Origin of the sequence: Streptomyces thermospinosisporus, from assembly GCF_039526425.1 — a bacterium.
GTDB classification, from domain to species: Bacteria; Actinomycetota; Actinomycetes; order Streptomycetales; family Streptomycetaceae; genus Streptomyces; species Streptomyces thermocarboxydovorans.
In genome coordinates this window covers 128,599-179,776 of sequence record NZ_BAAAIZ010000009.1, presented here as the reverse complement: position 1 = coordinate 179,776, position 51,178 = coordinate 128,599, and the positions used below count along the sequence as shown (strand labels likewise).

Below are 51,178 nucleotides of genomic sequence, written 5' to 3'. Positions count from 1 at the left end.
AACAACCGGCGAGCCGCTGGGAGCCTCACCGACGCCTGCGGCCCTCGGCACACGGCCCGTCAGATGCCGCCCGTATCCGGGACGTTCGGCCCGTTCTCAGGGCCTTGCAGCCTCTCCGGTTCGTTTGGGTGGCACGGGACAGTGAAGGTGCAATGAAGCCGTTGAGATCCCGCTTCACCGTGCGAAAGAGGTGAGCGCCATGGCAGTTCACGAGCACCCGCACCGACGTCCCGCCTTCCGCTTCCCGTCGCTGCGCCGGGGCGCGGCGGACCGGGCGTCCGCCGAGCCGGCGACCGCGGAGGCCACCGCTGCCGGCGCGTACGCGATGGCCGGGTTGCGCCTGCTGACCGGGTTCGTCTTCCTGTGGGCGTTCCTGGACAAGACGTTCGGCCTCGGCTATGCGACCCCCTCCGGGAAGGGCTGGATCGACGGGGGCTCTCCCACCGAGGGCTTCCTCAGCGGTGTCGCCGTCGGACCGATGGAGTCCGTCTTCCACGACTGGGCCGGGGCCGCCTGGGCCGACTGGCTGTTCATGCTGGGTTTGCTCGGCATCGGAGTCGCCCTGCTCGCGGGGATCGGCCTGCGGATCGCCGCGGTCGCCGGGACCGTGATGATGGCGCTGATGTGGATCGCGGAGTGGCCACCGGCCAGGCACCTGTCGGACGGCTCGCCGAGCATGTCGACCAATCCGTTCGCCGACTACCACCTCGTCTACGCCGTCGTCCTCATCGCCCTCGCCGCGACGGGGGCCGGCGCCACTTGGGGACTCGGCAAGGCGTGGGCGCGGCTGCCCTTCGTCAGCCGCCACCGCTGGCTCCTGTGAGGGCCCGCCCGCCGCGGGCCCGCCGTATGGGGGCATCCCCGGTCGTCCGGGGATGCCCCCTCGTGTGCGCCGCGCGGGTGGCCCGGACCGGGCGGGCGGTGCCGCCGGACGTGCGGGGATGCGGCGGCCGGGTCACGATGTGACGAAGGTGGCGGCACCGCGCGTCGCGGGGCGGTACCGCGCGACGCCCCGGCCGCACGGCACACCGAGGAGAAGCACGTCGTGGTGGACCCGGACGAGGAGTCGGCCAGGGCGCAGCGGCGTATGGAGCGCCTGCTCGACGCGGTCCTGGCGGTCAGCCGCGAACTGGAGCTGCCGGTCGTGCTGCGGCGCATCGTCAGCACCGCCATGGAGCTGGTCGACGCCCGCTACGGCGCCCTGGGCGTGCTCGTCCACCGCCGGCATCTGCCGCCCCTCGTCGTCACGGCCGACGGACACGCGAGCTACCTGGAGGCCGAACCCGGTCTGCCGCTCGGCGTGGACGAGTCGCAGCCCCGCCCCGACCACACCCGTGCGCTGAAGCCGGGGACACGGTCCTGCTGTACACCGACGGTCTGGTCGAGCACCCCCGCCGCCCGCTGGGCGCCTGCCTGGACGAACTCGCCGCCGAGGCCGCCGCGCACAGCGCCCTGCCCCCTGAAGGACCTGTGCCGCCTGCCGGCCGACCGGCACCCCGGATCCGGGCTCGACGACCTCGCGCTCCTGGCGATCCGGCCGCCGTCCCTGCCCTGAGCCGGCACCCCGGCGCACGACGTGGCGGCGGGGTAGGGCCGACCGGCCCTGGCCCTGCGGTCCCGGATGGCGCAGGATCGGCGAAGGACGGACAGTTGCGTCGCGCGGTGCGAAAAGGCGCGCGATGCGGAAAGAGGAGCGATTCATGGCGGACGGCGCGCAGCCGGGCGACGGCGGCCCGATCAGGGTCTTCCTGCTGGACGACCACGAGGTGGTACGGCGCGGGGTGCACGACCTGCTGGACGACGAACCGGACATCACCGTCGTCGGCGAGGCCGGCACGGCCGAGCAGGCCCTGGTCCGCGTGCCCGCGCTGCGTCCGCAGGTGGCCGTGCTGGACGTACGGCTCCCGGACGGCGACGGCGTGAGCGTCTGCCGTGAGTTGCGGTCGCGGATGCCGGAGCTGGCCTGTCTGATGCTCACCTCGTTCGACGACGAGGAGGCCCTGCTCGACTCGATCATGGCCGGGGCCGCCGGATACGTACTGAAGCAGATCAAGGGCTCGGACCTGGTGTCGGCGGTCCGCACGGTCGCCTCCGGCCAGTCGCTGCTCGACCCCAGCGTCACGGCCCGGGTGATGGACCGGCTCCGCCAGGAGCGGGAGCCGTCCCCGGAGGAGGAGGCGCTGCCGGGCCTGACCGAGCGGGAGAGGGAGATCCTGGCCCTCATCGGCGAGGGCCTGACCAACCGGCAGATCGGCCAGCGTCTCTACCTCGCCGAGAAGACGGTGAAGAACCACATCTCCCGGCTGCTGGCCAAGCTGGGCGTGGAACGGCGCATCCAGGCGGCGGTCATCGCCACCCAGGCCCAGGACCGGCTCAAGCACGAAGGGCACTGAGGGAACGGTCGAAGCACCAGGGCCGGCCGGGATCACCAGGGACAGCAGGAACCACCAGGGGCAGCAGGAACCACCAGGCCGGCCGGGATCACCAGGGCCGGCCGGGACCACCAGGGACAGCAGGGGCCAACAGGGACAGCAGGGGCAGCAGGCTGGACCAGGTGCAGACGACCGCGGCGCCCGGGACCGGGAGACTCACCCGTTCCCGGGCGTCCCCTTGAGCTCGCGGCCGGTGACCAGCTCGGCCTCGATCCGCACGATCACCGATTCCTGCAAGGGCATCCAGGAGGTGGGGGCGGCCTGAGACAGCCGTTCCAGCTCGGCGGGGTCCCTGACCACCCTGGCGGGCCCGGTGACGATCACGCTCCAGCCGGATCGGGTCGCCGCGTCGTACTCGTCCGCCTCGAAGGCCACGACGAAGCCGTCCACCGCGCGCACCAGCTCGGAGTCCGGCGAGGTGCGCAGCAGGACGCTGGCGTCCGCGTCCAGGGAGAAGTTGATGGGCAGCACCGCCGGCAGGGCGTGCCGGGTGTAGACCACGCGACCGACCGGCACCTTGGCGAGCAGCCGAAGGCACTCCTGCCGGTCGAGTGCGCGGAAAGCGTCCTGGTGGTCCATTGCTTCATGTTCTCCGCCGTCGCCGCGGGCGGATAGGGCCGACCGGCCCCACCTGGGCGACTGTCCTCGATTCACAGGGAAGGATCACCGCCAGGGCCGTCCGGGACAAGGCGTCGGCACCGTGCTCATGCGCCGGCCTCCGCGGGCAGCGGCACCGTCCACTCCACGACCGTGCCGGTCGGCTCGTTCGGGCTGACGGTGAGGCCGCCGCCCAGGTCGGTGGCGCGGCGACGGCAGTTGTCCAGGCCGCTGCGGCGGGTCACGGCCGGGTCGATGCCGCGGCCGTTGTCCGCCACGCGCAGCCGCAGCCGGGCGCCGTCGGCCTCGGCGGTGACCTCGACCGCGGAGGCCTTCGCGTGCCGGGCCACGTTCGACAGCGTCTCGCGGAGCACCGCCAGCAGGTGCTCGGCGTGTCCCACGGGCACGCCGGTGTCCAGCAGACCGGTCATGCGCAGGGCGGGGCTGAAGCCCAGCACCTCGGCTGCCCGATCGGTCTCGGCCAGCAGCTGCGCCCGCAGTTTCGGCCGCCCCCCGGAGCGGTCGTGCTCCCGCAGGGCGTAGATGGTGGTCCGCACCGTCTTGACGGTGTCGTCGAGGTCGTCGATCACCCGCTGGACCCGCTTGGCCACGTCGGGGCGGTCGTCCAGCCGGGCCAGCACGGAGTTCAGGGTCAGACCGGAGGCGAACAGGCGCTGGATGGCCAGGTCGTGCAGATCGCGGGCGATGCGGTCGCGGTCGGTCAGCACCATCAGCTGCTCTGCCTCCCGGCGGTGCTCGGCGATCTCCAGCGCGAGCGCGGCCTGGTCGGCGAAGCCGCCGATCATCGTCATGGTGGCCTCGGAGAAGGTCTCGCCGCCCGGCATGTTGGCGACCTGCAGCACACCGCGGACGTGCTCGCGGCCGCTCAGCGGCAGCAGGAACCCCGGGCCCAGCCGCACCCGGCTGGCGGAGCCGCTGCCCTCCTGGGGCTCCTCGGAGAGCGCGCTGCTGGTGATCCGTTCACCGGTCCGGTGGACCTTCACCGCCAGCGACGTCTCCGGCAGCAGCAGTCCGCGCACCTCCTCGGCGCCCTCGCCCTCGGCCGCCTCGATCACCAGTTCCCTGCCCTCGGCGAGGGGCACGGCCACCGTCACCAGATCCGCCCCGGCCAGCGCCCGTACCGTCCCCGCCACCTGGTGCAGCACGTCGTCGGGTTCGGTCCCGGACAGCAGGCTGCGCGTCAGCTCGCTGCTGGCGGCCTGCCACTGCTCACGGCGGCGCGTGTCCTCGTAGAGCCGGGCGTTGTCGATGGCGACACCGGCCGCGGCGGCCAGGGCGCGCAGCACGGCCTCGTCCTCGTCGTCGAACTCGCCCCCGTTGCGCTTGTCGGTCAGGTACAGGTTGCCGAAGACGCGGCCGCGCACCCGGATCGGGGCGCCGAGGAACGTGGTCATGGGCGGATGCCCCTCGGGGAAGCCCACCGACTCCGGGTGCCCGGTGAGGTCGGCCAGGCGCAGCGGCTCCGGCTCCCGGATCAGCAGCCCCAGGATGCCGCGCCCCTCCGGGTAGTGGCCGATCCGCTCGATGGTCTCCTCGTCCACGCCGACGGTGATGAACTGGGCGATCCTGCCCTCCTCGCCGAGCACGCCCAGCGCCCCGTACTCGGCGTCGACCAGGGTGACGGCGGACTCGGCGATGCGGCGCAGCACCACGCCCAGATCGAGATCGGAACCGATCGACAGCACCGCGTCCAGCAGGGTGTGCACCCGGTCACGGGTGGCCCGCACCTGCGCCACCTGCGCCTGCAGGCCCTCCAGCAGCTCGTCAAGCCGCAGGTGAGGGGCCCCCGGGCCGCGCCCGTGCCGCTCGACCGGACTGTCCACCATTCCCGCTCCCTCCGGTGGGGGTACCGCAAGGCTTCTCACCAGCATGCCCAACGGCCCCGCCGGCGCGCGAACGCTTGCACAAGTACGCGCCATCCCTGTGCCGTCCGGACATTGATCGTATGACCCCCGCCCGGCGCCGGATCAGCGGAGCAGCAGCTGGACGATGGCGACCGAGCCGACGGCGACGATGAAGACGCGCAGCGCGAAGGGAGGCAGCCGCCGCCCCACCTTCGCGCCGATCTGGCCGCCCAGCGCCGAACCGACGGCGATCAGCAGCACGGCGGACCAGTCGAAATCGGCGACGAACAGGAAGAACAGCGCCGCGATGGTGTTGACGACCGCGGCGAGGACGTTCTTCACCGCGTTCAGGCGCTGCAGGGTGTCGTCGAGCAGCATCCCCATCAGGGACAGGTAGATGATCCCCTGTGCCGCGGTGAAGTAGCCGCCGTAGACGCTGGCGAGCAGCAGGGAGCCGAAGAGGACGGGGCCGCCGTGGGAGCCGACGGAGGTGCCGTTGCGCTCCCGGCGGCGCTGCACGGCCGCCGAGAGGCGGGGCTGGAAGATCACGAGCACCAGGGCGAGAGCGACCAGGACGGGCACGATCGTCTCGAAGGCGGTCTCGGGCAGCATCAGCAGCAGGACCGCACCCGCCAGACCCCCGATCGCGGAGGCCAGACCGAGTCTCAGCACCAGACCGCGCTGCCCCTTCAGCTCCGCCCGGTAGCCGATGGCGCCGCTGACCGACCCGGGGATCAGGCCGAGGGCGTTGGACACCGTGGCGGTCACCGGCGGCAGCCCGGTGGCGAGCAGCACCGGGAACGTGATCAGGGTGCCCGAGCCGACGATCGTGTTGATGGTGCCGGCTCCGATTCCGGCAGCGAAGACCGCCAGAGCCTCCCAGATGGACAAAGCCATCTCCTTTGCGTCGCGGGTACGCCTCCCCGCCCTGCAGGTCGAGGGGCCGGCTCCGATCATCCATGAGGGGCTGACGGGGCGAGCGCCGGGGGGTCCGGCGGTCGGCCTCGACACGTTTTGCCCGGTGGACGGACTGTACTCATCATCCAGACCTTGGACGTATAGTCCAGGTGTCGTTTCCGGGAACCGCGTGGACGGGGGAGTGGGCATGGCGGCCGATGAGGCGCGGCTCGGCGCCGAGCGTGACGCGATCCTGGCGGCGCTGCGGCCGGTCGTCGACGGGCTGGCGGCCACCTTCGGACCCGTCTGCGAGGTGGTGCTGCACGACTACCGGCGCCCGGAGGCGTCCGTGATCGCCGTGGCGGGATCGGTGACCGGCCGGTCCGTCGGCGGAGCGATGAGCGAGATCGGCATGCGGATGCTCGCCCGCGGCGACGAGGCGCGGAGCGAGCTCAACCAGCTCACCCGCACCCGCACCGGGACGCTGGTGAAGTCCTCCACCATGCCGCTGCGCGACTCCACCGGCGCGGTCTTCGGCGCCCTGTGCGTCAATGTCGACGCCACCGCCGTCGGGCAGGCGCACGCCCTGCTCGGCGCGCTCGCCGGCCTCGGCACCGGCCCCGCCGCGGATCCCCCGACCACCACTTTCGGCAACGACATCGGCTCGGTGGTGGACGCCGTCATGGACGCCCACCCGCTGCGCCGGCACCGCGGCTGGGCACAGCTCGACCGCGCCGAACGGCTGCGGCTCTTCCGCGACCTGGACGCGAGCGGTGTGTTCGCCGTCCGGCGCTCGGTCGAGCAGGTGGCGTCCCGGCTCGGCATCTCCCGCGCCTCCGCCTACAGCTACCTCTCCCAGGCACGGAACGGGGACCAGGCGGAGAACGGACCCGACCACCCGCATTCCCCGGCCGCGCCCGGCACTCGGCCAGGGCCCGACCCGCAAAGCACATCCACCGACCCCACCCCATCCGGAGGCCCCGCATGACGACCACCAGCCCGCCGGTGACCCTGGACGACGTCCGCTCCGCCGCCGAGCGCCTGACGGGCGTCGCCCACCGCACCCCGGTGCTGCGTTCCCGCACGCTGGACGAGTGCGCCGGCGCCGAGATCCACCTCAAGTGCGAGAACTTCCAGCGCGTCGGTGCGTTCAAGTTCCGCGGCGCCTACAACGCGGCCTCCCGGCTCACCCCCGAGCAGCTGTCCCGGGGCATCGCCGCCTACTCCTCCGGCAACCACGCCCAGGCGGTCGCGCTCGCCGCCCGGGAGCTCGGCACCCACGCCGTCATCGTCATGCCCGAGGACGCGCCGCCGTCCAAGCGGGCGGCCACCGAGGGGTACGGAGCGGAGATCGTCACCTACGACCGCTACACCGGAGACCGGGTGGCCGTCGCCGAGGCCCTCGCCGCCGAACGGGGCCTGACTCTGATCCCGCCCTACGAGCATCCGCACGTGATGGCCGGGCAGGGCACTGCCGCCCTGGAACTGCTGGAGGAGGCGGGCGAGTTGGACCTGCTGCTCGCCCCGGTCGGCGGCGGGGGCCTGATCGCCGGCTGCGCCACCGCCGTCAAGGGGCTCCGGCCCGCTGCGCGCGTGGTCGGGGTCGAGCCGGAGGCCGGCGACGACACCAAGCGGTCCCTGGAGGCCGGACACCGGGTGAGCATCCCCGTCCCGCACACCATCGCCGACGGGCAGGCCCTGCACACTCCCGGAGAGCTGACCTTCTCCGTCAACCGGCGGCTGCTGGACGGGGTCGTCACGGTCGGCGAGGACGAGATCAGGGACGCCATGCGCTTCGCCTTCGAGCGCCTGAAGATCGTCCTGGAGCCGAGCGGGGCCACCCCGCTGGCGGCGCTGCTCACCGGCCGGGCGGGCACGCTGCCCGGCCGGGTCGGGGTGATCCTCTCCGGCGGGAACATCGACGCGGAGCGCTTCGCCAGGCTCTGCGGACCCGGCGCCTGACGCTCCCCGAGCGGGCCCGTCACCCGAATGGCGCCGCCGAGTTGCCGGACGGACGATGGAGTGGCGGGCCCAGGCCCGTGCGCGGTCACCAGGGCCGTCCGACGCGGTCACCAGGGCCGTCGGAAGGGAGAAGGGCCATGCTGGAGGTCAAGACGCTGGACAAGCCGGACGAGCGGCGCGACTTCCCGAGGGGACACCTCGAGGCGGTGCACCTGACGGGGCTGGACTTCGCGGTGGCCACGTTCGAACCGGGATGGCGCTGGACGGAGTCCGTCGGCCCCATCGCCGGGACCGAGCTGTGCGAGATCCACCACAACGGCTATGTCGTCCAGGGCCGGATGCACATCAAGATGAACGACGGTGCCGAGAGCGAAGTGGGCCCCGGGGACGTCTTCGTCTGCCCGCCGGGCCACGACGCCTGGGTCGTCGGCGACGAGCAGGTCGTGGTGTACGACTTCGCGGGCGCCATGGCGCAGGAGTACGCGAAGAAGCAGTAGCAGAAGAAGCAATAGCAAGGGACAGCAAGGAAGAGCAGAGAAGAAGCCGGAAGAACCCGGAAGAACCGGGAAGGGATCAGGAATGAATCAGCAAGGAGGAGTGGAAGCAGAACTTCCGCAGTACAAAAGACCCGTAGGTCCGACAGACAGGACCGAGCGACCGTCAGCAGCGGCAGCTGTGCGCAGGGCCGGCCCGCGCGCCGGCGAGGCCGTGCCGTGAACCGTCGAGGAGCGCTCATGGGCAACGGAAGTGACACGGCCGCCGCCGACCGGGCCCTGAAGGACAAGCACCGCGCGATGTGGGCCCAGGGCGACTACCCGACCGTGGCCGCCGAGATGATTCCCCATCTCGGGGAGATCCTGGTCCGGGCGGCCGGGGTGAGCCCGGGGGACCGGGTGCTGGACGTGGCGGCCGGTTCCGGGAACGCCGCCATCCCCGCGGCGCTCGCCGGGGCGGACGTGGTCGCCTCCGACCTGACCCCCGAACTGCTGGAGACGGGGCGGCGGCTGGCCGAGCAGCAGGGCGCGGAACTCCGCTGGCAGGAGGCCGACGCCGAGGCCCTGCCCTTCGACGACGCCTCCTTCGACGTCGTGCTCTCCTGCGTCGGCGTCATGTTCGCCCCGCACCACCACAAGGCCGCCGACGAGTTGCTGCGGGTCTGCCGCCCCGGCGGCACCGTGGCGCTGCTGAGCTGGACGCCGGAGGGCTTCCTCGGCCGCATGCTCACCGCGATGAAGCCCTACGCCCCGCCGCCCCCGCCGGGTGCGCAGCCGCCGCCGCTGTGGGGCGACGAGAGCCATGTGCGCGCGCTGTTCGGCGACCGGATCACCGATGTGACGGCTCAGCGGCGCATGGTCACGGTGGACCGCTTCGCCTCGCCCGAGGAGTGGCGGGACTACTTCAAAGAGCGCTACGGCCCGACGATCACCGTCTACCAGGCGATCGGCGACGACACCGAGCGAGCCGCCGCCCTGGACCGGGAACTGGCGGAGCTGGCCCGGCGCCACGACCGGGGGCCGGGCGCGGACGGCACGGTGATGGACTGGGAGTACCTGCTGTTCACCGCCCGCCGCGCCACCTGACCCCGGCCCCGTACCCCGTTCGGGCAGGTGCCCGGTCCTCACACCGGCAGCAGCCGTCCCACGAGCGCGCTCAACTGCCGTACGTTGCGGCACTCGTGCATCTCGACCAGCTCGGCGTACTCGAGCGCCGCCGAGTCGCCGGTGCCCCAGCGGGAGCGCTGCTCGGGGTTGAGCCAGTACACCCGCCGGGCGCGGGCGGCGATCTCGTGCAGCGCGGGGAGGTTCGGGTCGCCCATGTTGTTGCGGGCGTCGCCGAGCACGAACACCGTGGTACGCGGGCCCACGGCGTCCGCGTACCGCTCGGTGAACTCGCCCAGCGCGGCGCCGTAGTCGCTGCTGCCGTGCCAGGAGGTGAGCACGGCCTCGCCCCTGATGCGGGCGCCGAGCCCCTCCGGGTCGGCGGCACCGTGCACCAGCAGGCCCGTGACCTCGTCGACACGGTTGACGAAGGCGAACACCCGCACCTTGCTGAACTGGTCGTGCAGCGCCTGCACCAGCAGCATGGTGAAGTCCGAGAAGCCCGACACCGAGCCGGACACGTCGCACAGCAGCACCAGCTCCGGCCGCGCGGGACGGCGCCGGCGCAGCACCGGACGCATCGGCACCCCGCCCGTGGACAGCGAGGCGCGCAGGGTGCGCCGCAGATCGATGCTGCCGCGCGCCGCCCGGCGCCGGCGGGCGGCCAGCCGGGTCGCCAGCTTGCGCGCCAGCGGCTGCACCGTCCGGCGCAGTTCGGCCAGCCGGTCCTTCCCCGCGAACAGGAAGTCCACGCGGTCCGCCGTCGGGGCCACCGCCCGCCGGGCGATCTCGTCCCGGCCCCGCCGCTCGGCCACCCGGCGCCGGGCCTCCGCGGTCACCATCCGCCGGAACTCCTCGATGCGCCGCCGGATCTCGTCCTCCAGCAGCCGGTCGCCGAACCCGGTCGAGCCGCCCCGCGACCGCACCTCGTCCCGCACCCGTGCCAGCAGGGTCTGCGGGCGCAGCCGGTCCAGCGTCTGGAACGAGGACCAGCCGTCCGAGGCGGGTGAACCGCCATAGCCGCCGAAGCCGTCGACGGCCTCGATCGCCAGCCGGCGCATCAGAGCGGTGTCGTCGTCGGCGAGCGCTGCGGCCAGGCGGTCGCGCAGGTCCTCCCGGCCGGCGGGCTCGAGGTCGGGCGCGCCGACGCCGCTCGGGAAGTACAGGTCGAAGACCGCGTCGAACACCGGCCGCGCGCCGGCCGCGTGCAGCAGGGTCGCCGCAAGACCCTCGCGCAGCAGCTCGCGGTCGGCGAGGCCGAGCGCCCGGACCGCCTGCGCCGCGTCCACCGTCTCACCGGTGCCGATGCGCAGGCCGTGCGCGCGCAGCGCGCCGACCAGCCCGGTCAGGCGGGAGGCGAGATCCGCGGAGGTGGTCACACCGCGTCCAGGTCGAGCTTGGCCTGCGCCTTCAGCACGTCGTCCTGGTGCTTGAGGATCACACCCAGGCTGTCGCGCACCACCGTCTCGTCGAGGGTGTCGGCGCCGAGGGCCAGCAGGGTGCGGGCCCAGTCGATGGTCTCGGCGACCGACGGCACCTTCCGCAGGTCCATCGCGCGCAGCGCGCCCACCACCCGGACCACGGACTCGGCGAGCGCCGCGTCGATCCCCGGCACCTTCAGGCGCACGATCCGCCGCTCCGACTCGGCGTCGGGGAAGCCGATATGCAGGAACAGGCAGCGGCGGCGCAGCGCCTCGGACAGCTCGCGGGTGGCGTTGGAGGTGAGGACGACGAAGGGGCGGCGGGTCGCCGTCACGGTGCCCAGCTCCGGGACGGTGACCTGGAAGTCGCTGAGCACCTCAAGCAGCAGCGCCTCGACCTCGACGTCCGCCTTGTCCATCTCGTCGATCAGCAGGACCTTCGCCTCGTCGCCGCGGATGGCGGTCAGCAGCGGGCGGGGGAGCAGGAACTCCTCGCTGAAGATGTCCGTGCGGGTCTCGTCCCAGCTCTCGTCCCGGCCGGCGCTGATGCGCAGCAGTTGCTTGGCGTGGTTCCACTCGTACAGCGCGCGGGACTCGTCGACGCCCTCGTAGCACTGCAGCCGCACCAGCCGGGCCCCGGCGACCTGGGCGACCGCCTTGGCCAGCTCGGTCTTGCCGACCCCGGCGGGCCCCTCCACCAGCAGCGGCTTGCCGAGCCGGTCGGCGAGGAAGACGGTGGTGGCGACCGCGGGGGAGGCCAGATAGCCGGCCTCGGCGAGGCGCGCGGAGACATCGTCGACGGAAGTGAACATGGCGCTATCCAAGCGCTTGCTCATCGCCGGATCAATGGGGCGGGGCACCAGGAAGTCCGAGGGCGTCACGCATCACAGCCCCCGGTACGCGAGGAGCCACGGCGTGCTACGAGCCGCCCGTGCCGCCCGGCAGGCCGGTCACCAGCACGACCTCCAGGGTGCGCGGGCCGTGCACCCCTTCGACCCGGTCCAGCTCGATGTCGCTGGTGGCGGAGGGGCCGGAGATCCACGTCAGCGGACGCACCGGGTCGAGGCGTTCGAGCGCCTGCGGCACGGAGGAGACCACCTGGCCGGGCACCCGCACCACGCAGATGTGATGGTCGGGCACGAGGGTGATGCGGCGGCGGCCCTGGTCGGGCGAGCCGTCCAGGACGATGGTGCCGGTCTCGGCGATGGCGACCGCGCAGGCGGTCACCACGCTGTCCACCCGGTCCAGTTCGCCCGGTGTCTGCTCCGCCCGGTCCGCCACCCGCTGCACGTCCGTCTCCGCCAGCCAGCTCTCGTCCAGGCCCGGCGGGACCACGACCGACGTGGCGCCGCGCCGGTGCAGCAGGGCGGCGACGGTCGCGGCGAGCCCCTCGGCGTCCGTGCGGTGCACCAGGGCACGGTAGTCGGCGAGGTTCCCGGCGAGCAGCTCGACCGTCTCCTCGGCGCTCCGCTCGCCGTGCTGGCGCAGATAGCCGCGGGGGACCGCCTGCTCGTAGGGGGTGTCGTCGCCGGGCACGCCGTCCAGGGCGCGCCGCACCCGGCCCAGGATCCGTTCCCTGCTGCTCACTTCGCCTCGTCCTTCCCGCCGCGTGTGCGCTGCCACCAGTCGCGGAACGGCTCCGGCGGCACCGGTGGCAGATCCCGGGTGCCGCTCCACGCCCTGCCCGGCCCGGGCAGCGTGCGCGGATGCAGCCGGCGGGTGCGGGAGGCCAGGCGCTGGGCGGTGCGCAGGGCACCGGGCCGGGTGAGCGCCCAGCGGGCGGCGCGCATCGCGGCACGCTCGGCGGCATGCCCCTTGGCGGGCCGCAGCACCACCTTGTTGCCCTCGCGGATCACCGGCCCGCCCTCGACGACCCGCTCCCGCAGATGCACCAGCACCTCGGGGATGTCGATGGCGACCGGGCACACCTCGTAGCAGGCCCCGCACAGGCTCGACGCATACGGCAGCGAGGCGTCGATCTCGCTGGCCGTGCCCCGCAGCTGGGGGCTGAGGATGGCGCCGATCGGGCCCGGATAGACCGAGCCGTAGGCATGGCCGCCGGCCCGCTCGTAGACGGGGCAGACGTTCAGGCAGGCCGAGCAGCGGATGCAGCGCAGAGCCTGTCGGCCGACCTCGTCGGCGAGGGTGTCGGTGCGGCCGTTGTCCAGCAGCACCAGATGGAAGGCGCGCGGACCGTCGTCGTCCCGCGTCCCGGTCCACATCGAGGTGTACGGGTTCATGCGCTCGGCCGTGGAGGAGCGGGGGAGGGTCTGCAGGAACACCTCCAGGTCCCGCCAGGTCGGCACGATCTTCTCGATGCCCACGACCGAGATCAGCGTCTCGGGCAGGGTCAGGCACATCCGCCCGTTGCCCTCGGACTCCACCACCACCAGCGTGCCGGTCTCGGCCACCATGAAGTTGGCCCCGGAGACGCCGACCTTGGCGCGCAGGAACTTCTCCCGCAGATGCAGCCGGGCCGCCTCGGCCAGTTCCGCGGGCGAGTCGGTCAGGCCCTCGGGCGCGGACCGGCCCCACTCGCCCATCTCGCGGGTGAAGATGTCCCGGATCTCGCCGCGGTTGCGGTGGATCGCCGGGACCAGGATGTGCGAGGGCCGGTCCTTGCCCAGCTGCACGATGAGTTCGGCGAGGTCGGTCTCGTAGGCGCGGATGCCCTCGGCCGCGAGCGCCTCGTTCAGCCCGATCTCCTGGGTGGCCATCGACTTGACCTTGACGACCTCGGACTCGCCGGTCTCCTTCACCAGCCGGGCCACGATCCGGTTGGCCTCCTCGGCGTCCGCCGCCCAGTGCACCACACCGCCCGCGGCCGTGACCGACTCCTCCAGCTGCACCAGATAGCGGTCGAGATGCCGCAGCACATGGTCCTTGATCCGCTTGCCGGCCTCCCGCAGCTCGGCCCAGTCGGCGACCTCCGCGACCGCCTGCTCCCGCTTGCCGCGGATGGTGTGCGTGGCGTGCCGCAAGTTGCCGCGCAGGGTCGCATCGCGCACCGAGGCGCGTGCGGCCTGCGGGAACGCCGGCATCCCGATAAAGGTCCCGCTCATACCGCCGGCTCCTCCCGCGTGCTCGCCAGGATCTCCGCGAGGTGCACCGGCCGCATGCTCGTGCCGAGCCTGCTCATGGTGCCCCCGATGTGCATCAGACAGCTGTTGTCCGCCGCGCACAGCACCTCCGCGCCGGTCGACTCCGCGCTGCGCACCTTGTCGGCGCCCATCGCGGAGGACACGTCGGAGTTCTTCACCGCGAAGGTGCCGCCGAACCCGCAGCACTCCTCCGCCCCGGGCAGCTCCACCAGCTCCAGTCCCTCCACCGCCTCCAGCAGCCTCCGCGGCCGGTCGCCGAGGCCCAGGCTCCGCAGCCCGTGACAGGTCGGGTGGTAGGTCACCTTGTGCGGGTAGTACGCTCCGACGTCCGTCACCCCCAGCACGTCCACCAGGAACTCGGTCAGCTCGTAGGTCCGGGGCACGACCGGCGCCAGGGTGGCGGCCAGGCTGTCGCCGCGCCCCTCCGCCCGCGCCCGTTCACCCATGCGCGGATACAGCTCGCGCACCATCGCCCCGCACGAACCGGACGGGGTGACGATCGCCTCGTACTCGCCGAAGACCTCGGCGAAGTGCTCGGCCAGCGGCTCCGCCTCGTGCCGGTAGCCGGTGTTGTAGTGCGCCTGGCCGCAGCAGGTCTGGTCCATCGGGAAGTCGACGTCCACGCCCAGCCTGGTCAGCAGCTTCACCACGGCCCGGCCCGTCCCGGGGCAGAGGGTGTCGTTGACACAGGTCAGGAACAGGGCGACACGCATCGCGGCTCCCAGTTGTCGATCATCACGTCAGAGCAGGGTAGTGCGCCCCTCCGCGCGCGGGGCAGACCGGCGGTCAGGGCCTGCTGAGTTCCACACCGCGCGTGCGCGCCCCGCGCGGGGGAACCCGATGCGGCGAGGGCGTGCCGGTCCCGCGCTCTCTGCGCCCCCTGACCGACCGATCAGCAAGTTTTACGCGATCCGGGCTCGTTGACCGCAGAAACATGTGCTGGACTGGGGCGCGGTCCGATCGTCCGTCCGTCCCGGGAGACCCGTTGACGCACAGCTACCGCCAGCCCGGCGTCGTCCTCACCGACCACCGCTTCACCGTTCCGCTCGACCACGACGACCCCTCGGGGGAGACCATCGAGCTGTACGCCCGCGAGGTCGTCGCCGCCGAGAAGGCGGGCCGGGACCTTCCGTGGCTGGTGTACCTCCAGGGCGGACCCGGGTTCGGGGCGAACCGTTTCATCGGGAAGCAGGCCTGGCTGGGCCGGGCCCTGGAGGACTACCGCGTACTCCTCCTCGACCAGCGCGGCACCGGCCACTCCACACCGGCCAACCGGCAGACCCTCCCGCTGCGCGGCGGCCCCGCCGAACAGGCCGGCTACCTCGCCCGCTTCCGCGCCGACTCCATCGTCCGCGACTGCGAGGCGATCCGCCCCCAGGTCACCGGCGGCGCCCCCTGGACGGTCCTCGGGCAGAGCTTCGGCGGCTTCTGCACGCTCACCTATCTGTCCTTCGCCCCCGAGGGCCTGGACACCGCGATCATCACCGGCGGGCTGCCCTCGCTCGACGGCCACGCCGACGACGTCTACCGGGCCGCCTACCCGCGCATGGAGCGCAAGGTCACCGCCCACTACGAGCGCTACCCGCAGGACGTCGAGCGGGCCCGCCGCATCGCCGACCACCTCCTCACCCACGAGGTGACCCTGCCGAACGGCTACCGGCTCACCGTGGAGGCGTTCCAGTCCCTCGGCATCCTCCTCGGCAGCGGCGACGGCACCCACCGCCTGCACCACCTCCTGGAGGACGCCTTCGTCCGCACACCCGCCGGCCCCGCCCTGTCCGACGCCTTCCAGGAGCAGGTCCAGCACCTGCTCTCCTTCGCGAGCCACCCGCTGTACGCCCTGGTCCACGAGGCCTGCTACGCCCAGGGCGGCCGCCCCACCGCCTGGGCGGCCGAGCGGGTGCGCTCCGAGTTCCCGCAGTTCGACGCGGCCAAGGCGCTCGCGGGTGACGAGCCGCTGCTGTTCACCGGGGAGACCATCCACCCCTGGACCTTCGACTGCGACCCCGCGCTGCGCCCGCTGCGCGAGACCGCCGAACTGCTGGCCGCCCGCACCGACTGGCCGCCGCTGTACGACCCGGCCCGTCTCGCCGCCAACGAGGTCCCGGCCGCGGCGGCCGTCTACCACGACGACCTGTACGTCGACACGGCCCACTCCCTCGCCACCGCCCGCGCAGTGAAGGGCCTGCGCACCTGGGTGACCAACGAGTTCGAGCACGACGGCGTGCGGGCCGGCGGCCCCCGGGTGCTGGACCGGCTGCTGGCGCTCGCCCGCGACCGGCTGTGACGCGACCGAGCGGCGCGCGGTGACGGCGGATCAACTCGCCGCATAGTGACGACAGGCCGCTGCTTCGACGTGGTTACGCTGCGGGCATGACGGATCCGTTGATCACGCAACTGAGCCCCATGCCCGAGGACTGGCAGCGCGCGCTCGCCGTGGTGGCCCACCCGGACGATCTGGAGTACGGCTGCTCCGCGGCCATCGCCTCCTGGACGGACGCCGGCCGCGAGGTCGCCTATGTGCTGGTGACCCGCGGCGAGGCGGGCATCGACACGCTCCCGCCCGAGGAGTGCGCCCCGCTGCGCGAGCAGGAGCAGCGGGCGAGCGCCGCCGTGGTCGGGGTGTCGACCGTGGAGTTCCTGGACCACAGGGACGGCGTCATCGAGTACGGTCCCGCGCTGCGCCGGGACATCGCAGCCGCCATCCGCCGGCACCGGCCCGAACTGGTCATCACCCTCAACCACCGGGACACCTGGGGCGGCACCCACTGGAACACCCCCGACCATGTGGCGGTCGGCCGGGCCACGCTGGACGCCGCCGCCGACGCCGGCAACCGCTGGATCTTCCCGGAGCTGACCGAGCAGGGCCTGGAACCCTGGGACGGCGTCCGCTGGGTCGCCGTGGCCGGCTCCAGCTCGCCCACGCACGCCGTGGACGCGACGGACGGAATGGAGCGCGCGGTGCGCTCCCTGCTCGAACACCGCGCCTATATCGAGGCGCTGACCGACCGGGACCCGGAGGAGTACGTGCGGGAGTTCCTGATCGGCTTCGCCCGGGAGGCGGGCAAGCGTTTCGGTGGCCGTCCCGCGGTCACTTTCGAGCTGTTCCCCAGGGCGTGGGCATGAGCGGCACGCAGGAGCTGGCGGAGCGCTTCGAGGAGCACCGCGCCCGGCTCACCTCGGTCGCCTACCGGATGCTCGGCTCGACGGCGGAGGCGGAGGACGCCGTCCAGGAGGCCTGGCTGCGACTGGGCCGCACCGACACCGCGGAGATCGGCAACCTCGGCGGCTGGCTGACCACCGTCACCGGACGGATCTGCCTCGACATGCTGCGCACCCGCACCGCGCGCCGCGAGCAGCCGATGGACGAGACGTTCGTCCCCGACCCCGTGATCAGGCCGCTCGACCACACCGACCCGGAGCAGCAGGCGGTGCACACCGACGCGGTGGGCGTGGCGCTGCTGGTGGTCCTGGAGACGCTGGCGCCCGACGAGCGGCTGGCGTTCGTGCTGCACGACATGTTCGCGGTGCCCTTCGACGACATCGCGCCGGTGGTGGAGCGCACCCCGGCCGCCACCCGCCAGCTGGCCAGCCGGGCCCGCCGCAGGGTGAAGGAGGCCACGCCCTCCACCGAGCCCGATCCCGGCAGGCAGCGGCAGGCGCTCGAGGCCTTCATGGCCGCGGCGCGCGGCGGTGACTTCGAGGCGCTGGTCTCGGTGCTGCACCCGGACGTGGTGCTCCGGGCCGACGCCGGTCCGCTGGTGCGCGGCGTCGCAGCGTCCAAGCGGCTGCAGGGTGCGAAGCCGGTGGCCGAGTCGGCGCTCATGTTCGCCCGGTACACCGCGGCCGCCACGATGGCCTGGGTCAACGACTCCCTCGGACTGGTCAGCCTGGTCGACGGCCGCCTGAACTCGGTCATGTACGTCACCATCGACGACGACGGCCGGATCACCGGCATGTACGTCCTGGCCGACCCCGAGCGGCTCGCCCGGCTCGACGTGTCCGGCCTGCGGGGATGAGACCGCACGGGCGCCGGCCGCGCCCAGCCGGTCTGTAGGGTGAACGCCGTGCGAGAGAAGACGGCCGGCCGGGCGGACCTGAGCGGCGACTGCGCGCAGTGCTTCGGACTGTGCTGCGTCGCCCTGCCGTTCGCCCGGTCGGCCGGCTTCGCCGCGGACAAGCCCGCCGGCACGCCCTGCCGCAACCTCCAGGAGGACCACCGCTGCCGCATCCACGCCCGGCTGCGGCAGGAGGGCTACAGCGGCTGCACCGTGTACGACTGCTTCGGCGCCGGCCAGAAGGTCTCCCAGGTCACCTTCGGCGGACAGGACTGGCGCACCGGGCCGGACGAGCACGCCCGGCGCATGTTCGAGGTGTTCCCGGTGGTGCGCCAGTTGCAGGAGCTGCTGTGGTACCTCACCGAGGCCGTGGCGCTGCCCGCCGCCCGCCCCCTCCGGGCCGAGCTGCGCGAGACGCTGGAGGAAACGGAGCGGCTCACCTTGCTGCCGCCGGAGGAACTGGTCGGGCTGTCCGTGGACGCCCACCGGCAGCACGTCGGCGCCCTGCTGCAGAAGGCCAGTGAACTGGCCCGGTCGGGCCCGCGCGGGCGGCGCAGGGACCGCAGGGGTGCGGATCTGATGGGCGCCCGCCTCAAGGGCACCGATCTGCGCGGCATCAGCCTGCGCGGCGCCTGCCTGATAGCCGCCGATCTGTCCGGCGCGGACCTGCGCGGCGCCGACCTGCTCGGCGCGGACCTGCGGGACACCGACCTCACCGACGCCGACCTGACCGGCGCGCTCTTCCTGACCCAGCCGCAGGTGAACGCCGCACGGGGCAACCCGGGCACCCGCCTGCCGGAGTCACTGGGGCGCCCGGCCCACTGGGGCGTCTGAGACGGCCCTGCCCCTCACCGGCCGCCGCTCCACCCGCAGCCGCAGCCCCTCGGGCATCAGCGTCAGCCGTTCGGTCACCTTCAGCCGGTACGCCGGGTCGGCGTGGAACTCGTACCGCCTCAGCAGCAGTCCCAGCACCAGCGTCGCCTCGTGCAGCGCGAACTGCCGCCCGATGCAGGCCCGTGCCCCCGTCCCGAACGGCTTGAACACATGCGGCGGCCGCGACCGCACCGCCCGCGCCTCGAACCGGTCCGGGTCGAAGCGTTCGGTGTCCGGTCCCCACACCTCCGGATCCCGGTGCAGCAGCGGGGTGAGCACCAGCGCCCAGGCGCCCCGCAGCATCGGATGCTCCCCGGCCAGCACGGTGTCCTCGCGCGCCTCGCGGGCGAAGGCCGGCGCCGTCGGCCACAGCCGCAGCGTCTCGTCAAGGACCCGGCGGACGTAGCGCAGCTTGGCCACCTGCTCGTAGCCGGGCGCCGCCGTGTCGCCCCAGACCCGCTCCACCTCGGCGCGGGCGCGGGCCGCGACCCGGGGGTGCCGGGCGAGATGGTGCAGGGCGAAGGAGAGCGCGCCCGAGGTGGTCTCATGGCCCGCCACCAGGAAGGTGATGACCTGGCGGCGGACGTTCTCGGCCGACAGCCGCTCGCCGGTCTCCGGATGCGCGGTGTCCAGCATCCGGTCCAGCAGGTCGCCGCTCCCGCCGCCGTCGGCGCGGCGCGCCCGCACCACCTCGTCGACGATGTGGTTCAGCCGCTCGATGTCCGCGGCGTTGCGCCGGCCGGCCCGGCGCAGCAGCAGCGGAACCAGCGGACCGGGCACCGTGTTCAGCCGCTGCGCGTACGTGAGCGTCCCCACCATCGCCGTCACGAAGGGGTGCGGGCGGGAGCGTTCGAAGGAGCCGAAGTCGTACCCGAAGCCGGTGCGGGCGATGGTCTCCAGCGTCAGCTTGGTCATGTCGCCCGGCACGTCCACCGTCCGGCCCGCGGCCGCCGCCCGGTCCCAGTGGTCCGTCAGCCGCTCCGCCACCGACAGCATCATGGTGTGGTACCCCGCCATCGCCTCGCGGCTGAAGCCGGGTGCCAGCACGTCGTGCGCCAGCTGCCAGTTGGGCTCGTGGTTGTACGCGGTGAACAGGCCGTCGCCCGCGACCGGCCGCAGATTGGCGACGCCAAGACCGACGTGCTTGGCGAAGCGGGACTCGTCCGCGAGATCGGCCACCAGGCGGGCGCCCCACACGAACACGAACTCCTTGCCGAAGGCGTTCCGCCGGAAGACCGGCCCGAGCGAGGCGTACTTCAGCGAGTCCTGCAGCGGAGTGCGCCTGCTGGCGCCGATCACATCGCCGAGCAGCGGGAGCCGGTACGGCGGGTGCGGGATGCGATGCAGTTCTGGCCAGCCCAGCTCGGCGCTGCGGAACCCCTTCGGCAGCTCCGTCCCTGTCGTCGTCTCCGCCATGGAAGCGGTCTCCTTCACTACCGGCGGGCCTGCGCGCCGCGGGAGCCGTGTGGCCGTGTCCCCTCGCGTGTTGTACGCGGGTTCAATAGCGGCCTCAGTGTCGTCCCGCCGCTGAACCGGCGTCAAGTACAGTGCGGGAATGGCTGCGAACCAGGGCGAACGCACCCGCCGCCGGCTCAGCACCGAGGAGCGCCGCGAGCAGCTTCTGTCCGTCGGGGCGCGGCTGTTCTCCGAGAAGCCGTACGACGAGGTGCGGATCGAGCGGGTCGCCGAGATCGCCGGGGTCTCGCGGGGGCTGCTGTACCACTACTTCCCGGCCAAACGGGACTTCTTCGCGGCCGTGGTGGAGCGGGAGAGCGAGCGGATGCTGCGGATGACCGCCGCGGTGCCCGGCGTTCCGGTGCGCGAGCAGCTCGCCGCGGGCCTCGACGTGTATCTCGCGCATGTCGCCGAGCACGCCCACGGCTACCGGGCCTTCCATCGCGCCGAGGCGGCGGGGGACCAGGCGGTGCGCCGGGTCTACCGGCGGGCGCTCGCCGCCCAGGAGCGGCAGATCCTGGCCGCGCTGGCCGCGGACCCCGAGTTCGGGGCGGCGTTCGAGGAGCGTCCGGAGGTCCGGCTCGCCGTGCGCGGCTGGCTCGCCTTCACCACCGCCGTGTGTCTGGAGTGGCTGCGCGGCTCGGAGTTGAGCCGGGAGCAGGTGCGCGACCTGTGCGCCCGCGCCCTGCTGGGTGTGCTCGCGCACTGACCCGGGCGCCGGATCGGCCGGCTCGGCACGGCGAGGTCTCGTAAAGATCACCTGGGCCGGTTGGCGCACGCCCCGATCTCCGATAGGTTAGGCAAGGCTTACCTAAGAGGAGGTTGGGGATGGGTGACGACACGCACGGCTGGACGGCGGCTCCCGGCGCCGCGGAACGCGCCCGCTCGGTGCTGGCCGCCGCATGGTCCTGTGCGGTGACCGCGGAGGGCGCGCGGGAGGAGTTCGTCGGCGCGCACAGCGTGACCGAGGACGGACGCATCCTGCTGAGCGTGCCGGAGGACAGCGTGCTCCGCGCCGCCGCGATCTGCGCACCGCGCGGAGAGCCGTCCGCCGTGCTGGAGTTCGCCGATGTCGCGCCCGTCCCCGTGCGCGGCAGGATCCGCGCCCGGCTGTGGCTCGCCGGCTGGTTCTCCGCCGAGGACGGCCACCTGGTCTTCCGGCCCACCCGCGTGGTGCTGCGCCGTCGTTCCGGAGCGGTCCTGGTCGACCCGGACGAGTACGCCACGGCCGCGCCGGACCCGCTCGCCCTCGCCGAGGCCCGGCTGCTCACCCACCTCGCCGACTGCCACCCCGACGCGGTGGAGCGCCTCACCCGCCTGGTCGGCCCCGACAGCCTGCACGGCGCCGTCCGCGTCCAGCCGCTCGCCGTCGACCGGCACGGGCTGACCCTGCGCATCGAACGCGCCCGCACCGACGGCGACGTACGGCTGCCGTTCCACGCGCCCGCCGACGACATCGCCCAGCTCACCGAGCGCATGCATGTGCTGCTCTCCCAGGCGAGCGCGGCCTCCTGCCCGCGCGCCCTACAGCGGCAGCGCACAGACGGCGACGGGTGAGGCGAACGGCTCGCCCGCCGGCCGCAGTTCCCCGGTGTCCTGATCCACGCGGAACACCGTGACGCTGCCGGACTTCTGATTCGCCGCGAACAGCAGCGCGCCGTCGGGGGAGAGGGCGATCTGCCGGGGGAAGTCGCCGCCCACCGGCACCGTGTCCAGCAGCCGCAGCCGGGCGCCGTCCGCCTCGACGGCGTAACGGGTGAGGCTGTTGTCGCCGCGGTTGGCGAGAAAGGCGAAGCCCCCGTTCGGCGTCACCACGATCTGCGCCGGGTAGTTGGTCCCGGGACCCGTCCCGGTGGACTGCGGCGGCCCGATCCTCACCCGCCCCGACTCGGGGTCGTAGGCGCACACCGCCACCGTGTTGTCGAGCTCGTCGGCCAGATAGGCGTACCGGCCGCCGGGGTGGAAGGTCAGATGCCGCGGACCCGCACCCGGCCGGGTGCTCGCCCGGGCGGCCTCGGTGAGCCGGCCGGAGCTCTCGTCGAGCCGGTAGCTGTACACCGTGTCCGTGCCCAGATCGACGGCGAGGACATGTCCGCCGTCCGGAGCGGTGACGAACTGGTGGGCGTGCGGGCCCTGCTGCCCCGGCCCGGGCGGCGGGGAGGAGTGGACGACCAGCTCGCTGCGCTCGCCCAGCGCCCCCGAACCGTCGATCGGGTGCACCGTCACACTGCCGGAACCGTAGTTGGCGCTGAGCAGCCACCGCCCGCTCGGATGCACCGACAGATGGCAGGGTGCGGCACCGCCGGAGCTCTGGCTGCCCAGCACCTTGCGGTCGGCGATCCGGACGGCGGTCACCGCACCGTCGTCCCGTTCGTTCACCGCGTACAGGGTCCGGCCGTCCGGGTGCACCGCGAGATACGAGGGGTCGGCCACGCCGCCGATCGTCCCGGTGTTGGTGATCCGTCCCGTCGCCGGGTCGTACATGGCCAGGCCGATCCCCTCGCCGCCGCCCTCGGCCGAGGTGTAGGTGCCGAGGTACAGCGGGCGCGGACCGGAGGGCGACGGGCTCTGCTTCCGCGAGCCGCTGCTGGGCGCCGGTGACGCCGCCGGCCGCGAGCCGTCCGCGGGACCGTCCTCGCCGCCGCACCCGGGAACCGTCACCGCGGCGGCCGACCCCGCGAGCGCACCCACGAACCGCCGCCTGCTCCATCCGCCCGAGCTCATCCACCCACCTCGTCATCAGGGGCCCCGTGCACCCCGGCCACCCTGACGCCGATCCGCCGCCGGGGCAACCACACCAGAACAGGGGCGTGGGCTTGGACCCGCCTGAACGGGGTCACTTGACGCGATGGGACGCGCCACCGGACCCACGGCGCAGCCGGGCCGGGACGCCCTCGCGCAGCCGGGTCAGCCACGGCATCCGCTCCCGCTGCTCGCGCGAGTGCCGGTCGAGCTCCTCGAACAGGCGGCGCGTGCGGTGCTCGATGTCCATCTCGTCGAGGATGCGGTTGACCTCGGTCAGCACCGCGCCGTGCAGCTCCCACTGGCTGGGGTCGCGCCGCACCTCGTCGAGCAGCAGCTGCGCCAGCTTGTCGCGGGTGGCGGCGGCCTGCCGCAGCTCGGAGGCGAGCCGTTCCTCCGCCGACTCGGCGCTGGTGCTCACGCTGGTGGTCACCAGCACGGCGAAGCTGACCACCGCGTCGGCGATCTCCGCCAGCAGCGCCGCGAAGGTCGCCCCGGTCTCCGGCTCGAACAGCCGCTCGGGCTCCCGCTCCTTGGCCAGATCGGTCAGGCTGCGCGCCAGCACCCGCGCCACGACCGTGCAGATCTCCAGCGTGTCCAGTCCGGTGCGCAGCACCACCCGGTGCAGCAGCCCCTCCCGGACCCGCGGATTGAGCCGCAGACTGTCCTCCGCCTGCCGCAGCGCCGCGTCCACCTCGACGATGTCGTGGTCCAGACGGCGCGCCTCGTGCAGCCGGTCCGCCGCCACCTGCGACGGCGTGGGGCCGGTGGCCTGCTCGCCGATGCTCAGCATCAACTGCCGCAGCCGGCGGGCCAGTCCCTCGATCGACTCACCGGCCTCCTCCACCCACACCGGGGGAGCCAGCAGCAGATTGATGCCGAGCCCGACGATCGCGCCGGTCAGCGTCTCCACCACACGGGCCCATGCGTACTCCCCGCGGGTCGTCACCCCGAGCACCAGCATCGCGCTGATCGCCACCTCGGGGACGAACTCCTGCACCCGCACCAGATGACCGACCATCAGCGACGCCAGGATCAGCAGGCCCAGACTCCACCACGTCAGACCCACCAGGAAGCTGAAGAGGATCGCGACGAGCACCCCCGCCACCACGGAGTTCACCCGGCGCACGCCGGTGGTGATCGTGGAGTACAGGGTGACCTGCACGACGAGCAGCGCGGTCAGCGGAGCCGTGAGGGGCGCGGGCTCCGGGCTGAGCCGCAGGGCGATGACGTACGACAGCGTTGCCGCGGTGGCCGAGCGCAGCGCCTGGACGGTCACCGGGTCCCGGTGACGCTTGAAAAACTCCTTCACCGGCGCCGTCCACTTACGTACCACTCGCATCTACCGACGGTTCCCCTTCCCTGTTCGCGTCGAACACACAGGCCTGTGAGGAAAACTCCACTGGCGCACCATGGTCCGTCAGTCACCGGGAACGGCGCCTGCCGGGCGGGCGGAAACGCCCCTGAGGCCGAGCGGGGACGCCCTGAGGCCTACAGCTTGTCGAGGAAGGCGTGCAGATTGTCGCGGGTGCGTTCGATCTGCTGCTCCAGGGTGAGGCTTTCCTCGAAACGGGTCCCGGTCTCCGGGACCTTCTTGCCGCGCAGATAGAGGGAGCAGGCCAGATCGGTGCACATGTAGGCGCCGACCGAGTTGCCCTCCCGGCCGGCCGGTCCCGATCTGCGGGCGGTCATCAGAGAGACGCCGCCGCGCGGATGGGTGGTCAGGCAGAGCGAGCACATGCTGCGGTGCAGAAAGCCGCGGCGGCCGGGCTGGAAACGCAGGGCCACTCCGACCAGCCGGTCGTCGCGCTCGGCGACCAGATACGCCCGGTCGGGCGCGCCCGGATCGCGCCAGCCCAGGAAGTCGAGATCCTCCCAGGGCCGTTCGCCGAGATCGCGGGGCACGGCCAGCCGCTTGGCCTCGCCCTTCGAGCAGTTGATGAACGAGGTGCGGATGTCCTGCTCGGTGAGCGGGCGCATGACGGGTCTCCAGCGAATCGGTCGAGGGTCGGTCGAGCAAACCTAGGGGGTCTAGGTTTCGGTGTCAGCGTAAGGAGACCGGCGGGGGACGGGCCACTGAATTTCGGCGGGGTGGCCGGAGGGGATAGTTCAAAGCGTGAAATAAGTGGGGAGGAAAGTCGCGTGTGACCGGGCCTCGGCGGTATGTTGCAGGTCGGGCAGGGGGCGGAAGGAGCCACATGGCGGGGCGGAACGGGCGCACGGTACGCGACCTCAGGCGGGCCAACCGGACGGCCGTGCTGCAGCGGCTCTACTTCGACGGCCCCCTCAGCCGCTTCGAACTGGGCCCGGCCACCGGACTCAGCTCCGGCTCGGTGAGCAATGTGGTCGCCGACCTCATGGCCGACGGCCTGGTGGAGGAGGCCGGCAGCGTCGACTCCGACGGCGGCCGCCCGCGCACCCTGCTGCGCGTCGCCCCCGCCAGCGGCCACATGATCGGCGTGGACGTCGGCGAGACCCGGGTACGTGTCGAGCTGTTCGACCTCGCCCTCACCGAGCTCGCCCGGGCCGAACGCCCGCTGGAGCAGCAGCGGTACGCGGTCGAGGTCATCGTCGGCCACATCCGCTCCGGCATCGCCGAGGTGCTCGGCGCGGCGGGGCTGCCGCCCGAGCGGCTGCTCGGCATCGGCATCGGCGTCCCCGGCATCGTCGAGCACACGGAGGACGGCGGCGCCGTGGTGCACGGGCAGACCATCGGCTGGGACGCCGTACCGCTGGAGTCCCTGCTGCGCACCGGCTCCCCGCTGCCCGCCACCGTCCCCTACCTCATCGACAACGGCGCGAAGACGCTGGGCCAGGCCGAGATGTGGTTCGGCGGCGGACGCGGCGCGCGCAACGCCGTGGTGGTCCTCTTCGGCTCCGGCGTCGGCGCCAGCCTGGTGACCCCCGAGGTGGAGCAGGGCCGGGCGGTCGAGTGGGGCCATCTGACAGTACGGGTCAGGGGGCGCCGCTGCCGGTGCGGTGCGCTCGGCTGCCTGGAGGCGTACGCCGGCGCCGAGTCGCTGCTCGCCCGGTGGCGCGAGGAGGGCGGCCGGGTCCCCGAGGGCACCGACGAGGAGACCGCCCTCACCGCGATGCTCGCCGCCGCCTATCCGGCCGACGGTGCCCGGCCCGACGCCGCCGCGCTGGCCGTGCTGGAGGAGACCGCCGAGTACCTGGGCGCCGGGCTGTCCGACCTGATCAACCTGTTCCAGCCCGAGCGCATCCTCGTCGGCGGCTGGGCCGGCCTCCAGCTCGGCGAGCGCTTCCTGCCCGCCGTGCGCCGGCACGCCCTGTCGTACGCGCTGCGCCACCCGGCCGAGCGGGTGACCATCGAACTCGGCCGCCTGGGCCCCGACGCGGTCACCGTCGGCGCGGCGATCCTGCCGCTCGCCGACTTCTTCGCCCGCGGTGGACGCCGCGCGGAACCGGACCCCGAGACCCCGCCGCCCGCCTGGCGGGCTGCGCTGCGGGAGCGGGCCCCGCGCTGAGGTTTCACACGTCCTGGCGGAGGTACTCGCAGAGGCCGGCGTACGAACGAAGGGAGAGCGCCGTGACCGACCACCGCCTCGAAGGACCGGGGGAGAACGGTCCGGCCGTCCCGCGTGACCTGCCCGACCAGCAGGCCGGAGCCGGAGAGGACCCCTGGGAGGTGGCACCGCGCCAGGCCGGGGGCGAGTCCGACACCGCCGAGGGAACCGACCGGGAGGAAGAGGGCGGGCCGGAGCAGGCGCCCGGCACCGAGGAGACCGGGCCCGACACCGACGTGCCCGACACGGACGAGGCCGGCACGGGCCGCCGCGGCGCCCCGCACGCCGGGTCCCCCAACCCGGAGCACCCCGTACCGGACGAGTCGTCCGCCTGACGGGTCCCCGACGGACCTGCCGTTCGGGTCCGCGACGGACCTGCCGTTCGGGTCTGCCGACGGACCTGCCGTTCGGGTCTGCCGTTCGGGGTCCGCGCGGCGCATTCGCTGTTCGGGTCCGCCCGGCGCATTCGCTGTTCGGGTCCGCCCGGCAGGTGCGTCGGATCCGTCTGACGCACTGCCGTTCGCCCCGCCCGACGCGTGCGCGCCGGTCCAGATCCGCCCGCGCATCTGCCGATCCGGCTTCGCCCGGCGGGTGTGCCGGTGGATTCGCCCGCTCGGGCCCGCCGGCCCGGGTTCGCTCGGCGTGTCCGCCGACCAGGGTCCGTCCAGCGCGCCTGCCGGCTGGGATCGCCGGACGTGGCTGCCGCTCGCGTCAGCCGCTTGGGCCGGCCCGGCGGATCCGTCGGCGCTCTGCCGTTGAGGTTCGCCTTGACGGATCCGTCGGCGGACGTCACGCCACCTTGCGGCCCCGCAGTGGTTCGGTAGGCGCTCCCGCGCCTTCGCGGAGGCCCTCCAGGAACTCCTCCATCACCTCCGTCGCGCTGCGCAGCGGCTGCCAGCCGAGTTCCGCGCGTGCCCGCGTGCAGTCCATCAGCGGCAGCCGCAGCACGGCGTCGAAGAGATGCGGGGAGGCGGGCAGCAGATGCAGGCCCCAGGCGGCGGCGACCGCCGAGCGGGCCGCGACCCGCGGCATGCGCACCCGGCGGGTGCCGAGCATCTCCCCGAGCAGATCCGCGTCGACCGGCGGCTCGGCCGCCAGATTGAACGCACCCCGGACGTTCCCGTCCAGCACCGCCAGGTTGTGAGCGGTCGCTGCGTCGTCCGTGTGCAGCACCTGCACCCGCAGGCCGGGAATGTCGGGCAGGAACGCCAGCAGGTCCGGCCGCAGCAGCGGACCCGGCAGGTACCGGCCGCCGAAGATGCGGCGCTGTTCGCTCGCCGACTCGCGCTTGAACAGGAACGCCGGCCGCATGCGCACCACCCGCGTGTCCGGGTGGTCGCGCTCGAAGATGTCCAGCGCCCGCTCCAGATAGGCCTTCTCACGGCAGTACGCCGCGTCCGGCCAGCCGTGCGTGGGCCAGGACTCGTCGACCGGGCGCTCCTTGGGCCCCGGCGAGTACGCACCCACGGACGAGGCGTGCACCAGCGCGGGCACGCCCGCCTCGGCGACCGCGTCGAACACCCGCATGCTGCCCATCACGTTGGTGCGCCAGGTCGTCGCCGGGTCGTGCGTCGGCTGGAACGCCCAGGCCAGATGGATCACCGCGTCGGCGCCCGCGAACTCCTCGGCGAGGTCGGCGTTGCCGGAGGCCAGGTCCACCGCCGACCAGTCGGTCTTCGCCGGTGACCAGGCGGGCAGGCGCCGGGCCAGGCCCAGCACGGACGCGACCCGCGGTTCCTCCGACAGGGCGCGCACCACACTGGTGCCGACGTTCCCCGTGGCGCCCGTCACCACGACCCTCAGACCGGTCTCGCTGCTCACGGTCCACTCCTCTCGGCCGGCTGCTGTGCGGAGCCGACCGAGTACCCGCGACGCGGGCCGGACATGAGGGCGCGCGGAGAGAGGGGCAACAGTGAGCGGCGCGGAGCGCAATCGGGCGGTGGACATGGAGAGCCCCGACCGCGACGGGGGGATCACGGTCGGGGCGGTCATGAGGTGAGTACGGATGGCGGTCGCCTCTCGGCGAAAGGCACCACAGGGCTTCAGCCGAACGATCGTCCCTGTGGGCGAATGGTGAGGCCCGGGGACACTGTCCCATCCGCACCCACGCCTGGTTCAACGGGCAACCACCCTCGGGTGTTCCGCCGAATGTCTCTGTTTGCGGTGATGTGCGTCACTCGCCGTGTACGTCCGGAACCAGGTCGGCCCAGAGGTTCTCGGCCTGCAGCAGTAGCGTGCCCAGCACCGCAGCCCGAGCGGCACCCAGACCGGCGTGCTCCCGCATGCCCTTCTGCAGGTCCTCGTGGAGCTGCCGCATCACGGCTTCGGTCTCCTCGTCCGGGCGGCCCCCGCCGGTGGAGCCGTCGCGCGCCAGGCGGCGGGCCTCCGAGTGGCAGGTGTCCCCGATCAGCGCCAGCAGGCGCCCGCAGTGCCGCAGCGCCTCCGCGTCGGGGGCCGTGGGGGTGCGCTGCTCGTCGGCGGCCACCGCCAGCGCGCGGGTGAGCGCGGTGACGTGCCCGACGACCCGGCCGAACCGGTCGTCCTCCTCCGGCGGCAGCGCGGCCGTGGGCGCCCGGTGCAGCGCCCGCAGCACCCCGGAGGTGAAGCGCAGGCTCTCCCTGCTCCAGCCGCGCGCCGAGCGCAGCGCGTCCAGCCTGCTGTGCAGTTGCAGGGCGGCCGCGTGCCGGTCGGCCGCCGACTGGGCGTCCCAGTCGCCCTCCCGCAGATCACGGGCCACCGCGTGCAGCACGTCACCGGTCTCCCGGGCCAGCGCGGCCAGGTTCTCCCGCACATCACGCAGATGGATCGGCGGCAGCACCAGCGCGTTGACGGCCACGCCGATCACCGCGCCCAGCGCCGCCTGCCCGAGCCGGTGCCCGACCGCGGTCACGCTCACCGCGCCCGAGGCGATGGTGAACAGCGCCGTGGTGGCGGCGAAGACGCCCTGGTCGCCGAAGCGCGGCCAGTTCGACAGCAGCATCAGCACCGGCACGGACAGCGCCAGCGCGCCCGTCGCGTCGTCGGTCACCACCTGCGCCCCCGACGCCACCAGCGCCCCCACACAGATGGCCGTGAACTGCCGCCCCGCCTGGAGCACCGAGCTGTAGACGGTCGCCTGCACCAGCACCAGCGCCACCCAAGGGGCCATCAGCGCCATCGGATCGCCGAGCCACACCCACGCCACCAGCCAGGCCAGCAGGGCCGCCCCGGCGGCCTTCATCGACTGGACGAGCTGATCCCGCTCCCGCCCCGGCCCCCGCCACACGGCCCGCGCCGCCTGCCCGGCGGCCCGTACGTCCCGCCGCACCGCGTCGGCCATCCCGGCCATCGGCGTCGCCCGGCTGCGCGCCCTGCCCTCTCCCACCGTCTCCCGCACACCCGTCATGGGCCGCGGGTATCCCGGCACCCCAGGGGTTCACACCCGGGCCGCTCGCCGTCGAACGTCACACCAGGGCGCTCCCCATGGAACGTCACACCACAGGGCGCTCGCCGCCGGAGGTCACGCCAGCGGGCTCGCCGCCCGCGACGCCAGCAGGTGCGCCGGGTCGTCGTAGACCGCCTCGGCGCCGGCCCCCTCCAGGTCGCCCCGCGGGATGCCGCCGCACAGGACGCCCACACAGCGCACACCGGCCCGGCGGCCCGCCTCCATGTCCCACACGGTGTCCCCGACGAACACCGCCCGCTCCGCGGCCACCCCGGCCAGCTCCAGGGCGTGCTCGACCGGCTCGGCCGCGGGCTTGCCCTCCTCGACGTCGTCGGCACTCGCGGTCGCGGTGATCGCCTCGTCGGCGTCGATCGCCCGGCGCAGCGCGCTCAGCTCGGCGCCGCCCGCCGAGGTGGCCAGCACCACCTTCCAGCCGTCCGCGTGCAGCCGCTTCAGCAGCTCGCCCGCGCCCGGCAGGGCGGGCAGCCGGTCGAAGTACTGCCCGTAGAGCGCCTTGTGCGCGGCGCTCAGCTCGCCGTCGCGGTCCGGGTCCCGCTCGTCGCCGAGCAGATGCGCGACCAGACCGGCGGACGGCAGGCCCACGGCCCGGTGCACGGCGTGCATGGGCACCCGGTGGCCCGCCTGCCGGAAGGCCTCCCACCAGGCCGTCACATGCAGGTGGTTGGTGTCGACGAGTGTGCCGTCGACGTCGAACACGGCCGCGCGTTCCATTGCGGTCCTTTCCTCAGGCTCCTCTTGAGCGGTGCGGGTACCCGTCCGGGCCGCCGCCGCGCCTCACCCGTCACGGCAGCTTGCCCTCCCGCACCTCACCGATCACGGCAGCTTGCGCTCCCGCATCCCACCGGTCACGGCAGCTTGCGCTCCCATATCCCACCGGTCACGGCAGCTTCCGCTCCCGCGCCCAGTCCAGCAGCTGCTCGCGCGACCAGGTGGTGACCACCCGTTCGGGCGGCACGCCGCACTCCTCCGCGCGGGCGCAGCCGAGGATCTGCCAGTCCAGCTGGCCCGGCGCGTGCGCGTCGGTGTCGATGGAGAACAGCACGCCCGCCTCCACCGCCCGGCGCAGCAGCCGCCTGGGCGGGTCCAGCCGCTCCGGTCTGCTGTTGATCTCCAGGGCGGTGCCGGTCTCCGCGCACGCCGCGAACACCTCGTCCGCGTCGAACTGCGACTCCGGGCGCCCGCGTCCGCTCAGCAGCCGGCCGGTGCAGTGGCCCAGCACGTCGGAGTGCGGGTTGCGCACGGCGGCGACCATGCGGCGGGTCATCGAGGGGGCGTCCATGCGCAGTTTGGAGTGCACCGACACCACCACGACGTCGAGCCACTCGAGCAGCTCCGGCTCCTGGTCGAGGGAGCCGTCCTCGAGGATGTCGCACTCGATGCCGGTCAGCAGCCGGAACGGCGCCCAGGTCTCGTTGAGCCGCGCCACCACCTCCAGCTGCTCGCGCAGCCGCTCCGCCGACAGCCCGCGAGCCACCGTCAGCCGCGGCGAATGGTCCGTGAGAACGGCCCACTCGTGGCCGAGCGCCGCCGCGGCCCGGCCCATCTCCTCGATCGGGCTGCCACCGTCGGACCAGTCGGAGTGCAGATGGCAGTCCCCGCGCAGCAGCGCCCGCAGCCGTGCCCCGCCCCGCCCGGACGGGGTCTCGTCCGCCGCCTCGGCCTCCAGCTTCTGCAGATAGCCGGGCACCCGGCCCTCCAGCGCCTCCCGGACCACCTGCGCGGTCTTCGGGCCGACCCCCTTCAGCGACTCCAGCGACCCGGCCGCCGCGCGCTCGCGCACCTCCTCGGGCCCCAGCTCCGTCAGCACCCGGGCGGCGGTGCGGAACGCCCGGACCCGGTAGGCGGGCGCCAGGGACCGCTCCAGCAGAAAGGCGATCCGCTCCAACGCCTCGACGGGATCCATCGGCCCACCTCCTCGCTCCAGGGTTCCCCAGCGGGCGCACCGCCGCACACCGCCGGTGCGCCCCCGGTGGACCGGGGCGGAAACCGGCGCGCGGCGTCCGGGACGATTGCTTCCTGGACGCCGCGTTCGCGCCGATTGCGCTCTACGCTCTATTCATGACCGAAAGCGCGAGCCCGCACATCACCAAGCCGCGGATCATGGTGCTCGGAGTACAGCCCGGGTCACCCCCGTTCCGCATCGTGGAGATCGACGGACAGGTGGTCGGTGAGGCGAGGAGTATCACCGACGTGCTGCAGCTCGCCGCCGCGCACGGGATCACCGTCCACGACCTGGACGACCCGGACGTGGTCCGCTGGGTGGGCGGAGACAAGTTCACCTGGACCGTCCACTAGCGGCCGGTCATACCAGCGGAGACGGCGCCCAGGGCGGGCGCCGCGGTCGGCCTGTGCCCTTCGCGCCGGGTCGGGCGGGGCGTCGAGCGGGGTCGGATCGGGTTCAGATCGGGCGGGGCGTCGAGCCGGGTCAGGCCGGGCGCCTGCGGCGCGCGTGCACGGCGCGGCCCAGCCGCCGGCCCACCAGCAGATACCCCAGCAGCGCGCCCCCGGTGTTGAGGATGACGTCGTCGACGTCGAAGGCCCGCCCGGTGACCAGCGCCCCCTGGGCGAACTCGACCAGCAGCATCACCACGGCGGTCAGCAGCAGGACCCGCAGGAACCTGCGGGTGCGCGGAGCGATCACCGGGGTGAGGACCCCGAACGGCACGCCCAGCAGGATGTTGCCGCCGACCTGCCGCAGCGCGTCCCGCGCCGTGTGCTGGTCCAGATAGGCCCGCAGCGAGCGGCCCGGATGCAGATTGGTGTGCGTCAGGGCCTCGGAGGCGGGGGAGGGCTGCAGGGTGAGCCGGGCCAGGACCACCGCGAAGGCCACCATGAACACGAAGGCGCACGCCATCGCCAGCAGCCGCAACGGCAGCGGCAGCGGGCGCCGTCCGTCCGGCCCGCCCCCGCCGGGCGCCGCCGGCCGGGAACGCCGGAGCCCGGCGGACAGGGAGCGCGAGGCGGAGCGGGCCATGAGGTCCTCCAGTGGTCGGCATGTGGTCGGCATGTGTGGGGGATACGTGGGGGGGATACGCGGGGCGTTTCCTGCCGGAACGGGTCAGCCCTCGTAGGTGATGCGCACGTCCTCGAAGCCCAGGGAGCGCAGCAAACCTTCAAGCATCTCGGTGGTGTTGGCCTCGGCGCGGGCGGTCAGACCGCTCTCCTTCGCGGCGTCGCCGATGTGCCGCACGGCGAGCTTCTGCACGGCCTGTTCGCCGTTGGGGTTGTCCGAGAACAGATCGCCGAGCCGGTCGAAGAGCCCGCGCTGCTTGGACACGGCGTAGGAGCGCTCGGGGTCCAGCGCCGGATCGCCCAGCCGCGCGTGCGGCAGCCGCAGCGTGGCGGAGGTGCGGTCCTCGTCGACCCGCACCGCGTCCTCGCCGACCTTCCCGAGATCCACATAGGCGTCCACGGAGCCGGCCCCCACGTACAGGGTGCGGCTGCCGCGCAGCGCGTCGGGCAGGTACTTGGCGTCCTTCTCCAGGTCGACGACGACCTGGAAGTTGCCGGAGGCGGCCTCGTAGCGGCTGATGTCCTGGATCGACTTCAGCAGCGCCGGACCGCTGCGGTCACGGGACTCGGTGCCGAACACGTCCTTCAGGCCCGGCAGACCGATCAGCCGGATGCCCGCGAGCAGCACCGCGAACAGCAGCACCAGCGTGCTCAGCACCTTCACCCAGCCCGGCATGCGCCCGGACAGGCGCCCGATGGGAGTCGTCATGGCGGACGGCCCTCCTTCCTACCCGAGCGGATGCCCCCATCTGCCGTGACAAACAGGCTCGTTGGGAGGCGGACCGCTGCGCGCACGATGCTCACCGGATGCACACAGGGGGCGCACACCGCACCGGCAGCCCGCGGACCGTGCGCCTGCAACTGGGCGGTGCCGCAGGCCAGTAGCATGATCCCGGCCGGGACACATGATCATGCGAGGAGACCCGTCGTGCGAGACATCGCCGTGTTCAGCGGCAGCGCCCACCCCGAACTCGCCGAGGAGGTCTGCTCCCATCTCGGTGTGCCGCTCAGCCCGACGCAGGTCAGCCGCTTCGCCAACGACTGCCTGGAGGTGCAGCTGCAGGCCAACTGCCGTGAGCGGGACGTGTTCCTGGTGCAGCCGCTGGTGAAGCCGGTGCAGGAGCACCTGGTGGAGCTGCTGATGATGTGCGACGCGGCCCGCGGCGCGTCGGCGTCCCGGATCAGCGTGGTGATGCCGCACTACTCCTACGCGCGCTCCGACAAGAAGGACGCCCCGCGCATCTCGCTCGGCGGCCGTCTGGTGGCCGACCTGCTGGTGGCGGCGGGCGCGAGCCGGGTCCTGACGATGACCCTGCACTCGCCCCAGGTGCACGGCTTCTTCCCGGTGCCCGTCGACCATCTGCACGCCCTGCGGGAACTGGCCGCGCACTTCCGCCAGTACGACCTGAGCCGGACCACCGTGGTCTCCCCGGACCTGGGCAACGCCAAGGAGGCGGCCCACTTCGCCCGGCTGATCGGGGCCGAGGTGGCGGCCGGCGCCAAGCAGCGGTTCGCCGACGACCGGGTGCGCATCAGCTCCGTCATCGGCGACGTGGCCGGGCGGGACGTCATCGTCCTGGACGACGAGATCGCCAAGGGCAGCACGGTGTTCGCGCTGCTGGAGCGGCTGCGGGAGCTGGACGCTCGGTCGATCCGGGTCGCCTGTACGCACGGGCTGTTCGCGGCCGGTGCGCTGCGGCGGCTGAGCGAGCAGCCGGACGTACTGGAGATCGTGTGCACCAACACCGTGCCGGTGCCGGCCGAGGAGCACACCGGCAAGCTGCGGGTCCTGTCCATCGCCCCGGCGCTCGCCGAGGCGGTGCGGCGCATCCACAACGGGGAGTCGGTCAGCGCCCTGTTCGACGCACAGCCGGTCGCCTAGGGGGTGTCCGCAAAGTCGCGTCGTCCGCCCGGAGGGCGGGCTCCGCGGCGTCCGGTGCGTGCTCTCGGCGTGCCGGGCGGACACCCGCGTACTGGTTGGTACTCGGGTGTTCGCCCGGTGCGGCGAGTGGGGGTACCCCCTCTGGGGGAGCGTGCGGGGCGTCGCGGAGCAGGCGGGACTTTGCGGACACCCCTAGGTCCTGACAGGCCCTGCGACCAGGGCGGCGATGCGGACGCTCCCCTGACGGTCAGACGGGGTCCGACGTGGCCTCCGGCTGCTCCTGGGCCGCCTCCAGCGCCGCTTCCAGGGTCGGCCGGGGCGGCAGCAGCCGGGAGAGGCCGGTGATCCGCAGCATGCGCAGGGTCAGCGGGTGGGCGCACACCAGGTGCAGCCGGCCGTGGCGGTCCGCGACCCGGTGCCGGGCCCGGTAGAGCAGCCGCAGACCGGAGCAGTCGAAGAACTCGATCCGGGAGAGGTCGATGACCACGCGGGGGTCCGGCCCCGCGGTCGCCGCGTCCAGATGCGGCACGATCTCCTCGGCCGCGGCGATGTCGATCTCACCGCGGAACTCGAGCACCGTGTGCCCCCGCTCCCGCAGGACGCGCAGATGCCGGGTCAGCGGTGCAGATTCGTGCCGCACGACGCCATCGCCTCCAGCCTGCTCCGTGCGCGGGGTTCCGCGGGGACGGGCGGACGACGCCAACGCCGTTCGCCGTCAAGCAAGTTACCCTCGCTCGACAGATTTTGAGCATGTTCGATTGACATATGTCTTCGATTTGCGGTCGTCGGTGCGTCGCCCGACTGATTCTGCTCGGCGGGGATATCCGTCCCCTACAGGGCGGGGCGCAGGCCGCCCCGCGAGCGGCGGACCCGCGGAGGAGACATGACTGTGGTGACGGCGGGCGTGGTGGTGCTCGACTGCGCCGAACCCGAAAAACTGGCCGAGTTCTACCGGGAGTTGCTCGACGCGGAGGAGACCGAGGCGGGCGCCAACTGGGTGGAGCTCCGCCCCGCCGACGGCTTCCGGCTGGCGCTGCGCCGCGACATGAACGCGACCGCTCCGAGCTGGCCCCGCCCCGAGAACTCCCTCCAGGCGCACCTGGAGTTCGTGGTGGACGACCTCGACGCGGCGGAACGCCGGATCGTGGGCCTCGGCGGCCGCCCGCTGGAGGCGACCGATGCCGGCGGCCCGCTGGAGGAACGCGGCTACGCCGACCCGGCCGGTCACTCCTTCACCCTGCGCCGCGGCCCCTCCACCGCACCGAAGCAGGGCTGAGACCGCCCGCCCCGCCCGCCGGGCGCACGACACGGCCGGGCGCGGAGAACACGCTCCCCGCGCCCGGCCGTTGTGCGCCCCGAAGGGCTTCAGCGGCGGGTCAGTCGCGGCCCTTCTCCTTGTCGGTGACGGGCCAGGTGCCGGTGGAGCGCTCGATGGCCTTGGCGCCGGCCCGGTCCACGGCGCTGCGCACCGCCGCGAAGATCGCTCCCTGGATCGCGGCGGCCAGCAGGATCTCGCCCCAGCGGCGGTCCCGGTCCAGCGCGTCCGGCGCGTCGTCCTCGTGCCGGATCACCTTCCAGATCTTCTGGAAGGCGAGCCCGGCCAGGGTTCCGCCCGTCCAGCTCAGGGCGAACCCGATCGGTTTGTACGCCAGCGGCAGCTTCGACTTCTTGCTCTTCTTCGCCACGTGGATCTCCTAGCTCGGTCGGCTGTGTGGTTGGTCGGTCGGGGGCCGGGGGCGCCCTCGGGCGGGAACCTCCTCGTCGGCGCGGACCGGCCCCGGCGGGGTGCCGTCCCCGAACGGCCGCCCGCCCAGCTCCTCGCGGTGATGAGGCGTCAGCCAGCCCGACAGGTCGGGGCCGAGGGGGACGATGCGGGTCGGGTTGATGCCGGTGTGCACCTGGTAGTAGTGGCGCTTGATGTGGTCGAAGTCGACGGTGTCGCCGAAGCCCGGCGTCTGGTAGAGGTCGCGGGCGTACGCCCACAGCACCCGGTTCTCCGTCAGCTTCCAGCGGTTGCACTTGAAGTGGCCGTGATACACGGGGTCGAACCGCACCAGCGTGGTGAACAGCCGGATGTCCGCCTCGGTGATGGTGTCACCGACCAGATACCGCTGCCGCTCCAGCCGCTCGGCCAGCAGCTCCAGCCGGCGGAACACATCCCGGCACGCCGCCTCGTACTCCTCCTGACCGGTGGCGAAGCCCGCCCGGTAGACGCCGTTGTTGACGTCCCGGAAGACGTCCTCCATCACCGCGTCGATCTCGTCGCGCCGCTCCTTGGGATACAGGTCCGGGGCCCCGTCCCGGTGCAGGGCCGTCCACTCGGTGGCGAAGTCCAGGGTGATCTGCTGGTAGTCGTTGGTGACCAGCTTCCCCGACGGCACGTCCACGATCGCCGGCACGCTCACCCCGCCCGGGTAGTCCCGCTCCCGCCGGTCGTAGGCCTCGCTGAGATAGCGGATGCCGAGGACCGGGTCCCGGCCGCCTGGGTCCAGGGTGAAGCGCCAGCTGCGGTCGTCCTGGATCGGATCCACCACGGCCAGCGACACCGCGTCCTCCAGCCCGAGCAGCCGCCGGGAGATCAGCGCGCGGCTCGCCCAGGGGCAGGCCCGGCTGACCACCAGCCGGTACCGGCCCGGCTCCACCGGCCAGCCGTCCCGTCCGTCCGCCGTGATCCGGTCCCGGAAATGCGGCTTCGACCGCCGGAAGGCCTTCCTGCCGTAAGCACTGTTGCCGCCGTCCCCGCCGTCGCGGCTCATGGTCGCCTCCTCCTCGCCGTTCCCGTTCAGGTCCCTGTGACCGCGTTCCCCGTTTTCCGCGGCCGGCACGGTGTGACCTAGCCCGACCGGGGCAATCGCCCGACGTGAGTACACGATCGGATCGCAAGACCCGGATCACCGTGCTGGTGGCGCTCGGGGCCAATGTGGTGATAGCGGCGGCGAAGGCCGTGGGCGGGCTCGCCGTGGCCTCGCCGGCACTGCTGTCGGAGGCGGCGCACTCGGTGGCCGACAGCATGAACGAGGTGTTCCTGCTGGCCGCCCTGCGCCGCAGCCGACGCCCGCCGGACCGGCGCCACCCCTTCGGCTACGGCAAGGAGCGGTTCTTCTGGTCGCTCCTCGCCGCCGTGGGCATCTTCATCATGGGCGGCTGCTTCTCCTTCTACCAGGGCGTCGAGGCCCTGCACGGCGGCGGGGCACAGGCCACCGGCGGCTACACGACCGGACTCGTCGTGCTCGCTGTCGCCTTCCTCGCCGAGGGCGCCTCGCTGCTGCGCGCCCTGTACCAGGTGCGCCGGCAGGGCGGCGGACTGCGCGACCCGGCGCTGCGCACGGTGATCGCCGAGGACGGCACCGCCGTGCTGGGCGTGACCCTGGCCGCGGCCGGCATGGTGCTGCACATGACGACCGGGCAGGTGGTATGGGAGGCGTCCGCCTCGCTCGCCATCGGCGCCCTGCTCGTGTACGTGGCCTTCCGGCTCGGACGCGACGCCCGCGCCCAGCTGATCGGTGAGGCCGCCGACCCGGAGGCCGACGAGCGGATCCGGGCGCTGCTGCGGGCCCAGCCGGAGATCGACAGCGTGGAGGCGCTGTTCACCATGAAGACGGGCCTGGACACGGCTCTGGTGGCGGCCCGGGTCGACCTGGCACCGGGCCTGGACAGCGAGCGGGTGGAGGAGGTCGCCGTGCGCATCAAGCGGTCCATCTCCGGCATCGCGCCCGAGGCGGAGCAGATCTTCCTGGACGTCACCGACCACCGGGCCGCCGAGGCGTGCGAGGCATGGGAGAGCCCCGCCGCGACGGGGGAACGCGGCGGGGCCTGACACTCACGTGCCCGTCCCCGCGGACTTCATGCACACCGGACGGCAAGGAATCCGCCGAATCCCTCCGGAGCGGGCAGGCCGGTGGTGCATGAGGCCGCCCGAGGCGGCGGCGGACGGTCAGTCGCCGTCGACGGGCTCCAGCACGAACACCGGGATCTCCCGGTCGGTCTTCTTCTGGTAGTCGGCGTACGGCGGATAGGCCGCCACCGCCCGCTTCCACCACTCGGCCTTCTCCGCCCCGGTGACCTCACGGGCCGTCATGTCCCGCTTCACCGGGCCGTCCTGCAGCTCCACCTGCGGGTGGGCTTTCAGATTGAAGTACCAGACCGGGTGCTTGGGCGCCCCGCCCAGCGAGGCCACCGCCGCATAGCGTCCCTCGTGCTCGACCCGCATCACCGGGTTCTTGCGCAGCTTTCCGGACTTCGCCCCGCGGCTGGTGAGCACGACGACCGGGTAGTCCGTCCCCTGCAGGGTCGTCCCCTGGGTGCCGCCCGAGCGCTCGTACAGCTCCACCTGCTCCCGCACCCACCGGCTCGGGCTCGGTTCGTACTCTCCCTCAAGAGGCATGCTCATCCGTCCCATCGTCGTTCCGCTGTCGGCTGTGCCACTCCGATACAACACCGCGGACCCCCGGGGATCATCCGTGCGACACGGCCATCCGCAGGGCGAGGAACGTCATCACCGCGGCGGCCGTCAGAGCCGTCACCAGCCGCCCGCGATGCCCGGTCAGCGTCCGGCCCAGCAGCGCCCCGCCGCCGGCCAGCAGCACCTGCCAGCTCGCCGATGCGGCGAACGCCGCCGCCACGAACACCGCCTGCTCGGTGAAGGAGGCCGAGGCACCCGCTTGCGCGCCCAGCACCAGCGCCGCGAAGTAGATGACGGTGGTGGGGTTGAGCAGCGTGACACCGAGCAGCACGGCGTACGCCCGCAACGGGTCCGGGGGAGCGGGAGCGGTGCGGGTGGCGAGCCGGCTGTCGCGGTACTGCCGTACGGCGCCGCCCGCGCTCCACGCCGCCAGCGCGAGCAGCACCAGCACACAGGCCCAGCGCAGCGGCCCCAGCACCGGCCGCAGCGCGGACGCCAGGGCGGAGCCGCCCGCCGCCGCGGCGAGCGCGTAGAGGCCGTCGGCGGTGGCGACGCCGAGCGCCGCGCAGACGCCGGTGCGCAGCCTGGTGCGGGCGGTGAGGGAGACGAGATAGGTCCCGACGGCGCCCACGGGCACGGCGATGCCGTACCCGGCGAGCAGCCCGGAGACGAGGGCCGTGCTCATGAGCGCGGCAGGAGTGCGGATCTGGACATGAGGGGATCCTGCGGCTCCGGCCGAGCCCCGGACAACCCTTTTTTCTGCGGGCGTGAATTCCCGGCACCGAATGACATTGACAAAAAGTCAATGAACACAGGGCTGCGGGGGCGGAGGAGAAACCGTGGAATCCCTTGTTCCCCATCGCCGTACTGTGCAAAGGTGTGACGCCGTCGGCGTGCAGACAACGCATTCTTGAACGTCCCCGAGAGGAACGCAGCCGTGAAGCGCACCGGCCCGTCCGATTCCCCGGACTCGTCCCGCTCCTACGGCCTCACGGACGAGCAGCTGAGCGCCGAGCTCAAAACCTGGACGGGGGCCGCACCCGCGCTGCACCCCGTCGGGGAACTGCTGGACCGGCACTGGGAGGCGGCCTTCACCTACGCGGGCCTGTGCACCGGTGGCGCCCGCGCCGCCGGCATGCTCACCACCGCCGCGTTCACCCGGCTCTTCGGCGAGACCATGCGGCTCAGCGGCCCCACCTCCGCCTGGCGTCCACGGCTCCTCGTGACCGTCCGGCGCATCGCCGCCGAGTGGCACGCCGACGAGCGGCGGGACCTGCTCCACCCCTCCCTCAGGGCCGCCGCCGGAGACCCCGGGCGGCTGGCCGCGCTGCTGCTGCCGCGCCCCGAACGCCGCCTGCTCTCCGGGGCGTTCCAGCGGCTGAACGAGTCCGCACGGTGCCTGCTGTGGCACGCCGAGGCCGAGTCCGAACCGCTCGCCGTGCCCGCCCGGCTGCTCGGCACCGACGAGGAGAACGCCCGCCTGCAACTGGAGCGCGCCCAGGCCCGGTTCCGGGACGAATGCCTCCAGCTGCACCGCGAACTCGCCCCGGACCAGGAGTGCCGGAGCTATCTGCGGATGCTGGACGTCAGCTGCCGCCGCACCGGCGTCGCCCTCGACCCCGACCTGCGCAGGCACCTGCAGAGCTGCACCCACTGCCGGTACGCCGCGGACCAGCTCACCCGCTTCAACGACGGCATCGGCACCGCCCTGGCGGAGGCGGTCCTCGGCTGGCGCGCCCGGGACTACGTCACGAGCAGGGCCCGTGCGGCCGACGAGCCGGCCCGGCCGGGCGGGATACCGCCGGCCCGGCACCTGATGGATATCGCGCTGGCCGCCGGAGATCTCACCGGCGAGCGCACATTCGAAAACATCGTGGAATTCCCGGGCGCGGGCGCGGAGGCGTTCGACCAATTCGGTGGGAAAACGGGCCGTTCGCGGTATGCCGAGTCTTTTTCGCACCCCATTGCCGAGCCGCTTCCGGGGCAGACGTCCGATTCGTTCCCGGCGCCCCGCCGCACCGGCTCGCCGGCCCGGCGCGACCACCCCGCACCGGGACCCCGGCACGCCGCTCCCCGCCGCAGAGCCGTCCGCCGCAGCCACTTCGTCGCCGGTGTGCTCGGTCTGAGCGGCCTGATCGTCCTCCCGCTCGTCCTGTGGGCCGTCATCGGGTCCGACGACGACACCGGCAGTACCCCGCCGCGCGCCGGCGGCCCGGCCTCCCGTACACCGGGGGCCGGAGCGAGCCCGCCGGGCGGCGGCGACCCGTCCTGGATCGGCACCGGCCGGGTCATCGAGGGCGCCCTGCGCGGGCCACTGCGCAACACCACCTCCGGTCTGTGCGTCGGCCTCGCGGGCGGGCGGGCCGTCACCGGCGCGGAGGCCGTGCTCGCCCGCTGCTCCGGCTCCGACGACCAGCTGTGGACGTACGAGACCGACGGGCGGCTGCACAACGCCGCCGACCCCGAGCTGTGCCTCGACTCGCGCATCGGCTACGAGGTGCGCCTCGGCGCCTGCACCGGCGGCTCGGGCCGGCGCACCGACGTGCGCTACGACTACACCGTCCAGGGCACCCTCGTGCCCCGCTCCGACCAGCGGCTGGCGCTCGCCCCCGCCGCCACCGACGGCTCGGGCGCCCTCGTCCTGAAGGTCCGCACCGACGACGACCCCCAGCGCTGGACGCTCGGCACCGCCGTCCCGGCCGACCCCCGCCTGAAGGCCGTCCACTGGGACACCGAGCCGACCGGCCCCGCCCGGCTCACCGGCCGCCCGCGCCGCTGATCCTGCCCCTTGAGTCAGGGGCCGGTGCCGGGCTGCAGCACCGTGAGGAACACCTTGGAGGAGTTGCCCGCCACCGGCACCTCACCGGCCTTCCAGGGCACCCGCAGCGGCTCCCGCTCGTCCGGCGGGGTGACCAGCAGCGCGGCCGGCCGGGCCGTGCGGGCGCCGGAGATCCCGGGGCTCGAATAGCGCAGTCCCGCCCAGGCGCTCTCGCCGGGCGCCAGCGTCACCCTGCGCGGCTCGCCGGGGGTGCGCACCGGGTCCGGGCCGAGCTGCCGTCCGGCCGCGTCCACGAACGCGGCACCCGGGTAGCCGTACACCGTGCAGGTGCGCGAGGAGCCGTTGGTCAGCACCACCGGGAAGTTGCGCTGCCCGGCCCCCGGATCCATCCGGCCGATGCTCGCGCTCAGTTCGGACGTCCGGCAGCGGCTCGCGGACGGCAAGCTCGTGGCCGGCGCAGACGACGCCGCCGACCGGGACGCCTCGGCCGGCTCGGACCGCTCGGCCGTACCCGTGGCGGGGGAACGCGCGGCGGAGCGCACGGACGCGGCGACGGTGTCGCTCGGCACGGCCGGTGGAGGGGAGGAGAGCGAACTCCGCCCGGCGGGAGCGGAGGGAGCAGGGGTCGCGCCGCTGGTCTGGGTGCCGCAGGCCGCGAGGGTGCCGAGCACCGCCACCGCGCTCGCGAGCCACACCGGGCGCCGTGCGTACGCCATGGTCCACCTCTCTCACCGGGGCCCGGACGCGGTGGTGCGGCGGGCCCGCGCTCACTGTTCCTCCAGTACCCCGAGTTCCGCCCAGATGGTCTTGCCCTCCGCGGTGTGTCTGCTGCCCCAGCGCTGGGTGAGCTGGGCGACCAGCAGCAGCCCCCGGCCGCCCTCGTCCCAGGTCTTGGCCCGGCGCAGATGCGGCGCGGTGTGATTGGTGTCGGACACCTCGCAGATCAGCGTGGAGCCGTCGTGGATCAGCCGCAGCCGGATCGGCGGGGCGCCGTACCGGATGGCGTTGGTGACCAGTTCGCTGACCACCAGCTCCGCCGTGAAGGAGGCGTCGGTGAGCGCCCAGACGCCGAGCTGGTCCAGGACCTGCTTGCGGATGGGGGCGACCAGCGCCGGATCGGCGGGGATGTCCCAGGTGGCGACCTGGGAGGACGGCAGCCCGTGGGTGCGGGCGACCAGCAGCGCCACGTCGTCCGCCGTGCCGCCCGGCTGGAGCAGTGTGTGCAGCACGCGGTCGCAGGTCTCGTCCAGCGGGCCCGAGGGCGCGTGCGCCAGCGCCTCGCAGAGCAGCGCGTGGCCGGCCTCCGCGTCCCCGGTGCGTGACTCGAGCAGTCCGTCGGTGTAGAAGGCGAGCACGGTGCCCTCGGGCAGGTCGATCTCGGTGGACTCGAAGGGGAGCCCGCCGAGTCCCAGGGGCGGCCCGGTGGGAAGGTCGAGCTGCCGGGCAGGGCCGTCGGGCGGGATGATCACGGGCGGCGGATGCCCGGCCCGGGCCAGGGTGCAGCGGCGCGACACCGGGTCGTACACCGCGTACAGACAGGTCGCGCCGATCTCGCCCGGGCTGCCGTCGCCCGACTCCTGCGACAGGTGCAGCACCAGGTCGTCGAGGTGGGTGAGGAGTTCCTCCGGGGCCAGGTCGATGTCGGCGAGGGTGCGCACGGCCGTGCGCAGCCGGCCCATGGTCGCCGAGGCCGTTATGCCGTGCCCGACGACGTCGCCGACCACCATCGCCACCCGCATCCCGGACAGCGGGATCACGTCGAACCAGTCGCCGCCCACCCCGGAGCGCGCGGCCGGGAGATAGCGGGAGGCCGCCTCGACGGCGGCCGTGCTCGGCAGATGACGGGGGAGCAGACTGCGCTGCAGGGTCAGTGTCGTCTCGCGCTCGCGGGAGTAGCGGCGGGCGTTGTCGATGCAAACGGCGGCGCGTGCGCTGACCTCCTCGGCCAGCAGCACGTCGTCGTGGGTGAACGCCTCCGGGCGCCGGTAGCGGGTGAAGGCGGCGACGCCGAGCGTGGTGCCGCGCGCCTGGAGCGGCACCGACAGCATCGAGTGGACGCCGAACCGTTCGATCTGGGCGGCCCGGACCTCGTCCACCTGCAGCCACGGGTCGAGATCGCCGGCGGACACCGAGGCGATGATGCTGTGCCCCGCGATCAGCGAGTCCGCCTGGGGCGCCGCGGCCGGGTAGACCACCACCTCACCGGTGTCGGCGACCGACTCGGGGCTGCCCGGGATGACGGAGTGATGGGCGACCCGGCGCAGGACGACGGGCGGGTTCAGCGGGCTGACGGGATCACTGCCCGGCTCCTGCGGCTCCAGCAGGTCGACGCTGACGAAGTCGGCGAGCGCGGGCACACAGACCTCGGCCAGCTCCTGGGCGGTGCGGGTGACGTCGAGGGTGGTGCCGATGCGGATGCTGGCCTCGTTGACCAGCTGCAGCCGCTCTCTCGCCCGGTACTGGCCGGTGAAGTCGTGGGCCGTCACGCACACCCCACGCACCCGGCCGGCCTGGTCGGTGAGGGGGGCCATCCTGGCCAGCCAGGCGTGGGCGCGCGTCTCGCCGGTGGCCTTCATGAAGGTCTCCATGTCGTGCCGCCGCCCGGTGCGCAGCACGTGGCGCAGGTTCTGCTCCAGCTCGGTGTGCTGGTGCCGGCCGCCCACGTCGGTGGGCCTCAGGCCCCGCAGATACTCGGCGGGCAGCCCGAGCAGCTCGGCCATCGCGTCGTTGACCCCGCGCAGCCGCAGATGCTCGTCGAACACCATGGTGGCGCAGGGCGACTGGGACACGGCCGCCCGGACCAGCGGATCGTCGGTCTGCTCGTCGTCCGGGGGCTTGAGCGGCGACACCGCGAGCCAGTCCCCGGGCCCCTCCCCGTCCCGGTCCCTGCGGTGGGCGAGGATCCAGGCGGTGACGGTGGTGCCGTCCCGGTGCCGCAGGGTGAGGGTGCCGCTCCACCGGGCGTCCACCGGGGGCCGCGGCGTGGGCTCCTCCTCGGCCAGCAGCTCGGCGGCCGGGCGGCCGACGACCTCCTCCGCCGTGTGGCCCAGCAGCAGCCGCGCACCCTCGTTCCACTGCGTGAGGGTGCCGTCGGCGGCGATCACGGCCCGGGCCGTCTCGGCATCGTCGAACGGGTCGTCCGGACTCATCGTCGCCACTCCATCGCGCACACTCACCGTGAACCGGTGTATCGCCTGAGTTCCAGCCTAGTGTGTCGGGAGGCCGCGTGGTTCCGGAGTACCACTCGACCCGGGGAAGCGGCCCGCGCGACCGGCGGTCGTCCCCGCGTCAGCCGGACTCCGGATCCGGTCCGGACGGTGCCGCGTGCCCCGGGCCGGTCCGGGCCCGCTCCACCGCCGCGGCGGGCTGCCGGTGCGCGGTCAGCGTGTACCTGCGGGCCTGGTCGAGCGGCCGGCGCACCTCCACGTACTCGCCGTGCGGCAGCCGTTTGATCACCCCGGTCTCCCTGCCGTGTTCCACCAGCTCGAGGTCGCGCAGCTGCAGCCCGAGGCAGATGCGGCGGGTGACCACGAAGGCCACGGCCGGGACGACGAACACCGCGACGCGCACCGCCCAGGTGACCGTGTTGATCGACAGATGGAGCCGGGTCGCCACGAGGTCGTTGCCGCCGCCCGCCAGCAGCACCAGATACAGGCTGATCCAGGCCGCGCCGATGCCGGTGCGGACGGGACGGTTGCGCGGCCGGTCCAGGATGTGGTGCTCGCGGTCGTCCTTGGTGAACCGGGCCTCCAGGAACGGATACACGCCGATGAACGCCAGCAGCAGCGGGAAGACCACGATCGGGATGAACACCCCCAGGGCCAGCGTGTGTCCCCGCAGATCGATCTCCCAGCCCGGCATGATCCGCACCAGCCCCTCGGCGAATCCCAGGTACCAGTCGGGCTGCGCGCCGGTGGAGACCTGGTCGGGGCGGTACGGCCCGTAGGCCCAGACCGGGTTGATGGTGGCCACCCCCGCGAGCAGCGCCAGCACTCCGAAGACCAGGAAGAAGAAGCCGCCGGCCTTCGCCAGGTAGACCGGGAGGAACGGGGCGCCCACGACATTGCGCTCGGTCCGGCCGGGCCCCGCGAACTGGGTGTGCTTGTGGTGGACCACCAGCAGCACATGGGCCACCACCAGCGCCGCCATGATCCCCGGGATCACCAGCACGTGCAGGGAGTAGAAGCGGGCCACCACGTCGTCGCCGGGGAACTCGCCGCCCAGCAGCGACATCGACAGATACGTCCCCACCACCGGCACCGACAGCAGCGCGCCGTCCACGAACCGCAGCCCGGTGCCGGACAGCAGGTCGTCCGGCAGCGAGTAGCCGAAGAGGCCCTCGAACAGGCCGAGGAACAGCAGCAGCCAGCCGAACAGCCAGTTGACCTCGCGCGGCTTGCGGAAGGAGCCGGTGAAGAAGTGCCGCATCATGTGCGTCAGCATCCCGGCGACGAACACCAGCGCCGCCCAGTGGTGCAGCTGCCGGATCAGCAGCCCGCCGCGCACCTCGAAGCTGATCTCCAGCGTGGAGGCGTACGCCTCGGACATCCGCACCCCGTTCAGGGGCGTGTAACTGCCGTGGTACGTCACCTCGTTCATCGACGGATGGAAGAACAGCGTCAGATACACGCCGGTGAGGACCAGCACCACGAAGCTGTACAGACAGATCTCGCCCAGCAGGAAGGACCAGTGGTCGGGAAAGACCTTGCGCAGATACTTCCGGCCCAGCCTGTGGATGCCGAGCCGCCCGTCGAACCAGTCGGCGAGCCGTTCCCCTCTTCTTGTGCCGTCCATGGGCGCCCTCCCGTGTACGCACCTGACAGCCCTGTGACGGAATAGGGGGGCCGGTCTGTGACACACCTCGCCGGGCGTGTGACGCGGGTCTCATGCGCACCTCACTGCCCGCGCCCGGCAGGTACCGCTGCGTATCCCCTGTGACCTGGGGCTATTTACGACCCAGTACCCGAGCGGTACCGTGAAGCCATGCCAGCTCTCAACGTGGAGTTCAGTGACCGCGAGCTAGAGGACCTGCGGCAGATCGCCAAGGAGCGCGGTACGTCCATGAAGGCGCTCGTGCGCGAGGCGGCGGCGGCCGACATAGCCCGCCACCGGGCGCTTCAGGAGGGGGCGGAGGCCTTCCGCCGCTTCTTCTCCTCCCATGCCGACGAGTTCGCGGCCGCCTTCCCGGACGACGAACCTCCCGCCAAGGGTGAGGGGCGGGTCGCCTGACCCATGGCATCCGTCCTCCACATCGACGTGCCCTGGCTGCTCCAGCGGCACGAGGAGGTCCTCCCGGACCAGCCCGTCATCAACGACTTCTCCGCGCTGGTCGCCGCCGTCGCCCGGCACCGCGTGGACCCGCCGCGCCTCGGTGTGGACTCCGACCCCGCCTGGCGGGCCGCGGCCCTGCTGCACACCCTCGCCGTGCTCCGGCCGCTGCCGTCGGCCAACGCGCGTTTCGCCTGTGCGACCGCGGTGGCGTACATGTTCGTCAGCGGCGTCGGCATCGACCCGCCCTACGGGGCGCTGGTCGACCTGGCGCGCGATCTGATGTCCGGTGAGACCGACATCTACGGGGCCGCCGACCGGCTCCGCTCCTGGCAGATCTGACCGCCGGACGCGGCGGACGCTCGAGGCGGGGGAGCGGTGTGCGGCCCCTCGGGCCGCCGGCCGAGGGCGGGAGGAGAACGGGGCCGGCGGCCGTTCGCGCAGGAGAGCCGCCGTCCTGCGCCTGACCTCCGAGAAGGGCCGTGACCAGTTGACTACGCCCCGGCGTGCGCCGGGAGCGTGCGCGGCGCGGTCGGCTGGGGCGTGCCGTTCACACGGGGTGTGCGGACCGCCCGAAAACCCGGACCGAAAGTCGTTTCGAGGAAGAACGCACCCCTTTTTCTTTCTGACTTTTTGTCAACGCGCAGATCTTCCTCATGCACCTTGTTGCACATGTGCCGCTTGTGCGAGAGTGAGCCATCCGCGGGGGGTAAAGACCGGGGATCGCACACGTGTTGAGCAACCGGGTCCGATTCACCGGCGGTGAATTCGCGCTCCCCGCGCTCACGCCAAAGAGGTATGAACCAGTCGGGCTTCCTTTTCGGCGTACCGCAACTCCTGTGTCACCTGCGCGTGGGAAGGAACCATCTCAGTGCCCACCCCCCACCCCCCTCGACCTCCGTTCCCGCCGCCCGGCGGGGATCACGGTGAGTCCGACGAGTCCCTCGCCGCCCGGCTGCGGGGCCGTCCGGAGGGCGAGGCCGCCGATTCCGTCGCGCTGCTGACGGCTCGGCACTGGCAGTCCATGTACGACTACGCCACCGTCTGCCTCGCCTCCTCGGGGCGGCTCGCGGCCATGGTCGCCGCGGCCGCCCTGCACCGCGTCCTGAACCGGGTCACCGCCGGGGAATCGGCCGCCGCGCTGCGCCCGGAACTCCTGGTGGCCGTACGGGACACGGTCCGCGCGTGGGCGGAAGACGATCGAATAACAAATGCGCTGCCGGGCTTGCAGAAACCGGCGGGCGGGCGCGGCATGCGCGCCGCCACCACCCTGACTCCGGAAAATCGCACGCTCGCCCAGCGGGCATTTCGGTCGCTGCCCGGACATGCGCGCTGTTTGCTCTGGCATGTCGAGGTGGAGGCCGAACCCATATCCGTGCCCGCCGGACTGCTCGGCATGGACGCCGACATCGCCTCGGGCACTCTCGAACAGGCCCGGGACAGATTCCGTCAGGCATGTCTCCATGCCCATCAAGAACTGGCACCGAGCAACGACTGCCGGTTCTACAACCGCCTGCTCGACGTCCCGATCCGCCGTGGCGGGGGCCTGCTGCCGGACGTGCGCAACCACTTGGCGGAGTGCCGCCACTGCCGTGACGCGGCGGACCAGCTCGGCCACTTCGAGGGCGGTCTCGGCACCCTCATCGCCGAGGCGGTCCTCGGCTGGGGCGCCCGCCGCTATCTCGACTCCCGCCCCGGCCGCTCCTCCTCCGGCCACGGCGGGCGCACTGCGCGCCGCGGACGCCGCCGCGGCGGTCACGGCGGTCACGGCGGCAGCGGACGCCACGGGCTGCTGGCCCGCATCCCCGTCCCGGCCCGGCTGCACGACCTGAGCCTGCCGGATCCGGTGCGCTCGACCCGGACGCTGCTCACCGGTCTCGGCGCCGTGTCGGCCGGCGTGCTGGTCAGCGTGCTCATCGCCGGACCCTCCTCGCCGGGCGGCGGGGGCGCCGACCCCACCGGAGCCAGGAGCAGCGCGGGCGGCCGGGGCGTCGTGCCGTCGGTGTCCCCGCCCGGCGTCGCCGGACTGCCCACGGCAGCGGGGCAGGTGCGGCTGCGCAACGCCGGCTCCGGGCTGTGCCTCGACACCCGGGGCGAGCCCCGGGACGGGGCCGGCATCCGGCTCGCGGACTGCTCCCCGGGCTGGAGCCAGCAGTGGACGATCGAGGATGACGGGCTGCTGCGCAGCGTCGCCGACCCCGGGCTGTGCCTGGACTCGCACAAGGACGCCGGTGTCGTGGTGCTGGGCACCTGCGTCGAGCCGGACGACGGGCGGGGCGACGACGTGCGCTACGACCTGACCCCGCTCGGCGAGCTGCTGCCCCGCTGGGACCCGCAGCTGGCCCTCACCCCGGCGGGCCTCGACGCGAACGCTGACATCGTCGTCAAGGTGCGGGACCAGACGACGGGCCAGCGCTGGGTGACCGACCCGGTGGGCGACACCGCCTCCGGTTCGCTGTCGATCAGCGACTCCGCCACCCGGGCGGCCCGGCACGCCTCGCTGACCGAGCCCCTGTCATGAGGTGAACCGCCCCGGCCGGGACAGGCCGACGTGCGCCCCAGCCCGGGTGGGCAAGGGTCGGCCTCGGCCGGGGCGGGTGAGGGCCTGCCTCGGCTGGGGGGCGAGGGCCTGCCCCCGGCCAGCACGGGGCAAGGGCATGTCCCGGCCGAAGCGAGCGAGGGTCTGCCTTGGCCAGTGCGGGCCAAGGTCCGCCGAGCCGGGGCGGGGCTGAGGCTCGCCCGCGCGAGCGGGCAAGGGTCTGCTTCGGTCAGCCCCGGCGGGGGCGCGAGCGTCACTCCGGCCGGGGCGGATGCCCGCCGGCCCGCCAGGCCGGGCCCTGGACCTGCCATTCGGATCTCGCCGCGCGATGCGAGCTCTGGCCCGCACATCTGCGGCGTTGTCGTCGGTCGGCGACTTCCCCACGCTCGGGCTGCGTCGAGCGGGAGGACCTCCTCGCGTCGCCGCCCTCCTCCGCCCTGCAGCTGCACGCACCAGACCCCGCTCGGGCCGGCGGAAAGGGCACCGCCACCGGAAGCGACAAGATCCGAAAGACAGCCCTAGATTAGATCAACGGATGTGACGCCGGCGCACCCGGCGTGCCCGGACAGGGCGAGAGTGAGGTCCAGTTCGGCCAGCAGACAGCGGATCACATGCTCGACGCCCGCCTGCCCGTCGAGCCCGAGCCCGTAGACGTACGGCCGCCCGAGCAGCACCGCCCGCGCACCGAGCGCCAGCGCCTTGAACACGTCGTCGCCGGTGCGCACCCCGCTGTCGAACAGCACCGTGAGCCGGTCGCCCACGGCCTCCACCACGCCCGGCAGCGCGTCCGCCGCGCCGATCGCCCCGGCCACCTGACGGCCGCCGTGGTTGGACACCACCACCCCGTCCATCCCGGCGTCGGCCGCGAGCCGCGCGTCGTCGGGGTGCAGCACGCCCTTGAGGATGATCGGCCCGTCCCAGTTCTCCCGCAGGAAGGCAAGGTCCGGCCAGGTCTTGGCCGGGTCGGAGAACATGCCGACGAAGTGCAGCACCGCCGCGTTGAGGTCCTCGTGCACGGGCTTGGCCAGTCCCGCCTGGAAGGCGGGGTCCGAGAAGTAGTTGGCGGTGCCCACCCCGCGCAGGAACGGCAGATACGCCTGGTCGAGGTCGCGGGGGCGCCAGGACAGCAGGGGAGTGTCCAGGGTGACCACCAGCACGGAGTACCCGGCGGCCTTCGCCCGCCCCAGGAAGCTGCGGGCCACCTCCGGATCCTTCGGCCAGTACAGCTGGAACCAGCGCTCCGCGTCGCCCATCGCCTCCGCGACCTGCTCCATCGGCGTGCTGGAGGCGGACGACAGGATGAACGGCACGCCCTGGGCGGCG

The 51,178-nt window shown here is 73.2% G+C and carries 50 protein-coding genes; 23 read left to right on the top strand and 27 right to left on the bottom strand.

Annotation, left to right across the window (positions count from 1 at the left end; all coding sequences use genetic code 11):
• Positions 1-199 precede the first annotated feature (199 nt).
• The 3 genes from ABD207_RS04845 (at position 200) to ABD207_RS04835 (ending at position 2,393) form a co-directional block, all read left to right on the top strand.
• Positions 200-823, top strand: coding sequence for a hypothetical protein (locus ABD207_RS04845; protein ID WP_344010280.1), 624 nt, complete (start codon positions 200-202; stop codon positions 821-823).
• A gap of 222 nt (positions 824-1,045) precedes the next feature.
• Positions 1,046-1,555, top strand: coding sequence for a SpoIIE family protein phosphatase (locus tag ABD207_RS04840; RefSeq protein ID WP_344010279.1), 510 nt, complete (start codon positions 1,046-1,048; stop codon positions 1,553-1,555).
• A gap of 145 nt (positions 1,556-1,700) precedes the next feature.
• Complete coding sequence (locus ABD207_RS04835; protein WP_344005213.1) at positions 1,701-2,393, top strand: response regulator; 693 nt, start codon at positions 1,701-1,703, stop codon at positions 2,391-2,393.
• 195 nt (positions 2,394-2,588) lie between these two features.
• Here the strand turns inward: ABD207_RS04835 and ABD207_RS04830 are convergent, their stop codons facing one another.
• The 3 genes from ABD207_RS04830 to ABD207_RS04820 form a co-directional block, all read right to left on the bottom strand.
• Positions 2,589-3,011: a pyridoxamine 5'-phosphate oxidase family protein gene (locus ABD207_RS04830; protein WP_344010278.1), complete on the bottom strand. Its 423-nt coding sequence runs from the start codon at positions 3,009-3,011 to the stop codon at positions 2,589-2,591.
• A 125-nt stretch (positions 3,012-3,136) separates the two neighbouring features.
• A complete protein-coding gene (locus tag ABD207_RS04825) occupies positions 3,137-4,876 on the bottom strand; it encodes a sensor histidine kinase (protein WP_344010277.1) in 1,740 nt (579 codons plus the stop codon).
• 141 nt (positions 4,877-5,017) lie between these two features.
• A complete protein-coding gene (locus ABD207_RS04820; RefSeq protein ID WP_344010276.1) occupies positions 5,018-5,791 on the bottom strand; it encodes a sulfite exporter TauE/SafE family protein in 774 nt (257 codons plus the stop codon).
• A 208-nt stretch (positions 5,792-5,999) separates the two neighbouring features.
• On the opposite strand from ABD207_RS04820, the gene ABD207_RS04815 reads away from it, so the two are divergent.
• The 4 genes from ABD207_RS04815 (at position 6,000) to ABD207_RS04800 (ending at position 9,333) form a co-directional block, all read left to right on the top strand.
• Positions 6,000-6,779, top strand: coding sequence for a helix-turn-helix transcriptional regulator (locus ABD207_RS04815; RefSeq protein ID WP_344010275.1), 780 nt, complete (start codon positions 6,000-6,002; stop codon positions 6,777-6,779).
• Positions 6,776-7,753, top strand: a complete 978-nt coding sequence (locus tag ABD207_RS04810) for a pyridoxal-phosphate dependent enzyme (protein WP_344010274.1) — start codon at positions 6,776-6,778, stop codon at positions 7,751-7,753. The genes ABD207_RS04815 and ABD207_RS04810 overlap by 4 nt, the downstream gene beginning before the upstream one ends.
• A gap of 137 nt (positions 7,754-7,890) precedes the next feature.
• Positions 7,891-8,250, top strand: coding sequence for a cupin domain-containing protein (locus ABD207_RS04805; protein WP_344010273.1), 360 nt, complete (start codon positions 7,891-7,893; stop codon positions 8,248-8,250).
• A 237-nt stretch (positions 8,251-8,487) separates the two neighbouring features.
• Positions 8,488-9,333: a class I SAM-dependent methyltransferase gene (locus ABD207_RS04800; RefSeq protein WP_344010272.1), complete on the top strand. Its 846-nt coding sequence runs from the start codon at positions 8,488-8,490 to the stop codon at positions 9,331-9,333.
• Positions 9,334-9,371: 38 nt separating this feature from the next.
• On the opposite strand, the gene ABD207_RS04795 is transcribed toward ABD207_RS04800, so the two are convergent.
• The 5 genes from ABD207_RS04795 to ABD207_RS04775 form a co-directional block, all read right to left on the bottom strand.
• A complete protein-coding gene (locus ABD207_RS04795) occupies positions 9,372-10,730 on the bottom strand; it encodes a vWA domain-containing protein (RefSeq protein ID WP_344010271.1) in 1,359 nt (452 codons plus the stop codon).
• Entirely contained in the window at positions 10,727-11,584 is an 858-nt protein-coding gene (locus ABD207_RS04790; RefSeq protein WP_344010270.1) for an AAA family ATPase, read from the bottom strand. The genes ABD207_RS04795 and ABD207_RS04790 overlap by 4 nt, the downstream gene beginning before the upstream one ends.
• A gap of 106 nt (positions 11,585-11,690) precedes the next feature.
• Entirely contained in the window at positions 11,691-12,359 is a 669-nt protein-coding gene (locus tag ABD207_RS04785; RefSeq protein ID WP_344010269.1) for a LutC/YkgG family protein, read from the bottom strand.
• Entirely contained in the window at positions 12,356-13,834 is a 1,479-nt protein-coding gene (locus tag ABD207_RS04780; protein ID WP_344010268.1) for a LutB/LldF family L-lactate oxidation iron-sulfur protein, read from the bottom strand. The genes ABD207_RS04785 and ABD207_RS04780 overlap by 4 nt, the downstream gene beginning before the upstream one ends.
• Positions 13,831-14,586 (bottom strand): (Fe-S)-binding protein, encoded by a 756-nt coding sequence (locus ABD207_RS04775; protein ID WP_344010267.1) that lies wholly within the window; start codon positions 14,584-14,586, stop codon positions 13,831-13,833. The genes ABD207_RS04780 and ABD207_RS04775 overlap by 4 nt, the downstream gene beginning before the upstream one ends.
• Before the next feature lie 272 nt (positions 14,587-14,858).
• Between ABD207_RS04775 and ABD207_RS04770 the strand changes: the two genes are divergently transcribed.
• The 4 genes from ABD207_RS04770 to ABD207_RS04755 all read left to right on the top strand — a co-directional run bounded on the left by ABD207_RS04770 (position 14,859) and on the right by ABD207_RS04755 (position 18,765).
• A complete protein-coding gene (locus tag ABD207_RS04770; protein WP_344010266.1) occupies positions 14,859-16,160 on the top strand; it encodes an alpha/beta fold hydrolase in 1,302 nt (433 codons plus the stop codon).
• Positions 16,161-16,246: 86 nt separating this feature from the next.
• On the top strand, positions 16,247-16,999 hold the full coding sequence (locus ABD207_RS04765) for a PIG-L deacetylase family protein (protein ID WP_344010265.1): 753 nt from the start codon (positions 16,247-16,249) through the stop codon (positions 16,997-16,999).
• Positions 16,996-17,892: a sigma-70 family RNA polymerase sigma factor gene (locus ABD207_RS04760; protein WP_344010264.1), complete on the top strand. Its 897-nt coding sequence runs from the start codon at positions 16,996-16,998 to the stop codon at positions 17,890-17,892. Before ABD207_RS04765 ends, ABD207_RS04760 begins: the two co-directional genes overlap by 4 nt.
• Positions 17,893-17,940: 48 nt before the next feature.
• Complete coding sequence (locus ABD207_RS04755) at positions 17,941-18,765, top strand: pentapeptide repeat-containing protein (protein WP_344010262.1); 825 nt, start codon at positions 17,941-17,943, stop codon at positions 18,763-18,765.
• Here ABD207_RS04755 and ABD207_RS04750 read toward each other — a convergent pair.
• Positions 18,733-20,220, bottom strand: coding sequence for a cytochrome P450 (locus tag ABD207_RS04750; RefSeq protein WP_344010260.1), 1,488 nt, complete (start codon positions 20,218-20,220; stop codon positions 18,733-18,735). The genes ABD207_RS04755 and ABD207_RS04750 overlap by 33 nt on opposite strands.
• Positions 20,221-20,359: 139 nt before the next feature.
• Between ABD207_RS04750 and ABD207_RS04745 the strand changes: the two genes are divergently transcribed.
• Both ABD207_RS04745 and ABD207_RS04740 read left to right on the top strand, forming a co-directional pair.
• Positions 20,360-20,968, top strand: a complete 609-nt coding sequence (locus ABD207_RS04745) for a TetR/AcrR family transcriptional regulator (RefSeq protein ID WP_344010258.1) — start codon at positions 20,360-20,362, stop codon at positions 20,966-20,968.
• Between the two features lie 119 nt (positions 20,969-21,087).
• Positions 21,088-21,816: a DUF2470 domain-containing protein gene (locus ABD207_RS04740; protein ID WP_344010256.1), complete on the top strand. Its 729-nt coding sequence runs from the start codon at positions 21,088-21,090 to the stop codon at positions 21,814-21,816.
• Here ABD207_RS04740 and ABD207_RS04735 read toward each other — a convergent pair.
• From ABD207_RS04735 to ABD207_RS04725, 3 genes are all read right to left on the bottom strand, one after another.
• Complete coding sequence (locus tag ABD207_RS04735; RefSeq protein ID WP_344010254.1) at positions 21,784-22,983, bottom strand: lactonase family protein; 1,200 nt, start codon at positions 22,981-22,983, stop codon at positions 21,784-21,786. The genes ABD207_RS04740 and ABD207_RS04735 overlap by 33 nt on opposite strands.
• Positions 22,984-23,095: 112 nt before the next feature.
• On the bottom strand, positions 23,096-24,343 hold the full coding sequence (locus tag ABD207_RS04730; RefSeq protein ID WP_344010253.1) for an FUSC family protein: 1,248 nt from the start codon (positions 24,341-24,343) through the stop codon (positions 23,096-23,098).
• Positions 24,344-24,492: 149 nt separating this feature from the next.
• Positions 24,493-24,981, bottom strand: a complete 489-nt coding sequence (locus tag ABD207_RS04725) for an FBP domain-containing protein (RefSeq protein ID WP_344010252.1) — start codon at positions 24,979-24,981, stop codon at positions 24,493-24,495.
• A 218-nt stretch (positions 24,982-25,199) separates the two neighbouring features.
• Between ABD207_RS04725 and ABD207_RS04720 the strand changes: the two genes are divergently transcribed.
• On the top strand, positions 25,200-26,489 hold the full coding sequence (locus ABD207_RS04720) for an ROK family transcriptional regulator (protein ID WP_344010250.1): 1,290 nt from the start codon (positions 25,200-25,202) through the stop codon (positions 26,487-26,489).
• Positions 26,490-26,551: 62 nt separating this feature from the next.
• Positions 26,552-26,863 (top strand): hypothetical protein, encoded by a 312-nt coding sequence (locus ABD207_RS04715; RefSeq protein WP_344010249.1) that lies wholly within the window; start codon positions 26,552-26,554, stop codon positions 26,861-26,863.
• Between the two features lie 454 nt (positions 26,864-27,317).
• On the opposite strand, the gene ABD207_RS04710 is transcribed toward ABD207_RS04715, so the two are convergent.
• From ABD207_RS04710 to ABD207_RS04695, 4 genes are all read right to left on the bottom strand, one after another.
• On the bottom strand, positions 27,318-28,349 hold the full coding sequence (locus tag ABD207_RS04710; protein WP_344010247.1) for an SDR family oxidoreductase: 1,032 nt from the start codon (positions 28,347-28,349) through the stop codon (positions 27,318-27,320).
• 352 nt (positions 28,350-28,701) lie between these two features.
• Complete coding sequence (locus ABD207_RS04705; RefSeq protein WP_425580623.1) at positions 28,702-29,913, bottom strand: FUSC family protein; 1,212 nt, start codon at positions 29,911-29,913, stop codon at positions 28,702-28,704.
• A gap of 114 nt (positions 29,914-30,027) precedes the next feature.
• On the bottom strand, positions 30,028-30,684 hold the full coding sequence (locus ABD207_RS04700) for an HAD family hydrolase (protein ID WP_344010245.1): 657 nt from the start codon (positions 30,682-30,684) through the stop codon (positions 30,028-30,030).
• Between the two features lie 166 nt (positions 30,685-30,850).
• Entirely contained in the window at positions 30,851-31,876 is a 1,026-nt protein-coding gene (locus ABD207_RS04695) for a PHP domain-containing protein (RefSeq protein ID WP_344010244.1), read from the bottom strand.
• Positions 31,877-32,031: 155 nt separating this feature from the next.
• Here ABD207_RS04695 and ABD207_RS04690 point away from each other — a divergent pair, with 155 nt between their 5' ends.
• Positions 32,032-32,268, top strand: coding sequence for a hypothetical protein (locus tag ABD207_RS04690; protein WP_344010243.1), 237 nt, complete (start codon positions 32,032-32,034; stop codon positions 32,266-32,268).
• 130 nt (positions 32,269-32,398) lie between these two features.
• Here ABD207_RS04690 and ABD207_RS04685 read toward each other — a convergent pair whose 3' ends face one another.
• Together ABD207_RS04685 and ABD207_RS04680 are read right to left on the bottom strand one after the other, a co-directional pair.
• A complete protein-coding gene (locus ABD207_RS04685) occupies positions 32,399-32,947 on the bottom strand; it encodes a VanZ family protein (protein WP_344010304.1) in 549 nt (182 codons plus the stop codon).
• A gap of 84 nt (positions 32,948-33,031) precedes the next feature.
• Positions 33,032-33,694 carry a DUF4230 domain-containing protein gene (locus ABD207_RS04680; RefSeq protein WP_344010242.1) on the bottom strand — a complete coding sequence of 221 codons (663 nt, stop codon included), beginning with the start codon at positions 33,692-33,694 and terminating at the stop codon, positions 33,032-33,034.
• 219 nt (positions 33,695-33,913) lie between these two features.
• On the opposite strand from ABD207_RS04680, the gene ABD207_RS04675 reads away from it, so the two are divergent.
• Positions 33,914-34,867 (top strand): ribose-phosphate diphosphokinase, encoded by a 954-nt coding sequence (locus ABD207_RS04675; RefSeq protein ID WP_344010240.1) that lies wholly within the window; start codon positions 33,914-33,916, stop codon positions 34,865-34,867.
• 247 nt (positions 34,868-35,114) lie between these two features.
• Here ABD207_RS04675 and ABD207_RS04670 read toward each other — a convergent pair whose 3' ends face one another.
• Positions 35,115-35,507: an anti-sigma factor antagonist gene (locus ABD207_RS04670; protein WP_344010238.1), complete on the bottom strand. Its 393-nt coding sequence runs from the start codon at positions 35,505-35,507 to the stop codon at positions 35,115-35,117.
• A gap of 243 nt (positions 35,508-35,750) precedes the next feature.
• Here ABD207_RS04670 and ABD207_RS04665 point away from each other — a divergent pair, with 243 nt between their 5' ends.
• Entirely contained in the window at positions 35,751-36,143 is a 393-nt protein-coding gene (locus tag ABD207_RS04665) for a VOC family protein (RefSeq protein ID WP_344010236.1), read from the top strand.
• A 100-nt stretch (positions 36,144-36,243) separates the two neighbouring features.
• Here the strand turns inward: ABD207_RS04665 and ABD207_RS04660 are convergent, their stop codons facing one another.
• Positions 36,244-36,552: a DUF4235 domain-containing protein gene (locus ABD207_RS04660; RefSeq protein ID WP_344010235.1), complete on the bottom strand. Its 309-nt coding sequence runs from the start codon at positions 36,550-36,552 to the stop codon at positions 36,244-36,246.
• Positions 36,553-36,561: 9 nt separating this feature from the next.
• Positions 36,562-37,623, bottom strand: coding sequence for a glutathione S-transferase family protein (locus tag ABD207_RS04655; RefSeq protein WP_344010233.1), 1,062 nt, complete (start codon positions 37,621-37,623; stop codon positions 36,562-36,564).
• A gap of 140 nt (positions 37,624-37,763) precedes the next feature.
• On the opposite strand from ABD207_RS04655, the gene ABD207_RS04650 reads away from it, so the two are divergent.
• On the top strand, positions 37,764-38,684 hold the full coding sequence (locus tag ABD207_RS04650; protein ID WP_425580625.1) for a cation diffusion facilitator family transporter: 921 nt from the start codon (positions 37,764-37,766) through the stop codon (positions 38,682-38,684).
• Positions 38,685-38,801: 117 nt separating this feature from the next.
• Here the strand turns inward: ABD207_RS04650 and ABD207_RS04645 are convergent, their stop codons facing one another.
• Together ABD207_RS04645 and ABD207_RS04640 are read right to left on the bottom strand one after the other, a co-directional pair.
• Complete coding sequence (locus tag ABD207_RS04645) at positions 38,802-39,251, bottom strand: nitroreductase family deazaflavin-dependent oxidoreductase (RefSeq protein WP_344010302.1); 450 nt, start codon at positions 39,249-39,251, stop codon at positions 38,802-38,804.
• Between the two features lie 70 nt (positions 39,252-39,321).
• Positions 39,322-39,954 carry a LysE family transporter gene (locus tag ABD207_RS04640; protein ID WP_344010231.1) on the bottom strand — a complete coding sequence of 211 codons (633 nt, stop codon included), beginning with the start codon at positions 39,952-39,954 and terminating at the stop codon, positions 39,322-39,324.
• 252 nt (positions 39,955-40,206) lie between these two features.
• Here ABD207_RS04640 and ABD207_RS04635 point away from each other — a divergent pair, with 252 nt between their 5' ends.
• A complete protein-coding gene (locus ABD207_RS04635) occupies positions 40,207-42,048 on the top strand; it encodes an RICIN domain-containing protein (RefSeq protein ID WP_344010230.1) in 1,842 nt (613 codons plus the stop codon).
• A gap of 14 nt (positions 42,049-42,062) precedes the next feature.
• Here the strand turns inward: ABD207_RS04635 and ABD207_RS04630 are convergent, their stop codons facing one another.
• From ABD207_RS04630 to qcrB, 3 genes are all read right to left on the bottom strand, one after another.
• Positions 42,063-42,764: a DUF4232 domain-containing protein gene (locus tag ABD207_RS04630; protein WP_344010229.1), complete on the bottom strand. Its 702-nt coding sequence runs from the start codon at positions 42,762-42,764 to the stop codon at positions 42,063-42,065.
• A gap of 51 nt (positions 42,765-42,815) precedes the next feature.
• Positions 42,816-45,197: a SpoIIE family protein phosphatase gene (locus ABD207_RS04625; protein ID WP_344010227.1), complete on the bottom strand. Its 2,382-nt coding sequence runs from the start codon at positions 45,195-45,197 to the stop codon at positions 42,816-42,818.
• Positions 45,198-45,336: 139 nt separating this feature from the next.
• Positions 45,337-46,842 (bottom strand): cytochrome bc1 complex cytochrome b subunit, encoded by a 1,506-nt coding sequence (qcrB, locus tag ABD207_RS04620; RefSeq protein WP_344010226.1) that lies wholly within the window; start codon positions 46,840-46,842, stop codon positions 45,337-45,339.
• Positions 46,843-47,031: 189 nt separating this feature from the next.
• On the opposite strand from qcrB, the gene ABD207_RS04615 reads away from it, so the two are divergent.
• From ABD207_RS04615 to ABD207_RS04605, 3 genes are all read left to right on the top strand, one after another.
• On the top strand, positions 47,032-47,277 hold the full coding sequence (locus tag ABD207_RS04615; protein WP_167990248.1) for a hypothetical protein: 246 nt from the start codon (positions 47,032-47,034) through the stop codon (positions 47,275-47,277).
• A gap of 3 nt (positions 47,278-47,280) precedes the next feature.
• The gene (locus ABD207_RS04610; protein WP_167990250.1) at positions 47,281-47,658 is read left to right on the top strand and encodes a toxin Doc; all 378 of its coding nucleotides are present in this window, start codon (positions 47,281-47,283) and stop codon (positions 47,656-47,658) included.
• A gap of 529 nt (positions 47,659-48,187) precedes the next feature.
• Positions 48,188-49,837: an RICIN domain-containing protein gene (locus ABD207_RS04605; RefSeq protein WP_344010225.1), complete on the top strand. Its 1,650-nt coding sequence runs from the start codon at positions 48,188-48,190 to the stop codon at positions 49,835-49,837.
• A 536-nt stretch (positions 49,838-50,373) separates the two neighbouring features.
• Here the strand turns inward: ABD207_RS04605 and ABD207_RS04600 are convergent.
• Positions 50,374-51,178 (bottom strand): alpha-hydroxy-acid oxidizing protein (locus ABD207_RS04600; protein WP_344010224.1); only part of this gene is annotated, 805 nt, incomplete at its 5' end.

Coding starts and splice junctions, on each gene's coding strand:
- ABD207_RS04780 (WP_344010268.1), bottom strand. CDS start 13,834: ATGAGCGGGACCTTTATCGGGATGCCGGCGTTCCCGCAGGCCGCACGC.
- ABD207_RS04775 (WP_344010267.1), bottom strand. CDS start 14,586: ATGCGTGTCGCCCTGTTCCTGACCTGTGTCAACGACACCCTCTGCCCC.
- ABD207_RS04730 (WP_344010253.1), bottom strand. CDS start 24,343: ATGCGAGTGGTACGTAAGTGGACGGCGCCGGTGAAGGAGTTTTTCAAG.
- ABD207_RS04615 (WP_167990248.1), top strand. CDS start 47,032: ATGCCAGCTCTCAACGTGGAGTTCAGTGACCGCGAGCTAGAGGACCTG.
- ABD207_RS04815 (WP_344010275.1), top strand. CDS start 6,000: ATGGCGGCCGATGAGGCGCGGCTCGGCGCCGAGCGTGACGCGATCCTG.
- ABD207_RS04725 (WP_344010252.1), bottom strand. CDS start 24,981: ATGCGCCCGCTCACCGAGCAGGACATCCGCACCTCGTTCATCAACTGC.
- ABD207_RS04765 (WP_344010265.1), top strand. CDS start 16,247: ATGACGGATCCGTTGATCACGCAACTGAGCCCCATGCCCGAGGACTGG.
- ABD207_RS04680 (WP_344010242.1), bottom strand. CDS start 33,694: ATGACGACTCCCATCGGGCGCCTGTCCGGGCGCATGCCGGGCTGGGTG.
- ABD207_RS04645 (WP_344010302.1), bottom strand. CDS start 39,251: ATGCCTCTTGAGGGAGAGTACGAACCGAGCCCGAGCCGGTGGGTGCGG.
- ABD207_RS04695 (WP_344010244.1), bottom strand. CDS start 31,876: ATGGATCCCGTCGAGGCGTTGGAGCGGATCGCCTTTCTGCTGGAGCGG.
- ABD207_RS04760 (WP_344010264.1), top strand. CDS start 16,996: ATGAGCGGCACGCAGGAGCTGGCGGAGCGCTTCGAGGAGCACCGCGCC.
- ABD207_RS04790 (WP_344010270.1), bottom strand. CDS start 11,584: ATGTTCACTTCCGTCGACGATGTCTCCGCGCGCCTCGCCGAGGCCGGC.
- ABD207_RS04740 (WP_344010256.1), top strand. CDS start 21,088: ATGGGTGACGACACGCACGGCTGGACGGCGGCTCCCGGCGCCGCGGAA.
- qcrB (WP_344010226.1), bottom strand. CDS start 46,842: ATGGACGGCACAAGAAGAGGGGAACGGCTCGCCGACTGGTTCGACGGG.
- ABD207_RS04745 (WP_344010258.1), top strand. CDS start 20,360: ATGGCTGCGAACCAGGGCGAACGCACCCGCCGCCGGCTCAGCACCGAG.
- ABD207_RS04750 (WP_344010260.1), bottom strand. CDS start 20,220: ATGGCGGAGACGACGACAGGGACGGAGCTGCCGAAGGGGTTCCGCAGC.
- ABD207_RS04835 (WP_344005213.1), top strand. CDS start 1,701: ATGGCGGACGGCGCGCAGCCGGGCGACGGCGGCCCGATCAGGGTCTTC.
- ABD207_RS04690 (WP_344010243.1), top strand. CDS start 32,032: ATGACCGAAAGCGCGAGCCCGCACATCACCAAGCCGCGGATCATGGTG.
- ABD207_RS04820 (WP_344010276.1), bottom strand. CDS start 5,791: ATGGCTTTGTCCATCTGGGAGGCTCTGGCGGTCTTCGCTGCCGGAATC.
- ABD207_RS04705 (WP_425580623.1), bottom strand. CDS start 29,913: ATGACGGGTGTGCGGGAGACGGTGGGAGAGGGCAGGGCGCGCAGCCGG.
- ABD207_RS04685 (WP_344010304.1), bottom strand. CDS start 32,947: ATGGCCCGCTCCGCCTCGCGCTCCCTGTCCGCCGGGCTCCGGCGTTCC.
- ABD207_RS04720 (WP_344010250.1), top strand. CDS start 25,200: ATGGCGGGGCGGAACGGGCGCACGGTACGCGACCTCAGGCGGGCCAAC.
- ABD207_RS04825 (WP_344010277.1), bottom strand. CDS start 4,876: ATGGTGGACAGTCCGGTCGAGCGGCACGGGCGCGGCCCGGGGGCCCCT.
- ABD207_RS04700 (WP_344010245.1), bottom strand. CDS start 30,684: ATGGAACGCGCGGCCGTGTTCGACGTCGACGGCACACTCGTCGACACC.
- ABD207_RS04800 (WP_344010272.1), top strand. CDS start 8,488: ATGGGCAACGGAAGTGACACGGCCGCCGCCGACCGGGCCCTGAAGGAC.
- ABD207_RS04665 (WP_344010236.1), top strand. CDS start 35,751: ATGACTGTGGTGACGGCGGGCGTGGTGGTGCTCGACTGCGCCGAACCC.
- ABD207_RS04655 (WP_344010233.1), bottom strand. CDS start 37,623: ATGAGCCGCGACGGCGGGGACGGCGGCAACAGTGCTTACGGCAGGAAG.
- ABD207_RS04630 (WP_344010229.1), bottom strand. CDS start 42,764: ATGGCGTACGCACGGCGCCCGGTGTGGCTCGCGAGCGCGGTGGCGGTG.
- ABD207_RS04735 (WP_344010254.1), bottom strand. CDS start 22,983: ATGAGCTCGGGCGGATGGAGCAGGCGGCGGTTCGTGGGTGCGCTCGCG.
- ABD207_RS04830 (WP_344010278.1), bottom strand. CDS start 3,011: ATGGACCACCAGGACGCTTTCCGCGCACTCGACCGGCAGGAGTGCCTT.
- ABD207_RS04810 (WP_344010274.1), top strand. CDS start 6,776: ATGACGACCACCAGCCCGCCGGTGACCCTGGACGACGTCCGCTCCGCC.
- ABD207_RS04625 (WP_344010227.1), bottom strand. CDS start 45,197: ATGAGTCCGGACGACCCGTTCGACGATGCCGAGACGGCCCGGGCCGTG.
- ABD207_RS04610 (WP_167990250.1), top strand. CDS start 47,281: ATGGCATCCGTCCTCCACATCGACGTGCCCTGGCTGCTCCAGCGGCAC.
- ABD207_RS04845 (WP_344010280.1), top strand. CDS start 200: ATGGCAGTTCACGAGCACCCGCACCGACGTCCCGCCTTCCGCTTCCCG.
- ABD207_RS04805 (WP_344010273.1), top strand. CDS start 7,891: ATGCTGGAGGTCAAGACGCTGGACAAGCCGGACGAGCGGCGCGACTTC.
- ABD207_RS04640 (WP_344010231.1), bottom strand. CDS start 39,954: ATGAGCACGGCCCTCGTCTCCGGGCTGCTCGCCGGGTACGGCATCGCC.